The 55,262-nt window shown below is 66.7% G+C and carries 55 protein-coding genes and 3 tRNA genes (2 of these 58 only partly in view); 11 read left to right on the forward strand and 47 right to left on the reverse strand.

Annotated elements, in window-relative coordinates:
• The 4 genes from VGV58_RS09905 to VGV58_RS09920 all read right to left on the reverse strand — a co-directional run.
• Nucleotides 1–395, reverse strand: the 5' portion of a protein-coding gene (locus VGV58_RS09905) for an NUDIX hydrolase (protein WP_326873847.1). The gene continues 16 nt to the left of window position 1, outside the view; only the first 395 of its 411 coding nucleotides appear in the window; its start codon is at nt 393–395; its stop codon lies beyond the left edge, outside the window.
• Nucleotides 395–1,783, reverse strand: a complete 1,389-nt coding sequence (gene der, locus VGV58_RS09910; protein ID WP_326873848.1) for a ribosome biogenesis GTPase Der — start codon at nt 1,781–1,783, stop codon at nt 395–397. Before der ends, VGV58_RS09905 begins: the two co-directional genes overlap by 1 nt.
• Nucleotides 1,784–1,887: 104 nt before the next feature.
• On the reverse strand, nt 1,888–2,550 hold the full coding sequence (locus tag VGV58_RS09915; RefSeq protein WP_326873849.1) for a tetratricopeptide repeat protein: 663 nt from the start codon (nt 2,548–2,550) through the stop codon (nt 1,888–1,890).
• A 154-nt stretch (nt 2,551–2,704) separates the two neighbouring features.
• Nucleotides 2,705–3,310 carry a TetR/AcrR family transcriptional regulator gene (locus VGV58_RS09920; RefSeq protein WP_326873850.1) on the reverse strand — a complete coding sequence of 202 codons (606 nt, stop codon included), beginning with the start codon at nt 3,308–3,310 and terminating at the stop codon, nt 2,705–2,707.
• A gap of 70 nt (nt 3,311–3,380) precedes the next feature.
• On the opposite strand from VGV58_RS09920, the gene VGV58_RS09925 reads away from it, so the two are divergent.
• Together VGV58_RS09925 and VGV58_RS09930 are read left to right on the forward strand one after the other, a co-directional pair.
• Nucleotides 3,381–3,785 carry a VOC family protein gene (locus VGV58_RS09925; RefSeq protein ID WP_326873851.1) on the forward strand — a complete coding sequence of 135 codons (405 nt, stop codon included), beginning with the start codon at nt 3,381–3,383 and terminating at the stop codon, nt 3,783–3,785.
• A gap of 65 nt (nt 3,786–3,850) precedes the next feature.
• Nucleotides 3,851–4,867, forward strand: a complete 1,017-nt coding sequence (locus tag VGV58_RS09930; protein ID WP_326873852.1) for a purine-nucleoside phosphorylase — start codon at nt 3,851–3,853, stop codon at nt 4,865–4,867.
• A 3-nt stretch (nt 4,868–4,870) separates the two neighbouring features.
• On the opposite strand, the gene queA is transcribed toward VGV58_RS09930, so the two are convergent.
• The 24 genes from queA to VGV58_RS10050 form a co-directional block, all read right to left on the reverse strand.
• Nucleotides 4,871–5,965 carry a tRNA preQ1(34) S-adenosylmethionine ribosyltransferase-isomerase QueA gene (gene queA / locus VGV58_RS09935; RefSeq protein WP_326873853.1) on the reverse strand — a complete coding sequence of 365 codons (1,095 nt, stop codon included), beginning with the start codon at nt 5,963–5,965 and terminating at the stop codon, nt 4,871–4,873.
• 76 nt (nt 5,966–6,041) lie between these two features.
• Nucleotides 6,042–6,509, reverse strand: a complete 468-nt coding sequence (locus tag VGV58_RS09940) for a peptidylprolyl isomerase (RefSeq protein WP_326873854.1) — start codon at nt 6,507–6,509, stop codon at nt 6,042–6,044.
• Complete coding sequence (locus tag VGV58_RS09945; RefSeq protein WP_326873855.1) at nt 6,509–7,141, reverse strand: hypothetical protein; 633 nt, start codon at nt 7,139–7,141, stop codon at nt 6,509–6,511. The genes VGV58_RS09940 and VGV58_RS09945 overlap by 1 nt, the downstream gene beginning before the upstream one ends.
• A gap of 4 nt (nt 7,142–7,145) precedes the next feature.
• Nucleotides 7,146–7,718 carry a peptidylprolyl isomerase gene (locus VGV58_RS09950; RefSeq protein WP_326873856.1) on the reverse strand — a complete coding sequence of 191 codons (573 nt, stop codon included), beginning with the start codon at nt 7,716–7,718 and terminating at the stop codon, nt 7,146–7,148.
• Nucleotides 7,719–8,112: 394 nt separating this feature from the next.
• Nucleotides 8,113–8,343, reverse strand: coding sequence for a DUF1467 family protein (locus tag VGV58_RS09955; protein ID WP_326873857.1), 231 nt, complete (start codon nt 8,341–8,343; stop codon nt 8,113–8,115).
• On the reverse strand, nt 8,340–8,741 hold the full coding sequence (locus VGV58_RS09960; protein WP_326873858.1) for a RidA family protein: 402 nt from the start codon (nt 8,739–8,741) through the stop codon (nt 8,340–8,342). The genes VGV58_RS09955 and VGV58_RS09960 overlap by 4 nt, the downstream gene beginning before the upstream one ends.
• A 3-nt stretch (nt 8,742–8,744) precedes the next feature.
• Nucleotides 8,745–9,149: a methylmalonyl-CoA epimerase gene (gene mce / locus VGV58_RS09965; protein WP_326873859.1), complete on the reverse strand. Its 405-nt coding sequence runs from the start codon at nt 9,147–9,149 to the stop codon at nt 8,745–8,747.
• A 48-nt stretch (nt 9,150–9,197) separates the two neighbouring features.
• Nucleotides 9,198–10,868 (reverse strand): ribonuclease J, encoded by a 1,671-nt coding sequence (locus VGV58_RS09970; RefSeq protein ID WP_326873860.1) that lies wholly within the window; start codon nt 10,866–10,868, stop codon nt 9,198–9,200.
• A 163-nt stretch (nt 10,869–11,031) separates the two neighbouring features.
• Nucleotides 11,032–11,811 (reverse strand): biotin--[acetyl-CoA-carboxylase] ligase, encoded by a 780-nt coding sequence (locus tag VGV58_RS09975; protein ID WP_326873861.1) that lies wholly within the window; start codon nt 11,809–11,811, stop codon nt 11,032–11,034.
• A gap of 8 nt (nt 11,812–11,819) precedes the next feature.
• Entirely contained in the window at nt 11,820–13,250 is a 1,431-nt protein-coding gene (gene nuoN, locus VGV58_RS09980) for an NADH-quinone oxidoreductase subunit NuoN (protein WP_326873862.1), read from the reverse strand.
• A 10-nt stretch (nt 13,251–13,260) separates the two neighbouring features.
• A complete protein-coding gene (locus VGV58_RS09985; RefSeq protein WP_326874117.1) occupies nt 13,261–14,772 on the reverse strand; it encodes an NADH-quinone oxidoreductase subunit M in 1,512 nt (503 codons plus the stop codon).
• A gap of 4 nt (nt 14,773–14,776) precedes the next feature.
• On the reverse strand, nt 14,777–16,816 hold the full coding sequence (gene nuoL / locus VGV58_RS09990; RefSeq protein ID WP_326873863.1) for an NADH-quinone oxidoreductase subunit L: 2,040 nt from the start codon (nt 16,814–16,816) through the stop codon (nt 14,777–14,779).
• Nucleotides 16,817–16,842: 26 nt separating this feature from the next.
• On the reverse strand, nt 16,843–17,151 hold the full coding sequence (gene nuoK, locus VGV58_RS09995) for an NADH-quinone oxidoreductase subunit NuoK (RefSeq protein WP_091829440.1): 309 nt from the start codon (nt 17,149–17,151) through the stop codon (nt 16,843–16,845).
• Nucleotides 17,148–17,771 carry an NADH-quinone oxidoreductase subunit J gene (locus tag VGV58_RS10000; protein WP_326873864.1) on the reverse strand — a complete coding sequence of 208 codons (624 nt, stop codon included), beginning with the start codon at nt 17,769–17,771 and terminating at the stop codon, nt 17,148–17,150. The genes nuoK and VGV58_RS10000 overlap by 4 nt, the downstream gene beginning before the upstream one ends.
• A 127-nt stretch (nt 17,772–17,898) precedes the next feature.
• Nucleotides 17,899–18,387, reverse strand: a complete 489-nt coding sequence (gene nuoI / locus VGV58_RS10005) for an NADH-quinone oxidoreductase subunit NuoI (RefSeq protein ID WP_057192642.1) — start codon at nt 18,385–18,387, stop codon at nt 17,899–17,901.
• A gap of 21 nt (nt 18,388–18,408) precedes the next feature.
• Nucleotides 18,409–18,648: a hypothetical protein gene (locus VGV58_RS10010; protein ID WP_326873865.1), complete on the reverse strand. Its 240-nt coding sequence runs from the start codon at nt 18,646–18,648 to the stop codon at nt 18,409–18,411.
• Nucleotides 18,648–19,667: an NADH-quinone oxidoreductase subunit NuoH gene (nuoH, locus tag VGV58_RS10015; protein WP_326873866.1), complete on the reverse strand. Its 1,020-nt coding sequence runs from the start codon at nt 19,665–19,667 to the stop codon at nt 18,648–18,650. Before nuoH ends, VGV58_RS10010 begins: the two co-directional genes overlap by 1 nt.
• 6 nt (nt 19,668–19,673) lie before the next feature.
• Nucleotides 19,674–21,737, reverse strand: coding sequence for an NADH-quinone oxidoreductase subunit NuoG (nuoG, locus tag VGV58_RS10020; RefSeq protein ID WP_326873867.1), 2,064 nt, complete (start codon nt 21,735–21,737; stop codon nt 19,674–19,676).
• Between the two features lie 4 nt (nt 21,738–21,741).
• Complete coding sequence (nuoF, locus tag VGV58_RS10025) at nt 21,742–23,046, reverse strand: NADH-quinone oxidoreductase subunit NuoF (protein ID WP_092154251.1); 1,305 nt, start codon at nt 23,044–23,046, stop codon at nt 21,742–21,744.
• Nucleotides 23,047–23,057: 11 nt separating this feature from the next.
• Entirely contained in the window at nt 23,058–24,290 is a 1,233-nt protein-coding gene (gene nuoE, locus VGV58_RS10030) for an NADH-quinone oxidoreductase subunit NuoE (protein WP_326873868.1), read from the reverse strand.
• The gene (locus tag VGV58_RS10035; RefSeq protein WP_326873869.1) at nt 24,290–25,480 is read right to left on the reverse strand and encodes an NADH-quinone oxidoreductase subunit D; all 1,191 of its coding nucleotides are present in this window, start codon (nt 25,478–25,480) and stop codon (nt 24,290–24,292) included. Before VGV58_RS10035 ends, nuoE begins: the two co-directional genes overlap by 1 nt.
• A gap of 12 nt (nt 25,481–25,492) precedes the next feature.
• The gene (locus VGV58_RS10040) at nt 25,493–26,098 is read right to left on the reverse strand and encodes an NADH-quinone oxidoreductase subunit C (protein WP_326873870.1); all 606 of its coding nucleotides are present in this window, start codon (nt 26,096–26,098) and stop codon (nt 25,493–25,495) included.
• A gap of 36 nt (nt 26,099–26,134) precedes the next feature.
• A complete protein-coding gene (locus VGV58_RS10045) occupies nt 26,135–26,713 on the reverse strand; it encodes a NuoB/complex I 20 kDa subunit family protein (RefSeq protein WP_152014951.1) in 579 nt (192 codons plus the stop codon).
• A gap of 79 nt (nt 26,714–26,792) precedes the next feature.
• Nucleotides 26,793–27,158 (reverse strand): NADH-quinone oxidoreductase subunit A, encoded by a 366-nt coding sequence (locus VGV58_RS10050; protein ID WP_326874118.1) that lies wholly within the window; start codon nt 27,156–27,158, stop codon nt 26,793–26,795.
• 409 nt (nt 27,159–27,567) lie between these two features.
• Here VGV58_RS10050 and VGV58_RS10055 point away from each other — a divergent pair, with 409 nt between their 5' ends.
• The gene (locus VGV58_RS10055; protein WP_326873871.1) at nt 27,568–28,179 is read left to right on the forward strand and encodes a hypothetical protein; all 612 of its coding nucleotides are present in this window, start codon (nt 27,568–27,570) and stop codon (nt 28,177–28,179) included.
• A gap of 236 nt (nt 28,180–28,415) precedes the next feature.
• Here the strand turns inward: VGV58_RS10055 and VGV58_RS10060 are convergent.
• A tRNA-Asp gene (locus VGV58_RS10060) sits at nt 28,416–28,492 on the reverse strand.
• A gap of 355 nt (nt 28,493–28,847) precedes the next feature.
• On the opposite strand from VGV58_RS10060, the gene VGV58_RS10065 reads away from it, so the two are divergent.
• Nucleotides 28,848–28,923, forward strand: a tRNA-Val gene (locus tag VGV58_RS10065).
• 290 nt (nt 28,924–29,213) lie between these two features.
• On the opposite strand, the gene lon is transcribed toward VGV58_RS10065, so the two are convergent.
• From lon to VGV58_RS10090, 5 genes are all read right to left on the reverse strand, one after another.
• A complete protein-coding gene (lon, locus tag VGV58_RS10070; RefSeq protein ID WP_326873872.1) occupies nt 29,214–31,643 on the reverse strand; it encodes an endopeptidase La in 2,430 nt (809 codons plus the stop codon).
• Nucleotides 31,644–31,977: 334 nt separating this feature from the next.
• Nucleotides 31,978–33,246 (reverse strand): ATP-dependent Clp protease ATP-binding subunit ClpX, encoded by a 1,269-nt coding sequence (gene clpX, locus VGV58_RS10075; RefSeq protein WP_326873873.1) that lies wholly within the window; start codon nt 33,244–33,246, stop codon nt 31,978–31,980.
• Between the two features lie 269 nt (nt 33,247–33,515).
• Nucleotides 33,516–34,136: an ATP-dependent Clp protease proteolytic subunit gene (locus tag VGV58_RS10080; RefSeq protein WP_152014567.1), complete on the reverse strand. Its 621-nt coding sequence runs from the start codon at nt 34,134–34,136 to the stop codon at nt 33,516–33,518.
• 145 nt (nt 34,137–34,281) lie between these two features.
• Nucleotides 34,282–35,709: a trigger factor gene (tig, locus tag VGV58_RS10085; protein WP_326873874.1), complete on the reverse strand. Its 1,428-nt coding sequence runs from the start codon at nt 35,707–35,709 to the stop codon at nt 34,282–34,284.
• A gap of 84 nt (nt 35,710–35,793) precedes the next feature.
• Nucleotides 35,794–35,878 (reverse strand) — tRNA-Leu (locus tag VGV58_RS10090).
• Nucleotides 35,879–36,044: 166 nt separating this feature from the next.
• Between VGV58_RS10090 and VGV58_RS10095 the strand changes: the two genes are divergently transcribed.
• The 3 genes from VGV58_RS10095 (at nt 36,045) to VGV58_RS10105 (ending at nt 39,636) form a co-directional block, all read left to right on the forward strand.
• Nucleotides 36,045–37,490, forward strand: a complete 1,446-nt coding sequence (locus tag VGV58_RS10095) for a multicopper oxidase family protein (protein WP_326873875.1) — start codon at nt 36,045–36,047, stop codon at nt 37,488–37,490.
• A 66-nt stretch (nt 37,491–37,556) separates the two neighbouring features.
• The gene (gene kdsA, locus VGV58_RS10100) at nt 37,557–38,426 is read left to right on the forward strand and encodes a 3-deoxy-8-phosphooctulonate synthase (protein WP_326873876.1); all 870 of its coding nucleotides are present in this window, start codon (nt 37,557–37,559) and stop codon (nt 38,424–38,426) included.
• Nucleotides 38,419–39,636 (forward strand): MFS transporter, encoded by a 1,218-nt coding sequence (locus VGV58_RS10105; protein ID WP_326873877.1) that lies wholly within the window; start codon nt 38,419–38,421, stop codon nt 39,634–39,636. Before kdsA ends, VGV58_RS10105 begins: the two co-directional genes overlap by 8 nt.
• Before the next feature lie 59 nt (nt 39,637–39,695).
• On the opposite strand, the gene queF is transcribed toward VGV58_RS10105, so the two are convergent.
• Nucleotides 39,696–40,151 (reverse strand): preQ(1) synthase, encoded by a 456-nt coding sequence (queF, locus tag VGV58_RS10110; protein ID WP_326873878.1) that lies wholly within the window; start codon nt 40,149–40,151, stop codon nt 39,696–39,698.
• 157 nt (nt 40,152–40,308) lie between these two features.
• Here queF and eno point away from each other — a divergent pair, with 157 nt between their 5' ends.
• Nucleotides 40,309–41,592 carry a phosphopyruvate hydratase gene (eno, locus tag VGV58_RS10115; protein WP_326873879.1) on the forward strand — a complete coding sequence of 428 codons (1,284 nt, stop codon included), beginning with the start codon at nt 40,309–40,311 and terminating at the stop codon, nt 41,590–41,592.
• Between the two features lie 3 nt (nt 41,593–41,595).
• Here eno and VGV58_RS10120 read toward each other — a convergent pair whose 3' ends face one another.
• Nucleotides 41,596–42,213 carry a hypothetical protein gene (locus VGV58_RS10120; protein ID WP_326873880.1) on the reverse strand — a complete coding sequence of 206 codons (618 nt, stop codon included), beginning with the start codon at nt 42,211–42,213 and terminating at the stop codon, nt 41,596–41,598.
• Nucleotides 42,214–42,394: 181 nt separating this feature from the next.
• On the opposite strand from VGV58_RS10120, the gene VGV58_RS10125 reads away from it, so the two are divergent.
• Nucleotides 42,395–43,321 carry a DMT family transporter gene (locus tag VGV58_RS10125; protein ID WP_326873881.1) on the forward strand — a complete coding sequence of 309 codons (927 nt, stop codon included), beginning with the start codon at nt 42,395–42,397 and terminating at the stop codon, nt 43,319–43,321.
• Between the two features lie 21 nt (nt 43,322–43,342).
• Here VGV58_RS10125 and VGV58_RS10130 read toward each other — a convergent pair whose 3' ends face one another.
• From VGV58_RS10130 to VGV58_RS10145, 4 genes are all read right to left on the reverse strand, one after another.
• Nucleotides 43,343–43,543, reverse strand: coding sequence for a hypothetical protein (locus VGV58_RS10130; RefSeq protein ID WP_326873882.1), 201 nt, complete (start codon nt 43,541–43,543; stop codon nt 43,343–43,345).
• 80 nt (nt 43,544–43,623) lie between these two features.
• A complete protein-coding gene (locus VGV58_RS10135; RefSeq protein WP_326873883.1) occupies nt 43,624–44,418 on the reverse strand; it encodes a hypothetical protein in 795 nt (264 codons plus the stop codon).
• Nucleotides 44,415–45,539, reverse strand: coding sequence for a tRNA guanosine(34) transglycosylase Tgt (tgt, locus tag VGV58_RS10140; protein WP_326873884.1), 1,125 nt, complete (start codon nt 45,537–45,539; stop codon nt 44,415–44,417). Before tgt ends, VGV58_RS10135 begins: the two co-directional genes overlap by 4 nt.
• Nucleotides 45,540–45,616: 77 nt before the next feature.
• Nucleotides 45,617–45,967 (reverse strand): ArsC family reductase, encoded by a 351-nt coding sequence (locus VGV58_RS10145; RefSeq protein ID WP_326873885.1) that lies wholly within the window; start codon nt 45,965–45,967, stop codon nt 45,617–45,619.
• A gap of 161 nt (nt 45,968–46,128) precedes the next feature.
• On the opposite strand from VGV58_RS10145, the gene VGV58_RS10150 reads away from it, so the two are divergent.
• The gene (locus VGV58_RS10150; RefSeq protein ID WP_326873886.1) at nt 46,129–46,710 is read left to right on the forward strand and encodes a phosphoribosyltransferase family protein; all 582 of its coding nucleotides are present in this window, start codon (nt 46,129–46,131) and stop codon (nt 46,708–46,710) included.
• Here VGV58_RS10150 and VGV58_RS10155 read toward each other — a convergent pair.
• Entirely contained in the window at nt 46,707–47,354 is a 648-nt protein-coding gene (locus tag VGV58_RS10155; RefSeq protein WP_326873887.1) for a 2'-5' RNA ligase family protein, read from the reverse strand. The genes VGV58_RS10150 and VGV58_RS10155 overlap by 4 nt on opposite strands.
• Before the next feature lie 41 nt (nt 47,355–47,395).
• Nucleotides 47,396–48,271 carry a helix-turn-helix domain-containing protein gene (locus VGV58_RS10160; RefSeq protein WP_326873888.1) on the reverse strand — a complete coding sequence of 292 codons (876 nt, stop codon included), beginning with the start codon at nt 48,269–48,271 and terminating at the stop codon, nt 47,396–47,398.
• Nucleotides 48,272–48,397: 126 nt separating this feature from the next.
• On the opposite strand from VGV58_RS10160, the gene pobA reads away from it, so the two are divergent.
• The gene (pobA, locus tag VGV58_RS10165) at nt 48,398–49,567 is read left to right on the forward strand and encodes a 4-hydroxybenzoate 3-monooxygenase (RefSeq protein WP_326873889.1); all 1,170 of its coding nucleotides are present in this window, start codon (nt 48,398–48,400) and stop codon (nt 49,565–49,567) included.
• Here pobA and VGV58_RS10170 read toward each other — a convergent pair.
• The 5 genes in view from VGV58_RS10170 to VGV58_RS10190 are tightly spaced (at most 19 nt apart) and all read right to left on the reverse strand, a layout consistent with a single transcriptional unit that may run on beyond the window.
• Nucleotides 49,561–50,694, reverse strand: a complete 1,134-nt coding sequence (locus VGV58_RS10170) for a M24 family metallopeptidase (protein ID WP_326873890.1) — start codon at nt 50,692–50,694, stop codon at nt 49,561–49,563. The genes pobA and VGV58_RS10170 overlap by 7 nt on opposite strands.
• Nucleotides 50,691–51,911 (reverse strand): M20 family metallopeptidase, encoded by a 1,221-nt coding sequence (locus VGV58_RS10175; RefSeq protein WP_326873891.1) that lies wholly within the window; start codon nt 51,909–51,911, stop codon nt 50,691–50,693. Before VGV58_RS10175 ends, VGV58_RS10170 begins: the two co-directional genes overlap by 4 nt.
• 19 nt (nt 51,912–51,930) lie before the next feature.
• On the reverse strand, nt 51,931–53,553 hold the full coding sequence (locus VGV58_RS10180) for an ABC transporter ATP-binding protein (protein ID WP_326873892.1): 1,623 nt from the start codon (nt 53,551–53,553) through the stop codon (nt 51,931–51,933).
• Nucleotides 53,554–53,557: 4 nt separating this feature from the next.
• Complete coding sequence (locus VGV58_RS10185; RefSeq protein ID WP_326873893.1) at nt 53,558–54,382, reverse strand: ABC transporter permease; 825 nt, start codon at nt 54,380–54,382, stop codon at nt 53,558–53,560.
• Nucleotides 54,375–55,262: the 3' portion of an ABC transporter permease gene (locus VGV58_RS10190; RefSeq protein ID WP_326873894.1), read on the reverse strand. The gene runs 60 nt beyond the window's last position; the window shows 888 of its 948 coding nt (coding positions 61–948); its start codon lies beyond the right edge, outside the window; it ends in the stop codon at nt 54,375–54,377. The genes VGV58_RS10185 and VGV58_RS10190 overlap by 8 nt, the downstream gene beginning before the upstream one ends.

A 55,262-nucleotide genomic window follows, 5' to 3' on the forward strand; every position in this document is an offset into this window, starting at 1 on the left:
TACTCCCGCACCACCGCGATCAGGTCGGGCACTGTCAGGTTCGGCAGGGCCGCCATCTCGTCGAGCGAGAACCAGCCGATGCGGACATGTTCGTCCGACAGGTTCTCGGCCTCGCCGCCCTCCCAGCCAGAGACGACATAGATGTGGTGCAGCGCCGCGCCGTTGCGCTCCGGGAAGCGTTCCTCGGCCGAGAGCATCAGGCGGTAGGTCTGCGGCGCCAGCCCGACCTCCTCGCGGCATTCGCGCAACAGCGCCTCGTCGAGCGCTTCGCCCGCCTCGACCCTGCCGCCTATCGCGTCCCAGTGATCGGCCCAGGCGCGTTTCCAGGAAGCACGCAGGCCGAGCAGCACCCGCCCGTCGGCGCGCAGGAAGAGCGCGCTGACGGTCTCCAGCATCAGCCCTTGCTCTTGTCGTAGGGGTTGGCGCCGCCGCGGGTATGGAGCCGGATCGGCGTGCCGGGCAGCTCGAAGGCCTCACGCAGGTTGTTGACCAGATAGCGCGTATAGGACACCGGCAGATGGTCGAGCTGGTTGCCGAACAGCGCGAAGGTCGGCGGCCGCGCCTTGGCCTGCGTCATGTAGCGGATCTTGATGCGCCGGCCGGCGACAGCCGGCGGCGGATGGGCCGAGAGCACGCCTTCGAGCCAGCGATTGATCTTCGCGGTGGAGACGCGGCGGTTCCAGACCTCATAGGAGCGGAAGACCGCCTGCATCAGCCGGTCGATGCCCTCGCCGGCGATGCCGGAGAGCGGCACGATCTCGACGCCGCGGATCTGCGCCAGCAGATGATGCGCCTTCTCCTTGAGCTCGGCGAGCAGGCCCTGCTTGTCGGCGACGAGATCCCATTTGTTCAGGCCGATGACGACGGCACGGCCCTCGCGCTCGGTCAGGTCGGCCAGCGTCAGGTCCTGCTTCTCGAAGGGAATGGTGGCGTCGAGCAGGACGACCACGACTTCGGCGAAGCGGATGGCGCGCAGCGAATCCGCCACGGCGAGCTTCTCCAGCTTCTCGTCGATACGGGCGCGCTTCCTCATCCCGGCGGTGTCGAACAGCTTCACCGGGCGGCCGCGCCATTCCCATTCGACCGAGATGGTGTCGCGGGTGATGCCGGCTTCAGGGCCGGTCAGCAGGCGCTCCTCGCCGATCATCCGGTTGACCAGGGTCGACTTGCCAGCGTTGGGGCGGCCGATGATGGTGACGCGCAGCGGCCGATTCGGGTCGATGTCCTCGTCAGACGGGGCATCGGCGGGCACGTCGGCCCAGTCCTCCTCCTCGTCCTCCTCGGGCTCGTCGACGACATAGGGCGCCAGCGCCTCCAGCAGGTCGGAGGTACCCTCGCCATGTTCGGCGGAGAACGGCACGGGATCACCGAGGCCGAGCGAATAGGCCTCCATGACGCCGTCCTTGCCCTTGTTCCCCTCGGCCTTGTTGGCGAGCAGGATGACGGGCTTGCCGGAGCGGCGCACCAGCTCGGCGAAAGGCTGGTCCATCGGCGTCAGGCCGAGCCTGGCGTCGATCATGAACAGGACGACGTCGGCTTGGTCGATCGCGGTTTCGGTCTGGGCGCGCATGCGGCCCGCGAGCGAATCCTTGTCGGCCTCTTCGAGACCGGCGGTATCGATCACCGTGAAGCGCAGATGGCCGAGGCTGGCCTCACCTTCACGGCGATCGCGCGTGACGCCGGGCTGGTCGTCGACGAGCGCGAGCTTCTTGCCGACGAGCCGGTTGAACAGGGTCGACTTGCCGACATTAGGCCGGCCGACGATGGCGATGATGGCGCTCATGATCCGTCTTTAATGCAGCATTGGGCCTCGTCCGGAAAGTGGCTCCACTGTCCGGACGAGGCCCAAGCCTGGAAGGCGGCCGCTTGTGACAGCGGCGCCCGATGTCAGTTCTTGATGGTGACGGGGCCGCCGCGCACCAGCGTCAGATAGAGCTCGACGCGCTGGCGCAAGACCTGCGGCGTCTGCGGGTCGGCGACGATGGCGTCGAACCAGCGTCCGGCATCCTCGAAGAGATTGGCCTTCAGCGCGGAGATGCCGAGGAACTCCCGCGCCGAATGGCGCCACAGCCCGGTCGGCGCCGCCAGCGGCTCGAGCTCCTTGCGCAGCTCGGCATAAGGCAGGGTGTCGACGCGCAGCATGCCGGCGCGCAGGCGGGCGAAGTCGCGATAATACTGGTCGAGCGAGGCATCGCTGGCAACCGCGTCGAAGGCAGTCGCCCCCGCAGCCGCGTCGCGCTTGCCGATCTCGGCCGCAAGGCGGAAGCGCGAGAGCAGTCGGTAGCCGGCCGGCGCATTGGCGGCGAGGTCGGTCAGCGTCGTTTCGGCCGCGCTGGCATTGTTGTCGCGCGAGGCGCGCACCGCCTCCTCGAACCTGGCACCGACGGCCTCGGCCTTCTTGCGCTCCTGCTGCTGCCAGAACTGCCAGCCGGCAACGCCCGCCACCGCCAGCACGGCGATGGCGATGAAGACATTGCCATACTTCTTGAGGATGGCGCTCGCCTTGTCGCGGCGAACCTCCTCGTCGATCTCGCGGAAAATGTCGGACATGACGCCTCGAATTGATCTTCACGCACCATCCGCTCGACCGAAATCGGCCAAACCGACAGAATTCGCGCAAAGCTGAAAAGCTGCGGCATGCCGGGTAGCATCTTTGCCAGCGGAATGCGAGCCGCAACGGCCACACAGAGCCGTCAGGGCAAGCCTATCGTGATGGCGCGCCCGGCGCAGCCAGGCCAGCAACCACGGTATCGATGAGCGTGTGCCATTCGCCCGGGTCGGCTCCGGCCGCAATCGCGAGGGCGGCACGGTCGTAAGCCGCGCCCAGCAACTGGGCCGTCGCCCGTAGCGGCAGCTTCGGGAGCGCACCAGACTGCATTGCTGCTGCGAGCCCTTCGCGCAGGGTTCGCCCACCATGGCGGGCATCGATCGCGTCGAGTTCCTCTCGGCCGAGCACGGCGGCGGCATCGATCAGCAGCAGCTGCGTCCGGCCCGGCAGTCGCATCGCCTCCAGAAAGGCTGCACCGCCCTTGCTGAGCGCCTTGAGTGGCGCGAGACCGGGCCGCGCCGCGCTCCCGATCTCATGCGCCACCGCCGCCGCTTCCGCCTCGACCACGGCCCGGAACAGCGCCCGCTTGTCCGCGAAGTGGTGATAGAGCGCGCCGCGCGTCACGCCGGCTTCGGCGACCAGCTCCGGCGTGCCTGTCTCGGCATAGCCGCGGCTGACGAAGAGCCTGCGCCCGGCTGCGATCAGCGCGGCGCGGGTGGCGTCGGAGCGGTCCTTGTTGGAGCGGCGCCCAGCGTCTTGCATACATGCAGCCTGTATGTTACTTCTCACAAACATGCAGATTGTATGTTTATGATGAAAGACAGGCAAGCCCATGAAAGTCACCAGCTATTACCCGGTGATCATGACCGACAAGGTTGCCGAGACCGCCGCCTTCTACACTGCTCATTTCGGGTTCCAGGCCCTGTTCGAGGCGGATTGGTATGTCCATCTGCAGTCGACCGTCGACGACCGGGTGACGCTGGCGGTGCTGGACGGGTCTCACGACACCATTCCCCTGCCCGGCCGCGGCCGCGTCAGCGGCTTGATCCTGAACTTCGAGGTCGAGGACGTCGATGCGGAGTATGCCCGGCTCAAGACCGCCGGGCTGCCGATCCTGCAGGAGCTGCGCGACGAATGGTTCGGCCAGCGTCACTTCATCACCAGCGACCCGAGCGGCGTGCTGATCGACGTGATCAAGCCGATCCCGATGACCGCCCCGCCCGAAGGCCGCGCTTGATCGCACCGTTCGTGGCAGGCACCTTGCTTCCGCGTCCACCATCACGCAGCGACAAGGAGAGCGCCATGAACCGGATCGCCAGCGGGCTGGGAGCAGCCCTTCTCAGTCTCGCCCCGCTCGGCATTGGCGGCGCGGCCATGGCGGCGCCGACCAAGGTCAAGGTCTTCGTCGCCTCGATGTTCGAGATCGGCGCCAATACCGGCGACCGGGCCGGCGAGTTTCAGCACTGGTATGAGCGCTATTGGCAGAAGAGCCAGCCCCACGAGGTGCGCGGCGCACTGAAACCGGCCTATTGCAACGATGACGGCGTCTGCGGCGCGGTGCTCGGCATGGGCAAGGTCAATTCCTCCTCCTCGATGCAGGCGATCCTGCTCGATCCGGACTACGACTTCTCGCAGGCCTATTTCGTCATCACCGGCGTCGCCGGCACGCCGCCCTCGCGCGGCACGATCGGCGACGTCTCCTGGGGCAGCTGGCTGGTCGACTACGATCTCGGCCATCGCTGGGCACCGGAGGAAGGCAAGCCGGGCGAGCCGGTGTTCATCCCGCGCAAGGGCTATGAGGACTACCGCGTCTTCAAGCTCAACCCGGCGCTGGTCGGCTGGGCGACGCGGCTCAGCGCCGGGGTCAACCTCCAGGACTCGGAGTCGGCGAAGCAATACCGCCAGCGCTATCCGGACGAGAAGGCGCGGGCGGCCCCCTCCGTACAGACCGGCACGCACATGACCGGCGACACCTTCTTCCACGGGCCCGGCCTGTCGAAGGAGGCGCAGTACATGGCCAAGCTCTACGGCGCCGACGACTATGTCATCACCGAGATGGAGGCCGCGGCGATCACGCTGGTGATCAAGCGCCAGTTCGGCACCGACAGGATCCTCAGCCTGCGTGGCGCGGTCAATTTCGACCAGGGCAATCCGAACGAGACGACCTTGCAGCATCTCGACCCGGCGCCGGGCCAGACGGCCGGCGGCTTCGCCGAGACCGTCGCCAATGTCGAGGCGGTCGGCTCGCGCGTCGTCGACCACATCGTCGGCAATTGGGGCGAGTGGCAGAAGGGCGTGCCGCCGCTGCCAGCCAAATAGCGCTCAGTCTGTCTTGTCAGCGCGGAACAGCAGGCTGCCATCGCCATAGGAGTAGAAGCGATAGCCCTCGGCGATGGCGTGGGCATAGGCGCGCTTCATCAGATCGAGACCGGCGAAGGCCGAGACCAGCATGAACAGCGTCGAGCGCGGCAGGTGGAAATTGGTCATCAGCAGATCGACGGCGCGGAAACGATAGCCCGGCGTGATGAAGATCGCCGTGTCACTCGAGAACGGCTTGATGACGCCATCCTCGCCGGTCGCGCTTTCGAGCAGGCGCAGCGAGGTCGTGCCGACCGCGACGATGCGGCCGCCAGCGGCCTTGGCCGCGTTGAGCGCGTCGGCCGTCGCGGCGTTGACCGTGCCCCACTCGGCATGCATGCGATGCTCGTCGGTGTCCTCGGCCTTGACCGGCAAGAAGGTGCCGGCGCCGACATGCAGCGTGACGAAGTGGCTGGAAACGCCGCGCTTCTTCAGCGCGTCGAACAGTTCCGGCGTGAAGTGCAGACCGGCTGTCGGCGCGGCGACGGCGCCTTCCTCGCGGGCATAGGTCGTCTGGTAGTCGCGGGCGTCGGCCTGGTCGGTCGCGCGCTTGCCGGCGATGTAGGGCGGCAGCGGCAATTCGCCGAGCCGCGCGATCGCCTCGTCGAGATAGGGGCCGGTCAACGAGAAGCGCAGGCCGATGTCGCCGCCCTCCCCCTTGTCCTCGACCTCGGCCTGAAGCCGGGCGAGCTCGCAGGCATTGCCGGCGCCGTCGCTGTCGAAGACGATCGTCTCGCCGATATTTAGCTTCTTGGCCGGGCGGGCGAAGGCGCGCCAGCGGTCATCCGCCTCGCGCTTGTGCAGCATGATCTCGATGCGGGCCGAAGCCTCGCCGCGATAGCGCCGCCCCCAGAGGCGGGATGGGATGACACGGGTGTCGTTCAGCACCAGCGCATCGCCAGGCTGCAGCAGCTCGACGAGGTCACGGATGCCGCGGTCCGCGAGAGGCTCGGGAGCGCCGGGGCGCACGACGAGGAGCCTTGCGCTGTCGCGCGGGCTTACTGGCCGCAGCGCGATGCGCTCCTCGGGCAGGTCGAAATCGAAGAGACCGACGTCCATGGACCGATCCTAAAAAGTAATCCCGGGCCGACCAAGTCGACCCGGGATGACCTTGCTTGCGACGATTGGGAACGCCTCAGGCGTCCGCCTGCACTTTCAGCGAGACGATGGAGTCGGGGTCGCGCACCGGCTCGCCGCGCTTGATCTTGTCGACATTGTCCATGCCCTCAACGACCTGGCCCCAGACCGTGTACTGCTTGTCGAGGAAGCGCGCGTCGTCGAAGACGATGAAGAACTGGCTGTTGGCCGAGTTCGGGTTCTGGGCGCGGGCCATCGAGCAGATGCCGCGGACATGCGGCTCGGCATTGAACTCCTGGGCGAGGTCCGGATAGCTCGAGCCGCCGGTGCCGGTGCCATGCGGGCAGCCGACCTGCGCCATGAAGCCGTCGATGACGCGGTGGAAGACGATGCCGTCATAGAAGCCCTCGCGGGCGAGCAGCTTGATGCGCTCGACATGGTTGGGGGCGAGGTCCGGCCGCAGCTTGATCACCACGCGGCCCTTGGTGGTCTCCATGACGAGGGTGTTCTCGGGATCGAGCGACATCAGACTGATCTTTCGTTGGTCGGCACACGGCCGAAGAAGCGGATTGTGATCGGGCGGCCTGCGATACTCCCTCCGAGCCCCGGCGACAACCTCATCGGCGTGCAATCGCGCACGGCCCGCATCAGCGAGTCGCTGAAACGCTCGCGCAAGCCGGGCGGCGCGCGCCGCATCTCCCAGGTCACGCGCGGCTGGCCGAAGAGCGTGCCGTCGCGGCGCAGGCTGAAGCGCACGCTCGCGCTGGCACTACCACTTTGAGCATCGAGCGAAGGCGGCTGCCAGCAGCGCCGCAGCGCCGGACCGATCTGGTCGAGCCTGTCCACGGTCTCCCCGCCAAGGCCGATCGTCTCGGGATTGACGGTGCCTATGACGCCGCGATCGACGCCGGGCGTCGGCGACGGCACCACCGGGCGGCGTGCGCCCTCGCCGAAGGGGCCGCCGACGCCCGGCATGTAGCGCTGGCCCGATTGCGGCGGCAGCACCGGATTCTGCGAGCCCGAAGGCGGCGGCAGGACAGGGTTCTGGAAGCCCGAAGCGGGCGGCAGGCCAAGGTCGCGCGTATCCTGCGCCAGCGCCGCGCCGCTGGCTGAGGCCAACAGCAGCAGCGTGAGCACAGGCACGCGCGAGCGGCGCATGGGCTTACTTGGCGTCCGCGAGCAGACGCATGCGGATGATCTTGTCGGGGCCGCTGACCGAGCCGTTATTGGCGCTGCTGCCCTTCTTGATCTTGCGGACGGCATCCATGCCCGAGACGACCTCGCCGAACAGGGTGTACTGGCCGGTCAGCGAGCCGCAGCCTTCGAAGCAGATGAAGAACTGCGAGTTGGCCGAGTTCGGGCTCTGCGAGCGCGCCATGCCAACCGAGCCGACCTTGTAGGGGGTCGGGGTGAATTCGGCCGGGATGTTCGGCAGGTCGGAGCCGCCGGTGCCGTCGCCCTTCGGATCGCCGGTCTGGGCCATGAAGCCGTCGATGACGCGGTGGAAGACGATGCCGTCATAGAAGCCGCGCTTGGTCAGCGCCTTGATCTGCTCGACATGCTTGGGCGCGAGATCCGGCCGCAGGCGGATGGTGACGCGCCCGTCCTTGGTGTCGAGCGCCAGGGTGTTCTGCGGATCGAGATTAGCCGGTGCCGGCGCCTGGGCATTTGCTTGAGACTGGGCCAGGCCGATCGAAGCGGAAAGCGCCAGGACGGCGAGCGTGGTGCGAAGCATCGGAAAACCTCTCCTGACCGCCGGAACGGCCCGGCGCATCTGACGTTGCGAGGTAGCGGCATCCTATGACTGGAACAAGGCGCAGAATCGTGCACGGCGAACAATGTTGCACCGCACAAGAACAAACTGGAATAATTTTGCAAAAAGTTCGGGCGCAGGCTGCCTAAACAGGTGACAACATTATTGCGATCGGCTAATCACTCTGGCGCTGGGCTCGCCCGACCGTTTTCCGGGCGCCGCGGACCAGGTCTCGGGAGGAACAAACAGCCGTCCAGTATATGAGTGCGCGGGAATAACGGCGCGCCGATACTGCGGTAAAAAACAGACTTCCAAAGGCAAGGCGCAAGCCTTGCCTTTTGTTTTGGTCTATACGCTAAGCTCTACTGAACACTGTTCAGGCATCGAGCTGCGTCCAGATATACCAGACGATGCAGAAGACGATGCCGGCGATGATCGAGGTCGCGACCGCCTTCTTGGCCAAGCCCGGCAGGACCGGCGCACCGGGATCCGTGCCCTTCTCGATCTCACCGCTTTCCGCCTGGCTACGCACGCCGAAGGGCAGCGTCACAAACAACACCGTCCACCAGATCACGAAATAGACTGCGAGCCCGCCGCCGATCGTCATGGCGCGTTGCCCTCCCCGACCAGGGCGATGCATGCGAACGCGACCTTGGCGTCGGTCGGCACGCCGAACCGCGCGGTGTGCCGAGCCGGCAAGCCATTCGGGAAATGCTTCACGTACTCGGCATTGCAGGCCGCGTAGTCACTGGGGTCGGTGATCAGCATTGTCATCTGCACGACGCGATCGAGGCTGCTGCCAGCCTCGGCCAGGATGGCGGCCACATGCGCCAGCGCCTGCCGCACCTGCTCGGCCGGCGTCTCGCCCCGCAGGATCCCCTTGGCCGGCTCATGGGGCGCCGACTGGCCGGAAACGAAGACGAGGCCGCCCGCCCGCGTCGCGAGGCTGAAGGGGCGCGGGGAGCCCGCTTCCGGCTCGCCGAAGAATGCGATCTGCGAGGTCATGGCTCAAGCCTGCTCCAGCTCGACGAGCGTGCCGCAGAAATCCTTGGGGTGCAGGAAGAGCACCGGCTTGCCATGGGCGCCGATGCGCGGCTCGCCGGAACCGAGCACACGCGCGCCCTGCGCCTTCAGCCGATCTCGCGCCGCGAGGATGTCGTCGACCTCGTAGCAGATGTGGTGGATGCCGCCGTCAGGATTGCGCTCGAGGAACTTGGCGATCGGCGAATCCGCGCCCATCGGCTCCAGCAGCTCGATCTTGGTGTTCGGCAGCTCGACGAAAACGACGGTGACGCCATGTTCCGGCTGCGGCAGCGGCTGCGAGACGCGGGCGCCGAGCGTGTCGCGATAAAGCACCGTCGAGGCGGTGAGATCCTTCACGGCGATGGCGACGTGGTTGAGGCGTCCGATCATGCAGCGGCTCCGTTCGGTCTCGATAAGCTGCGGGCGATATGCCCGATCCTACACCGTGATCACCAGCGCGTTCACCAGCGGCTTCTTGCCCCACTCCTCGTTGACCGCGGCGCGCACGCCGCGTTCGAGCGCACTGCGCACGGCCTCGGGATCGCGGCGCTTGCCCTTGGAGAGCCCCTCGATCAGGTCTTCCACCGCGTCGGCGACGATGTCGTCGAAGGGCGTGCCATCCTTGGCGGCGAGCGGCAGGCCGATCAGGGCAACCTCAGGATCACCGGCGAGCTCGCCCTTCTCATCGAGCGCGACGGCGATCGAGATCACGCCGGCGAAGGACAGCTTGCGGCGCTCGGGGATGGTGCGGTCGAGCGCGCCGATCAGGAGCTCGCCATCCTGGTAGAGGCGGCCGTGCTGGACCTCGGTGAGCTTGCGGGCCCCGTCCTCGGCGATCACAACGACATCGCCATTGCCGGCGCGCAGCACATGCTTGACGCCGAGGCTGCGGGCGAAGGTGGCGTGCTCGGTCAGGTGCTGATCCTCGCCATGGGCGGGAATCGCGATCTTCGGCTTGAGCCAGCCATAGAGCCGCGCCAGCTCCTCGCGCCGGGGATGGCCGGAAACGTGCACGAGATGGGTACGGTCGGTGATGATCTCGATATTGTCGCGCGCCAGCCGGTTGAGGATAGCGCCGACGGCCTTCTCGTTGCCGGGAATGGTGCGCGAGGAGAAGATCACCCGGTCGCCCGGCGAGAGCGCGATCTCTGGGTGGTCGTCGGCCGCAATCCGCGAAAGCGCGGCGCGCGGCTCGCCCTGGCTGCCGGTCACGAGTGCCACGACCCTGTCGCGCGGCAGATAGCCATAGGTTTCGACCCCGCGGAAAGCGGGAATGCCGTCGAGGAAGCCGCATTCGCGGGCGACGTCGATGACGCGGTCCATGGCGCGGCCGACGACGACGACCTCGCGCTGGTTGGCCATCGCTGCCTCGGCGACGGCGCGCAGACGCGCCACATTCGACGCGAAGGTGGTAACGGCGACGCGGTTCGGCGCCGAGGCAACCAGCTCCTTGAGCTTGGCGGCGACATCGGCCTCGCTCGGACTGATGCCATCGCGCAGAACATTGGTGGAATCGCAGACCAGCGCCAGCACGCCCTCCTCGCCGAGCTCGCGCAGGCGAGCCTCGTCGGTCGGCAGGCCGACACGCGGGGTCGGGTCGATCTTCCAGTCGCCGGTGTGGACGACGAGGCCGGCCGCCGTGCGGATCGCGAGTGCGTTCGATTCCGGGATCGAATGCGCCACCGGGACGAACTCGATATCGAACGGGCCGAGCGTGAAGCGCCCGCCCTGGGCGACGATGTTCATCTCGACCTTGGGCGCACCGGGCTCGGAGAGGCGCCGCGTCGCCAAGAGGCCGGCGGCGAAGCGCGTGCACCACACCGGCACGCGCAAAGAGGGCCAGAGCGCGGCGAGCGCGCCGATATGGTCCTCATGAGCGTGGGTGATGACGATGCCGAGCAGGTTCGCCCGGTCCTGGATGATGTAGCTGAGGTCCGGCAGGACGATGTCGACGCCCGGCGCCTCCGGCCCGGCGAAGGAGAGCCCGCAATCGACCAGGATCCATTTGCGCTTCTTCTCCGGCCCGAAGCCATAGAGCGCGGCATTCATGCCGATCTCGCCGAGGCCACCGAGCGGAACGAAGACGAACTGGTCGCTGGAACGGGTCACTGGCTATCCTGACGCAAGGCACGGGCTACGGAATTCGGCCGTCGAAACGGCCTCGATGGCACGGCCAAAGCCGCTTGTCCGGAATGACGGGCCGAATGTCCGTCGAAACGGAAACCGCTCTAGCATGCCCTCGACCCTGCCTCCATAGCGGCAGGAGCGTTCATCAGCCCTGGTCCTGAGAGGCGGGCTTGGCGGCGCCGAAATAGAGATCGCCGGCATCGATCAGCCGTCGGCCGGCGTCCACCTCCAGTTCGAGCCGCCCGGAGGCGTCGAGGCCGAGGAAGCGGCCGGAGACCGGCCCCTCCGGCAGGCGCATGGTGATGGTCTCGCCGAGATAGGCGGCGCGCTCCAGCCAGGCGGCGCGGATCGGACCAAAGCCGCCCGGCAGCGACCATGCCGAGAAGCGTTGGTGCCAGGCATCCGACAAGGCCGCCAGCAGGCGCTCTACGGTCACGTCCGCTGCATGCGCGGACAGGTGAGCGGCGGGATAAGGCGTGCCTTCCGGCGCGGAGGCCACGTTGACCCCGATACCGATGACGACGTTGAAGCGCCCTGCCCGGTTCTCGCCCTCGAGCAGCAGGCCCGAAGTCTTGGCGCCGCCGATCAGCAGGTCGTTCGGCCATTTCAGGGCGAGCACCGGATGGGACAGCCCGGTCACCGCTGCTGCCGCATCGTGCAGGGCGAGTCCAGCGACGAAACCGAGCTGCGGCGCAAGCGCCGGCTCGCAGGGCGCGACCAGCAGGAGGCTGGCGTAGAGATTGCCGGGCGGCGAGCCCCAATGCCGCCCATGCCGGCCACGACCGGCATTCTGGCTTTTCGCGACGATCCAGAGTCGGCCCGGATCCCCCTCGCCCAGCGCGCGACGCGCCTCCTCCATGGTGGAGGCGACCTCGTCGCGAACGATCAGACGATAGCCGGCGGCACGGGCGCCCTCGCCGAGCACCTAGACGCTCAGAACAGCGACTTCGCCGCCGCAGCAGCGGAGTCGAACAGCGGCGCCGGCAGCAAGGACAGCACCAGCACGAAGAGCGCCGAGATCAGCAACACACCGCGCACGCCGGCATCGCCCTTGTCGAAGGCCGGCTTGGCGTCGTCGAAATAGATCACCTTGACGATGCGCAGGTAGTAATAGGCGCCGACGACGCTGGTGACGACGCCGACGACGGCGAGCACATAGAGCTTGGCCTCGATCGCGGCGAGGAAGACGTACCACTTCGCCCAGAAACCGGCGAGCGGCGGGATGCCGGCGAGCGAGAACATCATCATCGACATCGCGAAGGCCATCCAGCCATTGGTGCGGGACAGGCCGGCGAGCTCGCCGATCTCCTCGACCGGCTTGCCGTTGCGGTTCATCATCAGCACGCAAGCGAAGGCGGCGAGCGTGGTGGCGAGGTAGATCGCCATATAGGTCATCACGCCCTGGACGCCGGCCGGCGTGCCGGCGGCAAGGCCGACCAGCGCGTAGCCCATATTGGCGATCGAGGAATAGGCGAGCAGGCGCTTGATATTGGTCTGGCCGATCGCGGCGAAGGCGCCGAGCGCCATCGAGGCGATCGCCATGAAGACGATGATCTGCTGCCAGTCATGCAGCGCGCCCGGGAAGGCGCCGACGAAGATGCGCACGGTCATCGCCATCGCCGCCATCTTGGGCGCCGATGCAAAGAAGGCTGCGACCGGGGTCGGGGCGCCCTCATAGACGTCCGGCGTCCACATATGGAACGGCACCGCCGAGATCTTGAAGGCGACGCCGGCGGCGACGAAGACGAGGCCGATGATCAGGCCGATGCCGGGATGGCCACCCTTCACCGCCTCGGCGATGCCGGCATAGCTCACCGTCCCAGTGAAGCCGTAGACCATGGACGAGCCGTAGAGCAGCATGCCCGAGGAGAGCGCGCCGAGAACGAAATACTTCAGGCCAGCCTCGGTCGAGCGCGGATTGTCGCGGTCGAAGGCGGCGACGACATACAGCGCCAGCGACTGCAGCTCCAGGCCAACGTAAAGACCGATCAGGTCGCTGGCCGAGATCATCATCATCATGCCGATGGTGGCGAGGACGACGAGGATCGGGAATTCGAAGCGCATGGCGCCGTCACGGCGCAGGAAATCGGCCGAGAGCACGATCGCAGCCGCCGCGCCGATCAGCGTCAGCACCTTCATGAAGCGGCCGAAGCCGTCGGCGATGAAGGCGCCGTTGAAGGTGACGACCTTGCCCTCGCCGCGCAGGACGAGCACCAGCGCCAGAGCCAGCAGCGCGAGCGCCGCGATCTCGAGCGTGCGCGTCGAGCGCTCGCCCTGGATCGCGCCGTAGAGCACCATGGCGATGGCGCCCAGCGCCATGACGATTTCCGGGAGCGCCGGACCGAAAGCGGGCAAGGTGGTCATCGGAGCAGCCTTACTGGACTGCCAGCATCGCCGTCTTCGCGGCGGTGATGGCGGCCTGATAGTTCTTGATGAGGGCTTCGGTCGGCGCCGCGAAGGCGTCGAGGATCGTGCCGGGCGCGATGCCGTACCAGATCGTCAGCAGGACGAGCGGCACGAAGATCGCGATCTCGCGGGCGTTGAGGTCGGTGATGTCCTTGAGCTCGGGCTTCGTGAGTTCGCCGAAGACGACGCGGCGATAGAGCCAGAGCGCATAGCCAGCCGACAGGATGACGCCGGTGGTCGCCAGGAACGATACCCAGGGATTGGCCTTGAAGGCGCCCATCAGCGTCAGGAACTCGCCGACGAAGCCCGCGGTGCCGGGCAGGCCGACATTGGCCATGGTGAAGATCATGAACACCACCGCATAGAGCGGCATTCGGTTCACCAGGCCGCCATAGGCGGCGATCTCGCGGGTGTGCATGCGGTCGTAGATCACGCCGACGCAGAGGAAGAGCGCGCCGGAGACCAGGCCGTGGCTGACCATCTGGAACATGGCGCCCTGGATGCCCTGCGGCGTCAGGGTGAACAGGCCCATGGTGACGAAGCCCATATGCGCCACCGAGGAGTAGGCGATCAGCTTCTTGATGTCCTCCTGCATCAGCGCCACCAGCGAGGTGTAGATGATGGCGATGACGGAGAGCGCGAAGACCAGCGGCGCAAACATCGCCGAGGCGTCCGGGAACATCGGAATCGAGAAGCGGATGAAGCCGTAGCCGCCCATCTTCAGCAGGATCGCCGCCAGGATGACGGAGCCCGCCGTCGGCGCCTCGACGTGCGCGTCGGGCAGCCAGGTGTGGACCGGCCACATCGGCATCTTCACCGCGAAGGAGGCGAAGAAGGCGAGCCAGAGCCAGGGCTGCATCTGGACCGGGAACTTGTGCGCCAGCAGCGTCGGAATGTCGGTGGTGCCGGCGTTCCAGTACATCGCCATGATGGCGAGCAGCATCAGCACCGAGCCGAGCAGCGTGTAGAGGAAGAACTTGTAGGAAGCGTAGACCCGGCGCTTGCCGCCCCAGATGCCGATGATCAGGAACATCGGGATCAGGCCCGCCTCGAACAGCAGGTAGAACAGCACGAGGTCGAGCGCCACAAAGACGCCGATCATCAGCGTCTCGAGGATCAGGAACGCGACCATGTACTCGCGCACCCGCTTCTCGACCGAGGTCCAGGACGCCAGGATGCAGAACGGCATCAGGAAGGCGGTGAGGACCACGAACGGGAAGGAGAAGCCGTCGACGCCGAGCTTGAATTTGATGATGTCCGAGACCCAGGCATGGCTCTCGACCATCTGGAAGCCGGGATTGGCCGAGTCGAAGCGGCCCCAGGCGACGAGGGCCAGGATGAAGGTCGCGACCGTCGCGATCAGCGCCGCCCAGCGGGCATTGGAGTTGACCGAAGCCTCGTCGCCGCGCTGCGCCAGGATGAAGGCGGCGCCGACCAGCGGCAGGACCAGGAGACCGGTGAGGATACCGAAGCCGAACATCATCTCACCCGCGGGCCATGAGGTACCAGGTCACCAGCCCGGCGACGCCGATCAGCATGGCGAAGGCATAGTGGTAGACATAGCCGGTCTGCAGCCGAACGACCCGGTTGGTCACGTCGACGACACGGGCCGAGACCCCGTCCGGGCCGAAGCCGTCGATGACGGCGCCGTCGCCCTTCTTCCAGAGGAAGCGGCCGAGCCACATCGCCGGCTTCACGAACAGGAAGTCGTAGATCTCGTCGAAATACCACTTGTTGAGCAGGAACTTGTAGAGCACCGGGTTGGCGGCGGCGAGCTTGCCGGGCACCTCCGGGCGCAACACGTACATGTAGAGCGCGAGCAGGAAGCCGACCAGCATCGCGACGAAGGGCGACCAGACCACCCATTTCGGCACTTCGTGCATGGCGTGGAGGATGTGGTTGTCCTTGCCGGTGAACAGCGCCGCCTTCCAGAAGTGCTCGTAGTCGTGGCCGATGAAGGCCTCCTTGAAGACATAGCCGGCCGCCAGCGCACCGAGCGAGAGCACGGCGAGCGGGATCAGCATGACGAGCGGGCTCTCATGCGGCGTGTGGTCGTGACCATGGCCGTGCCCGTGATCGTCATGAGCATGAGCGGAATGGGCGTGATCGTCGTGGCCGTGGCCATGCGCGTGGTCGTCGTGGCCATGCGCGTCATGCCCGTGGCCGCCCCAGCGCGGGGCACCCTCGAAGGTCATGAAGTAGAGGCGCCAGGAATAGAACGAGGTCATCAGCGCGGCGACGACCAGCAGCACGAAGGCATAGGAGCTGGCGAAGCCGCCATGCGCCACCGAGGCGTAGGCGCTCTCGATGATCGCGTCCTTCGAGAAGTAGCCGGCGAAGAGCGGGAAGCCGGTCAGCGCCAGGGTGCCGATCGTCATGGCGGCTGCGGTCAGCGGGATGTGCTTGCGCAGGCCACCCATGTTCCGCATGTCCTGCTCGTGGTGCATCGCATGGATGACCGAGCCGGCGCCCAAGAAGAGCAGCGCCTTGAAGAAGGCGTGGGTGAACAGGTGGAAGATGCCGGCCGAATAGGCACCGACGCCCATCGCCACGAACATGTAGCCGAGCTGCGAGCAGGTCGAATAGGCGATGACGCGCTTGATGTCGTTCTGCACCAGGCCGACGGTCGCAGCGAAGAAAGCCGTGGTGGCGCCGATGACGACGACCACTGTCAGAGCGACCGGAGCGTATTCGAAGATCGGCGACAGGCGCGCCACCATGAAGACGCCGGCGGTGACCATGGTCGCCGCATGGATGAGGGCCGAGACCGGGGTCGGGCCTTCCATCGCATCCGGCAGCCAGGTGTGCAGCAGGAACTGTGCCGATTTGCCCATGGCGCCCATGAACAGAAGCAGGGCGGTCAGCGTCAGCGCGTTCCAGTCATAGCCGAGGAAGCGGAAGCTGCGCTCCGTCAGGCCGGCAATCTGCGGGAAGATGCTGTCGAAGGCGACCGAGCCGGTCAGCACGAAGACCAGGAAGATGCCGAGCAGGAAGCCGAAATCGCCGACGCGGTTGACGACGAAGGCCTTGATCGCCGCGGCGTTGGCCGAGGGCTTCTGATACCAGAAGCCGATCAGCAGATAGGAGGCGAGACCGACGCCTTCCCAGCCGAAGAACATCTGCACGAGGTTGTCGGCCGTCACCAGCATCAGCATGGCGAAGGTGAACAGCGAGAGATAGGCGAAGAAACGCGGCCGTGACGGGTCCTCGTGCATGTACCCGATCGAATAGAGGTGCACGAGCGACGAGACGGTGTTGACCACGACCAGCATGACCGCAGTCAGCGTGTCGATGCGGAAGGCCCAGTCGACACGCAGGTCGGCCGAGGCCAGCCAGGTCGCGACCTGGACGCGCGTAGTGCCGTGACCGAAGCCGACCTGGGCGAAGGCGACCCAGGACAGCGCCGCCGAGATCAGCAGCAGCGTGGTGGTAACGATCTCCGAAGCGCGCGCGCCGATCAGCCGGCCGAAGAAGCCGGCGATCAGGAAGCCGATCAGGGGGAGGAAGACAATCGCTTGATACATGGCAGGTTACGGGCGCGTCGCCGCGCTCAGCCTTTCATCATGTTGATGTCTTCCACCGCGATCGTGCCGCGGTTGCGGAAGTAGACGACGAGAATGGCGAGCCCGATCGCGGCCTCGGCCGCGGCGACGGTCAGCACCAGCATCGCGAAGACCTGGCCGACGATGTCGTTCAGGAAGCTCGAGAAGGCGACGAAGTTGAGGTTGACCGAGAGCAGGATCAGCTCGATCGACATCAGGATGACGATGACGTTCTTGCGGTTGATGAAGATGCCGAGCACGCCGAGCGTGAACAGGATCGCGGCGACCGCGAGGTAAGAACCAAGCCCGACCATCACGCCATCTCCTCGGGAACGCCGGCGCGCGAAGGCACCTTCTTCACATCCATCGCCGCAGCCTTGGTGCGGGCGTTCTGGGTCGGGATATCCTGGCGCTTGATGCCCTTGCGGTCGCGCAGCGTCAGCACGATCGCGCCGATCATCGCGACCAGCAGCACGAGGCCCGCCGCCTGGAAGTAGTAGATGTACTTCGTGTAGAGCACCTGGCCGAGCGCAGCGGTGTTGGTGACATTGGCCGGGATCGCCGCGACGGGAGCGCGCACGATCTGCGGGTCGATCACCCAGGCGCCGACGACCAGCAGCAATTCGACCGCGAAGATCAGGCCGATCAGGCCCCCGATCGGCAGGTATTGCAGGAAGCCCTGGCGCAGCTCGGCGAAATCGACGTCGAGCATCATCACCACGAAGAGGAAGAGCACCGCGACCGCGCCGACATAGACGACGACCAGCAGCATCGCCAGGAACTCGGCCCCGAGCAGCAGGAACAGGCCCGCCGCGTTGACGAAGGCGAGGATCAGGAACAACACCGAATGCACGGGGTTGCGCGCCGAAATCACCATCAGCGCGGAGGCGATGGTGACGCCTGAGAAGAGATAGAAGAAAGCCGCTGCGGCATTCATCTTCGCCAGCCTTTCCGCCCTTGCGGGCGGCCCTCGTTTCATCACGCGACGGAGCGACTCCGGCGCAGTTTGGAGCGTCTATAGTCAGGCCCGCCGGACGCGACAACCGCGCGACGGGCCGCAGTCCTCAGCGATACGGCGCATCCATCGCGATGTTGCGCGCGATCTCGCGTTCCCAGCGGGCGCCGTTATCGAGCAGCTTGTCCTTGTCGTAGAACAGCTCCTCGCGCGTCTCGGTGGCGAACTCGAAATTCGGTCCCTCGACGATGGCGTCGACCGGGCAGGCCTCCTGGCAGAAGCCGCAATAGATGCACTTGGTCATATCGATGTCGTAGCGCGTCGTGCGGCGGGTGCCGTCATTGCGGCGCGGGCCGGCCTCGATCGTGATCGCCTGCGCCGGGCAGATCGCCTCGCAGAGCTTGCAGGCGATGCAGCGTTCCTCGCCGTTCGGATAGCGGCGCAGCGCGTGCTCGCCCCGGAAGCGCGGCGAGAGCACGCCCTTCTCGAAGGGATAGTTCAGCGTCGCCTTCGGCTTGAAGAAGTAACGCATCGACAAGGCGAACGCGCCGACGAACTCCTTGAGGAGCAGTCCCTTGGCGGCTTGCGCGAGTGACATCCGTCTCGTCCTTCTCTCGTCTCAGCCGAACAAGGTCCGGCCGACAAAGTAACCGACGATGGGCAGACCGCCCACCGACACCACCAGCACCGCCGCCTTCAACAGGCGGATGCGCCGTTCGTAATCGTCCTTCTCGGCCTGCGTCGTGGAGCTGTCGGTACGGCGCAAGGCGCCGACCACCAGCCCGGTGACGAGCCGATACTCGATCAGACCGACGACGAAGCCGATCAGGGCTCCGATCAGGCCGGCCTGCCCCGCCATCAGGGCGCGGGGCTCCAACCGGTGATCTGCAGCACCGCCGCCACGATCACGACGCAGGCGAGCGACAGCGGCAGGAAGACCTTCCAGCCCAGCCGCATCAGCTGGTCATAGCGGTAGCGCGGCACGAAGGCCTTCACCATCGCGAACATGAAGAAGACCAGCATGACCTTCAGCACGAACCAGACCACGCCCGGCAGCCAGGTGAAGGGCGCGATCGGGAACGGCGGCAGCCAGCCCCCGAGGAACAGGATCGTGGTCAGCGAGCACATGGTCATGATCGCCACGTATTCGCCGAGCATGAACAGCAGATACGGAGTCGAGGAGTACTCGACCATGAAGCCCGCGACGAGCTCCGATTCCGCCTCGGCCAGGTCGAAGGGCGGCCGGTTCGTCTCGGCCAGCGCCGAGACGAAGAAGACGATGAACATCGGGAAGAGCGGCAGCCAGTACCAGCCGAACAGGCCGGCCCTGGTGTTCTGCGCCTCGACGATCGCCGAGAGGTTCAGCGAGCCGACGCAGAGCAGCACGGTGACGATCACGAAGCCGATCGAGACCTCGTAGGACACCATCTGCGCCGCCGAGCGCAGCGCGCTGAGGAACGGGTACTTCGAGTTCGAAGCCCAGCCGCCCATGATGATGCCGTAGACGCCGAGCGAGGAGATCGCGAAGATGTAGAGCACGCCGACATTGATGTCGGCGATCGCCCAGCCTTCCGCTACCGGGATCACCGCCCAGGCCGCCAAAGCGAGCAGGCAGGTGACCAGCGGCGCCAGCAGGAACACGCCCTTGTTGGAGCCCGACGGGATGATCGGCTCCTTGAAGACGAACTTTAGCAGGTCGGCGAAGCTCTGGAACAAGCCGAAGGGCCCGACCACGTTTGGGCCGCGACGCAGCTGCACCGCCGCCCAGACCTTGCGGTCGGCCAGCAACATGAAGGCGATGAAGACCAGCAGCGCGACCAGGAGCAGCAGGCTCTTGCCGGCGATGATCGCGAGATCGAGGACGAGGTCCCAGTTCATCGAGGCTTACTCCGCCGCCTGGCGCATGCGGCCGGAGGCCAGCGCCGAGCATTCCGCCATCACCGCCGAAGCGCGGGCAATGGGGTTCGTGGTGTAGAAATCGGCGACCGCTGGGACGAAGCCAGCCTTGTCGGTCGCACCGCCCTGCCCGGCCAGCTTCGCCAGCCCGGCGCGATCGCTCTCGGCGATCGTGTCGACGGCGGCGAAATGCGGATGGGCGGCATAGAGCTCGCGGCGCAGTGCCGACAGCGAGTCGAAGGGCAGCGGCTTGCCGAGCGAAGCGGAGAGCGCCCGCAGGATCGCCCAGTCCTCCTTGGCGTCGCCCGGCGGGAAGGTGGCGCGAGCCGCCATCTGCACTCTGCCCTCGGTGTTGACGAAGGTGCCGGACTTCTCGGTATAGGCCGCGCCCGGCAGGATCACGTCGGCGCGATGCGCGCCCTTGTCGCCATGGCTGCCCTGATAGATCACGAAGGCGCCGGCCGGCACCTCGATCTCGTCGGCGCCGAGCAGGAAGAGCACGTCCAGAGCGCCCTCCCTGGTCATACGGGCGACATCGTGACCGCCCTCGCCCGGCACGAAGCCGAGATCGAGACCGCCGACACGGGCGGCTGCGGTGTGCAGCACGCCGAAGCCGTTCCAGCCATCCTTGACCGCGCCGAGCACCTCGGCCGCCTTGGCCGCAAGCGAGAGCACGGCAGCGCCGTCAGAGCGGGTGAGAGCGCCCTGCCCGACCAGCACCATCGGCCGCTCGCCGGCAGCACCGGCGCGCTTGACCAGATCGGCCAGCGTCTCGGCACCGGCGCCGAGATAGTCATAGGCATAGGTCAGGTCGACCTTCTCGCCGATCAGCGAGACCTTGAAGTCGCCGCGCAGCCAGCGCTTGCGGATGCGAGCGTTGACGATCGGCGCCTCGCGACGCGGGTTCGAGCCGATGATCAGCAGCGAGGTCGCGTCCTCGATGCCGGCGATGCCGGTGTTGAGGATGTAAGCAGCGCGTCCGAAAGCCGGGTCGAGCTTCGCGCCGTCCTGGCGGCAGTCGAGATTGGCCGAGCCGAGGCCGGAAATGAGCGCCTTCAGCGCATACATCTCCTCGACCGCGGCGAGATCGCCGGCGATCGCGCCGATACGCTCAGGCTTGGCGGCCTTGAGCTTGGAGGCGACCAGCGCGAGCGCCTCGGTCCAGCTCGCCGGGCGCAGAGCGCCGTTCTCGCGAATATAGGGGCGGTCGAGACGCTGGGTCCTGAGGCCGTCGGCGATGTGGCGGGTCTTGTCGGAGATCCACTCCTCGTTCACCGCCTCGTTGACGCGCGGCAGCACGCGCATCACCTCACGGCCACGCGAGTCGACGCGGATCGCCGAGCCGACCGCGTCCATCACGTCGATGGATTCGGTCTTGGTCAGCTCCCAGGGGCGCGCCTTGTTCTGGTAGGGCTTGGAGGTCAGGGCGCCGACCGGGCAGAGATCGACGACATTGCCCTGCAGCTCCGAGCTCATCGCGTGCTCGAGATAGGTGGTGATCTCCATGTCCTCGCCGCGGCCGATCGCGCCGAGGTCGGAGGCGCCGGCGACCTCGGTGGTGAAGCGGACGCAGCGCGTGCACTGGATGCAGCGCGTCATCGAGGTCTTGACCAGCGGGCCGATATACTTGTCCTCGACGGCGCGCTTGTTCTCGGCATAGCGCGAGGTGTCGACGCCGTAGGCCATCGCCTGGTCCTGCAGGTCGCACTCGCCGCCCTGGTCGCAGATCGGGCAGTCGAGCGGGTGGTTGATGAGCAGGAACTCCATCACCCCTTCGCGCGCCTTCTTGACCATGGGCGACTTGGTCAGCACCACCGGCGGCTCGCCGTTCGGGCCGGGACGCAAATCGCGCACGCCGATGGCGCAGGAGGCCTGCGGCTTCGGCGGGCCGCCTTTCACCTCGACCAGGCACATGCGGCAATTGCCGGCGATCGAGAGCCGCTCATGGAAGCAGAAGCGCGGCACTTCGGCGCCAGCCGCCTCGCAGGCCTGGAGCACGGTGTACTCCGGCGGGACGTCGACCTCGATGCCGTCGATCAGAAGCTTGGTCATGGTCTCACTCCGCCGCCATGAGCCTGACCGGCTCGCCATGCGGGTTGGCGGCATAGTCGTCGATACGCTGCTCGATCTCGTGACGGAAATGGTTGATCAGGCCCTGGATCGGCCAGGCGGCAGCATCGCCCAGCGCGCAGATGGTGTGGCCCTCGATCTGCTTGGAGACGTCGAGCAGCATGTCGATCTCGCGCTTCTGGGCGCGCCCTTCCGCCATGCGATTGACGACGCGCCACATCCAGCCGGTGCCCTCGCGGCAGGGCGTGCACTGGCCGCAGCTCTCATGCTTGTAGAAATAGCTGATGCGGGCGATGGCGCGGATGATGTCGGTCGACTTGTCCATCACGATCACCGCCGCCGTGCCGAGGCCCGACTTCAACTTCGAGAGCGAGTCGAAATCCATCGGCGTGTCGATGATCTGCTCGGCCGGCACCATGCGCACCGAGGAGCCGCCTGGGATGACCGCCTTGAGATTGTCCCAGCCGCCGCGGATGCCGCCGCAATGGCGGTCGATCAGCTCGCGGAAGGTCAGGCCCATCGCCTCTTCGACGTTGCAGGGCTTGTTCACATGGCCGGAAACGCAGAACAGCTTGGTGCCGACATTGTTCGGCGTGCCGATCGAGGAGAACCAGCTCGCGCCACGACGCAGGATGGTCGGCGCGACCGCGATCGACTCGACGTTGTTGACGGTGGTCGGGCAGCCATAGAGGCCGACATTGGCCGGGAAAGGCGGCTTCAGCCGCGGCATGCCCTTCTTGCCCTCGAGGCTCTCCAGCAGCGCCGTCTCTTCGCCGCAAATATAGGCGCCGGCGCCGTGATGTACATAGAGATCAAAGGGATAGCCGTGCTTGTTGTTCTTGCCGATGAGGTTCGCCTCATAGGCCTCGTCGACGGCACGCTGCAGCGCCTCGCGCTCGCGGACATATTCGCCGCGGATGTAGATGTAGGCCGCGTGCGCACCCATGGCGAAGGAGGCGATCAGGCAGCCCTCGACCAGCGTATGCGGGTCGTTGCGCATGATCTCGCGATCCTTGCAGGTACCCGGCTCAGACTCGTCGGCGTTGACGACAAGGTAGTGCGGGCGCCCGTCGCTCTGCTTGGGCATGAACGACCATTTCAGGCCGGTCGGGAAGCCGGCGCCGCCGCGCCCGCGCAGGCCCGACTTCTTCATCTCGTCGATGATCCAGTCGCGCCCCTGCTCGAGCAGGAACTTGGTGCCGTCCCAGGCGCCACGCTGCATGGCGCCCTTCAGCGACAGGTCGTGAAGGCCGTAGAGATTGGTGAAGATGCGGTCGCGATCAGCAAGCATCGTTGTTCGCCTCAGTTCGCCGGCTTGTCGCCGAGCTTGCTCTCCGGCCGCCAGCCGGTAGCGAGCTTCTTCGCCTGCGAGATCCAGTCGTCACGGACCGCCCTACCCTTGAAGCCGGTCAGCCTTGCATCGACCCAGGCGAGCTCGGCCGGGGTCCAGGCGGCGACCTGGTCAAAGTGCCAGATGCCCATCTCGTTGAGCATCTTTCCGAGCTTGGGACCGACGCCCCAGATCAGCTCGAGATCATCGCCCTTGCCGCCGCGGGCCGCGGTCAGCAGCTGCGGCTTGGATTCGGCCACGGCGGGAGCCGGATCGGCAGCGGGCGCAGCCTTGGCTGCCGGTGCCTTGGCGGGCGTGTCCTTGATCGCCTTGCCGGTCGCCGAGGGCGTATCCTGCGCGGCGCTGGCCGGCTGCTTCGGCTCGGAAGGCTTGGGACGGGCTGGTGCGGCAGCCTCGGGGGCCGGCGCGGTCTTGACGTCGGTCGGGCCGGCCTTGGCCGTCGCGGCAGCCGTCTCTGCTTCAGCCTTGGCCTTGGCCTCGGCGGCAGCCTTCTCGCTGGCGATCTTGATCGCGGCCTCTTCGCGCTGCTTCGTGATGCGGGCCTGCCAGTCGCCGGCGCCGATCACCGACCCGTTATAGAGGGCCGGATCCTTCAGCGTGTCGCCGCCACCGAGCGGCTCCGAGCAGGAGCGGTCGACCTGCGGGCCGGGCTTGGTCGGACGGCCTTCACGCAGGTCGCCGAGCAGCTTGCGGAAATTCTCAGGGGTCAGGTCTTCGTAATAGTCGAAGTTGATCTGCGCCATCGGGGCGTTGCAGCAGGCGCCGAGGCACTCGACTTCGAGCCAGGACAGCTTGCCATCGGCAGTAACGGTCGATTGCGGACCGATCACGTCCTCGCAGACCTTCTTCAGCGCCTCGGCGCCGCGCAATGCGCAGGGCGTCGTGCCGCAAAGCTGGATGAAATGCGTGCCGACCGGCTGCAGGTTGAACATGGTGTAGAAGGTCGCGACCTCCAGCACCCGCATCGGCGCCATGCCGAGCTTATGCGCGACCGCTTCGATCGCGGCGCGCGGCAGCCAGCCATGATGCTGCTCCTGCGCCTTCCACAGCAGCGGAATCACGGCCGAGGCCTGGCGGCCTTCCGGGTATTTGGCGATCTGCTGGTCGGCCCAGTTCTCGTTCGCCGCATTAAAGGCGAAGGAGGCCGGCTGAACGTGATCGGGCGCGAGACGACGGACGGACATCAGCGGTCCACCTCACCAAAGACGATATCGAGGGAGCCGAGGATCGCGGAGACGTCGGCGAGCATGTGCTTGCGGCACATGAAATCCATGGCCTGGAGATGGGCGAAGCCCGGCGCCTTGATCTTGCAGCGATAGGGCTTGTTGGTGCCGTCGGAGACGAGATAGACGCCGAATTCGCCCTTCGGCGCCTCGACGGCGGCGTAGACCTCGCCCCCGGGCACCTTGTAGCCCTCGGTGTAGAGCTTGAAGTGGTGGATCAGCGCTTCCATCGAGCGCTTCATCTCGCCGCGCTTGGGCGGCACCATCTTGCCGTCGAGCGAAGAGACCGGCCCGCCGCCATCGGCCGCCAGCAGCTTCTCGCAGCACTGCTTCATGATCGAGGCCGACTGGCGCATCTCTTCCATGCGGATGCAGTAGCGGTCGTAGCAGTCGCCGTTCTTGCCGACGGGGATGTCGAATTCCATCTCCTCGTAGCACTCATAGGGCTGCGACTTGCGCAGGTCCCAGGGCGCGCCGGAGCCGCGCACCATCACGCCAGAGAAGCCCCACTTCCAGCAGGTTTCGAGATCGACGACGCCGATGTCGACATTGCGCTGCTTGAAGATGCGGTTGTCGGTGAGCAGCGTCTCGAGATCGTCGCAGACCTTGAGGAACGGATCGCACCATTCGGCGATATCGTGGATCAGCGAGGTCGGCAGGTCCTGATGGACGCCGCCCGGCCGGACATAGGCCGCGTGCATGCGCGCGCCGCAGGCCCGCTCGTAGAAGATCATCAGCTTCTCGCGCTCCTCGAAGCCCCAGAGCGGCGGGGTGAGCGCGCCGACGTCCATCGCCTGCGTGGTGACGTTGAGGATATGCGAGAGGATGCGGCCGATCTCGGAATAGAGAACGCGGATGAGCTGGCCGCGGCGCGGCACGGTCACGCCCATCAGCTTCTCGACCGCGAGCGCGTAGGCATGCTCCTGGTTCATCGGCGCGACATAGTCGAGCCGGTCGAAATAGGGCACGGCCTGGAGATAGGTCTTGTGCTCGATCAGCTTCTCGGTGCCGCGATGCAGCAGGCCGATATGCGGATCGACGCGCTCGACGATCTCGCCGTCGAGCTCCAGCACCAGGCGCAGCACGCCGTGCGCCGCCGGATGCTGCGGGCCGAAATTGATCGAGAAATTGCGGATGTTGTGTTCTGACATCGCCGGTTCCGATCAGGCCGTTTTGGCTTTTTCATCGCCCGGCAGGACGTATTCCGTCCCTTCCCAGGGCGAGAGGAAGTCGAAGTTGCGGAACTCCTGGTTCAGCTTCACCGGCTCGTAGACGACGCGCTTCTGCTCGTCGTCATAGCGGACCTCGACGAAGCCGGTCAGCGGGAAGTCCTTGCGCAGCGGATAGCCCTCGAAACCGTAATCGGTGAGGATGCGGCGCAGGTCCGGATGGTTCGAGAACAGGATGCCGTAGAAGTCGTAGGCCTCGCGCTCGTACCAGTTCGCGGCCGGGAAGACCTCGATCACGGAGGGGACCGGGGTCGCCTCATCCGTCTGGACCTTGACGCGGATGCGCCGGTTATGGTGCGGCGCCAGCAGGTGGTAGACCACCTCGAAGCGCTTCTCGCGCTGCGGATAGTCGGCGCCGGCGATGTCGGTGAAATTGACGAAGCGGAAGCGCGGATCGTCGTAGAGGGTCTTGAGGACCCGCACGATCTCGGCCGCCTCGGCCAGGACCGTGATCTCGTCGAAGGCGACGACGATGTCGGTCACCGCGCCGGGCAGCGCCGCCTTGATCTCTTCGCCCAATGTCACGAGCGCTTCGCTCATCGCATCACCTTCGCAAGCCACCGGTCCACAAACGCCTCAGCGTTCGATCGTCCCGGTCCGCCGGATCTTCTTCTGCAGCAGCAGCACGCCATAGAGCAGCGCTTCCGCGGTCGGCGGGCAGCCCGGCACATAGACGTCGATCGGCACGATGCGGTCGCAGCCGCGCACCACCGAATAGCTGTAGTGGTAATAGCCGCCGCCATTGGCGCAGGAGCCCATCGAGATGACGTAGCGCGGCTCCGGCATCTGGTCGTAGACCTTGCGCAGGGCCGGAGCCATCTTGTTGGTCAGCGTGCCGGCGACGATCATCACGTCGGACTGGCGCGGCGAGGCGCGCGGGGCGAAGCCGAAACGCTCGACGTCATAGCGCGGCATGGAGAGCTGCATCATCTCGACCGCGCAGCAGGCGAGGCCGAAGGTCATCCACATCAGCGAGCCGGTGCGGGCCCAGTTGATCAGGTCATCGCTCGCCGTGACCAGGAAGCCCTTGTCCGCCAGCTCGTTGTTGATCTCGGCGAAGTAGGGATCGCGAGCGCCGAGCGGCTTACCGTCCGGGCCGAGCAGGCCCCGCGGCGCGGGCGCAACCAGCGGATCACCACGATCGATCGCTGTCATGGCCATCAGTTCGAACCTTTAGGTTTCGTCAAATGCAAGAACGCGAACAGGAGCGTATCAGGTCTCTGCGACAAAGCGATCAATCCCACTCGAGCGCACCCTTGCGCCACTCGTAGACGAAGCCGACCGTCAGCACGCCGAGAAAAACCATCATCGACCAGAAGCCGACCCAGCCGAGGCCGCCGAAGGCGACCGCCCAGGGGAAGAGGAAGGCGACCTCAAGGTCGAAGATGATGAAGAGGATGGCGACGAGATAGAAGCGCACGTCGAACTTCATGCGCGCATCGTCGAAGGCGTTGAAGCCGCATTCATAGGCCGAGAGCTTCTCGGCGTCCGGCCTGGAATAGGCGACGGCGAAGGGCGCGATCAGCAGCGCGAGGCCGATCACCAGCGACAGGCCGATGAAGATCACCAGAGGCAGGTAGTCCGACAGCAGGGACTGCACAGGAAGAGCTTGCATCTGTCACCCCGCTTCAACCCGGCGCCGCGACTGGCGCCCTCAATCTCGCCAGTCGATTAGACCCTGCTTTAGAATCACGCAAGGGTTCGCCGCGCCGCACAATGCGGCTGTCGCCATGTCTTTGCCGCATATGCTCGCGCCGCCCGCGGAAGCAGCGCGATTCCCGGCCGTTTCGGCTGCGATTTTCACGATTGGCTGCGTCCGGCGCAAGGCGGTTGTCGCGGCGCGCCGAAGCATGGCAAACGGGGACGTAACGTCAATCTTCGGCGCCGGCACGATTCGTCGGCAGACACTGCCGATGCGTCAGGAGAACCGTTGCGGGAATGCCGTGCCTAACAACGCATCGTGATCGCGTGCCATTGGCCGCAGCCCCGGCATCGGCCTCCTGCATCGCATGAGTGCGATTCAGAGAACAGCGCTCGCCTGCGCCGTCGCGATGGCCTTTGGCGCCGAGGCCACGGCGCAGATGATGCTCGCGCCCCTGCCGCCCGGGCGCCCGTTCGATCTCGACCTGCAGGTCAAGCCGGGCTCGCCCCCCGTCGTGGTGCTGCCACAGGCTCCGGTCGAGGCCAGCGCCATGACGACACCGGGCCCCGCGCCCACCCTCGCCCAGCCCGATGACGACGAAGGGCCGGAATGGCCGCAGCGCACGCCGGGGCAGACTGCCGAAGAACCCGCCTTCGATCCCGACGAGAAGCCCGACAGACCAGGCATCTCGACCGATCCCGGCACCTCGATCGTCTGCCTGCCGCCAGTGCTGAAGAGCATCCTCGGCAAGATCGCGGACAAATACGGAGCGGTGAAGGTGACATCGACCTGGCGCCCGCCCTGGCGGGCGCGGCGCGGCTCCTATCACAAACGCTGCGAGGCGATGGATTTCAGGGTGCCCGGCGTCAGGCCGCGCGCCGTGCTGGAATGGGCCCGCGCCCTGCCGGAAGTCGGCGGCCACAAGGTCTACTGGAACGGGCTGATCCACATCGACACCGGCCCGCGCCGGCCCTGGTGAGCGGATGCCGGGCCCCTGCCCGGAACTTGTGGGCTGAGCGACCCGGGCCCGACCGATCGCTCCCCGGATCGCCTCAGCGCGGCACGGACGACCGTCGCGCCTCATGACAGAGAGCCGAACCAGGAACCGCTTTCGACGCGGGCACGCAATTGACCGGAGGATGCGAGGCTGCATCCGAACAGCTTCAGCGCGACATGAAGCAACAGCTTCAAGATACTGGGATCATGTGCTGAAAATGGCGCGGGCGACGGGGCTCGAACCCGCGACCTCCGGCGTGACAGGCCGGCACTCTAACCAACTGAGCTACGCCCGCGCGGGCGGCGGAGGAACTCGTCCCCGGCGGCGTTGGGATTATGGCCCCCGGCCCTGACTGTCAAGCACAGAAGCCGTCAAAATATCGATCATCGCCAAAGTCCGTGGAAAGAGGCTGAAACTTGCAGTTTCCCGGCTCTGCGATCGAGGCAGCGCGCGGAGATCGATCAGCGTGGCCGACCAGCGAGCGCGAATCTAGGCTGCGGCCTCCACAGTTGCGTCGTTCCGGCATGGCGGCCTGGAGCCGTTCAGACCGCCCCGCGCCCTTCGCCACGAAGCCCGCCGCTGGGCAAAGGCTGCGCACTCCGCGTCCTGTGGCTTGCGAAGCCGGCCCCGTAGCCTTAAACGGCGGGCAAGGGCGGTTAGCTCAGTCGGTAGAGCGCCTCGTTTACACCGAGGATGTCGGCGGTTCGAGCCCGTCACCGCCCACCAACCCTTCCCAGCATACGAATCAGGCCGGCAGCATCCACAGCGCGTGGGCCCGGTCATCCCCGCCGAGGCCGATGCCGCATCGTAGGGAGCCTCGGACGAACTGCGCCCCGTCGATATCGACGCCGTCCTCGCCAACGCGGCGCAAGCCGAGCGATTGCAAGCCGCCCTTCGCTTCATCGGAGCCTCCCGACTCAGCGCCAGGCTATGACGCTGGGTGCGGCTCAGGGGCCCGGCCAACAAAAAAAGGCCGCCGGCTATGCCGGCGGCCTCTCTATTCGCGAGCGCTGGGCTCAGTGGGCGACGCCAGCCGCGGCTGCGTCGTCATCGGCCCCCTTGGGCACAGGCGCCTTCAGGTCCTCTTCCCAGGCGATCGGCGTCGGCTGGCGCACCAGCGCGTGCTGGAGCACCTGGTCCATCCGCGAGACCGGGACAATCTCGAGCCCGTTCTTCACGGACTTCGGCAGATCGACCAGATCCTTGGCGTTGTCCTCCGGGATCAGCACCTTCTTGATGCCGCCGCGCAGGGCCGCCAGGAGCTTCTCCTTGAGGCCGCCGATCGGCAGCGCCCTGCCCCGCAGCGTGACCTCGCCGGTCATGGCGACATCGCGGCGGACCGGGATGCCGGTCATGACCGAGACGATCGCCGTGGCCATGCCGATGCCAGCCGACGGACCGTCCTTCGGGGTCGCCCCCTCGGGAAGGTGGACGTGGATGTCGCGCCGGTCGAACAGCGGCGGCTCGATGCCGAAATCGATGGCGCGGGAGCGGACATAGGACGCCGCCGCCGAGATCGATTCCTTCATCACGTCGCGCAGGTTGCCGGTGACGGTCATCTTGCCCTTGCCGGGCATCATCACGCCTTCGATCGTCAGCATCTCGCCGCCGACCTCGGTCCAGGCCAGGCCGGTGACGACGCCGACCTGATCCTCGGTCTCCGCCATGCCATAGCGATAGCGCGGCGGGCCGAGATACTCCTCAAGAACCGCAGGGGTGACCGCGACCTTCTTCTTCTTGGTCAGCACGATCTCCTTCACCGCCTTGCGGACGGTGTTGGCGATCTCGCGCTCGAGGTTACGAACGCCGGCTTCACGCGTATAGCGCCGGACCAGCGTCGTCAGGGCCTCGTCGTCGATCGACCATTCCTTGGACTGCAGGCCGTGCTTGGCGATCGCCCCCGGGATCAGGTGGCGGCGCGCAATCTCGGCCTTCTCGTCCTCGGTGTAGCCAGCGATGCGGATCACCTCCATGCGGTCCAGCAGGGCCGGCGGGATGTTCAGCGTGTTCGCTGTGGTCACGAACATCACGTTCGACAGGTCGTAGTCGACCTCGAGGTAATGATCGTTGAAGGTCGAGTTCTGCTCGGGATCGAGCACCTCGAGCAGGGCTGCCGACGGGTCGCCGCGGAAGTCCTGGCCCATCTTGTCGATCTCGTCGAGCAGGATGAGCGGGTTCGAGGTCTTGGCCTTCTTCATCGACTGGATGATCTTGCCGGGCATCGAGCCGATATAGGTGCGGCGGTGACCGCGGATCTCGGCCTCGTCACGCACGCCGCCGAGCGACATGCGCACGAACTCGCGGCCGGTCGCCTTGGCGATCGACTTGCCGAGCGAGGTCTTGCCGACGCCCGGAGGGCCGACAAGGCACAGGATCGGGCCGGCGAGCTTGTTGGCGCGCTGCTGCACGGCAAGATATTCGACGATGCGGTCCTTGACCTTGTCCAGGCCGAAATGATCGTCGTCGAGCACCTTCTGGGCCGAGGCGAGGTCCTTCTTGATCTTCGACTTCTTGTTCCAGGGGATGCCGAGCAGCCAGTCGAGATAATTGCGCACGACGGTGGCTTCCGCCGACATCGGCGACATCTGCCTGAGCTTCTTGACCTCGGCGAGCGCCTTGTCGCGCGCCTCCTTGGTCAGCTTGGTCTTGGCGATGCGCTCTTCCAGCTCGGCCAGCTCGTCACGGCCTTCCTCGCCGTCGCCCAGCTCCTTCTGGATCGCCTTCATCTGCTCGTTGAGATAGTACTCGCGCTGGGTCTTCTCCATCTGGCGCTTGACGCGCGAGCGGATGCGCTTCTCGACCTGCAGCACCGACATCTCGCTCTCCATCAGGGAGAGCACCTTCTCGAGCCGGTGGGCGACGTTCATCACCTCCAGCACGGCCTGCCGGTCGGCGATCTTGACCGCCAGATGCGAGGCAACGGTGTCGGCGAGCTTGGCCGGCTCGTCGATCTGCGAGACCGCCGCGACGATCTCGGGCGAGATCTTCTTGTTGAGCTTCACATAGTTCTCGAACTCGCTGACGACCGAGCGGGCGAGCGCCTCGACCTCGACCTTCTTGCCATCCTCCTCGGCGAGGGCTTCGGCCTGCGCCTCGTAGAAGTTATCGGTCGCGGTATAGGTCGTCGCCTTGGCCCGGCCGATGCCCTCGACGAGCACCTTCACGGTCGAGTCTGGCAGCTTCAGGAGCTGCAGCACGCGGGCGAGCGTGCCGATTTCATAGATGTCTCCGGTCTCCGGGTCATCGTCGCCGGCATTCTTCTGCGTGGCGAGCAGGATCAGGCCATCGTTCTTGACGACTTCCTCGAGCGCGCGGATGGATTTCTCGCGGCCGACGAAGAGCGGCACGATCATGTGCGGAAAGACGACGATGTCGCGCAGCGGCAGGACCGGGTAGGTATCGGTCGTGCCGGGGACGAGCGGGGCGCGGGGCGTCGAGCCAGTCATGTCTAGTCCTTCAAGTTTTCGCCCGGCCGACCCCTTTGAAAGGCAATCGAGCGGACGTACCGCGCGGCGCGACCATTCGCGCCAGGCGCCCCTGCCGGCCGCGCCCTCGACAGGCACGCGACTCCAACAGGTGATTATAAGGTGGATGCTTCGACGCCGGCTTTCAAGCGACGCCTCACGCAGTCCACCGCCGCTTCTACCGCAACCGGCACACGAGGCCGTGATGGCTCGGGCGAGGCAAAGACAGTCCGGGGTAGCCCTAACCACCCAGGCCCATAAAGCAAAACGCGCGCCGAAGGCGCGCGTTCCGAATTGAACCAGAATCCGGTCTCGCTCAGGCCGAGGCCGACTTGGTCTCTTCTTCGCGATCCGCATAGATGAACAGCGGACGCGACTTCGACTCGACCGCCTCCGGTCCGATGACGACCTGCTCGACGCCTTCCAGCCCCGGCAGCTCGTACATGGTCTCGAGCAGGATGCCTTCCATGATCGAGCGCAGGCCACGGGCGCCGGTCTTGCGCTCGATCGCCTTGCGCGCAATCAGGCTGACCGCCTCGTCGGTGAAGGTGAGCTCGGTATCCTCCATCTCGAACAGGCGCTGGTACTGCTTGACCAGCGCGTTCTTCGGCTCGGTGAGGATGGTCTTGAGCGCGGCCTCGTCGAGATCCTCCAGCGTCGCCAGCACCGGCAGGCGGCCGACGAACTCCGGGATCAGGCCGAACTTGAGCAGATCCTCCGGCTCGACCTCGCGGAAGATCGCGCCGGTGCGCCGGTCGTCGGGCGACTGCACGGTCGCGCCGAAGCCGATCGAAGTGCCCTTGCCGCGACCCGAGATGATCTTGTCCAGCCCGGCGAAGGCGCCGCCGCAGATGAACAGGATATTGGTGGTGTCGACCTGCAGGAACTCCTGTTGCGGATGCTTGCGCCCGCCCTGCGGCGGCACGGAGGCGACCGTGCCTTCCATGATCTTGAGCAACGCCTGCTGCACGCCCTCGCCCGAGACATCACGGGTGATCGAGGGGTTGTCCGACTTGCGGCTGATCTTGTCGATCTCGTCGATGTAGACGATGCCGCGCTGCGCCCGCTCGACATTGTAGTCGGAGGCCTGGAGCAGCTTCAGGATGATGTTCTCGACATCCTCGCCGACATAGCCGGCCTCGGTCAGCGTCGTCGCATCGGCCATGGTGAACGGCACGTCGAGAATGCGGGCGAGCGTCTGCGCGAGCAGCGTCTTGCCCGAACCGGTCGGTCCGATCAGCAGGATGTTCGACTTCGCCAGCTCGACGTCGTTGTGCTTCGTCGCGTGGCTGAGCCGCTTGTAGTGGTTGTGGACCGCGACCGAGAGGACCTTCTTGGCGTGGTCCTGGCCGATGACGTAGTCGTCGAGGACCTTGCGGATCTCCTTCGGGGTCGGCACGCCGTCCTTGGACTTCACCAGCGCGGACTTCGATTCCTCGCGGATGATGTCCATGCAGAGCTCGACGCATTCATCGCAGATGAACACGGTCGGGCCCGCGATCAGCTTGCGGACCTCGTGCTGGCTCTTGCCGCAGAAGGAGCAGTAGAGCGTGCTCTTGGAATCGCCGCCGCTGGCCTTAGTCATCGTGATTCTCCATCTCGGAGGACAAAATCCGCCACCGAATAACGGCGGGCTGATGTCGTCTCCCCGTCATAATAGGCGCTCAGATCACGATTTTTAGGTTAACGCGTCGCTCTGGCGCAGGCGGCGACGAAACTGACCCAAAATCGGACCGCTCGAGCGCCTTGCCGCGCCCTTCAGATGCCCCATGCAAACATGGGGCCTAGTCTCAAGGCAATATGGCCCTTCACAAGCCGCTCGCCAACCCACAGGCGCGAGGTACCGCGACAGCCTTAGGCCGCCTCGTCCGCACGCTTGTCGATGACCTTGTCGATCAGGCCGAACTCCTTGGCCTGGTCGGCGGTCATGAAATTGTCGCGCTCCAGCGCCGCCTCGATGTCCTCGTAGGAGCGGCCGGTGTGCTTGACGTAGATCTCGTTCAGGCGCCGCTTCAGGCTCTCGACCTCGCGGGCATGGATCAGGATGTCGGTGACCTGGCCCTGGAAACCGCCGGACGGCTGGTGGACCATGATGCGGGCGTTCGGCAGCGCGAAGCGCATGTCCTTGGCGCCGGCGGTCAGCAGGAGCGAGCCCATCGAGGCGGCCTGGCCGACGCAGAGCGTCGTCACCGGGCAGCGGATGAACTGCATGGTGTCGTAGATCGACAGGCCCGAGGTGACCACGCCGCCGGGCGAGTTGATGTAGAAGGAGATTTCCTTCTTCGGATTCTCGGCCTCGAGGAACAGCAGCTGCGCCACGATCAGCGATGCCGAGTAGTCCTCGACCGGGCCGGTCAGGAAGATGATGCGCTCGCGCAGCAGGCGCGAATAGATGTCGAAGGCGCGCTCGCCGCGGCTCGACTGCTCGACCACCATCGGGACGAGATTGTTATAGGTCTCGATCGGGTCACGCATCATCGTCGGTCCTTGGGGTCAAAGCGGGCGGGAATCAGCCGATAGCGGCGAAGACCCCACATAAGCATGCCTGCGGCGGCTGAAAAGGGAAGCGCCGCCCGACGGGATGCGGGCGGCGCAAACATTGTAAACCTTGAGGGCAGGATCAGGCCGAAGCCTCGTCCGCCGCCTCAGCCTTCTTGGCCTTCTTCGCCTTGGTGGCCTTCGGCTTGGCCTCGGCAGCGCCTTCATCCTCGTCGTCGGCGAACAGTGCCTCGCGCGAGACCGACTTGTCGGAGACCTTCACCTGGCCGAGCAGATGGTCGACGACCTTCTCCTCGAAGATCGGGGCGCGGATCTCGGCGAGCGCCTGTGGGTTCTTGCGATAGAACTCCCAGACTTCCTTCTCCTGGCCCGGGAACTGGCGGGCGCGCGCGATCAGGGCCTGAGTCACCTCGTCATCCGAGATCTGGACCTTGGCCTGCTCGCCGATCTCGGCCAGCACCAGGCCGAGACGCACGCGGCGCTCGGCGATCTTGCGATACTCGGCGCGAGCCTCGTCCTCGGTGGTGTTCTCGTCGGCGAAGGTCTTGCCGGCGTTCTTCATGTCCGCCTCGACCTGGCTCCAGACCGCGGAGAACTCCTGCTCGACCAGGGTCGGCGGCAGCTCGAAGCTGTACTTGCCGTCGAGCGCGTCAAGCAGGGCCTTCTTGATCTTGCGGCGCGACTGCTCGCCGAACTCGCGGCCGATCTGCTCGCGAATCGCGGTCTTGAGCGCGTCGAGCGACTCCATGCCGAAGCCCTTGGCGAGCTCGTCGTCGATCTTCAGCTCGCCCGGAGCCTGGACGTCGTCGACGGTGACGGCGAACTCGGCCGGCTTGCCGGCGAGGTTCTCGGCCGCATAATTCTCGGGGAACGTCACCGAAACGGTGCGCTGCTCACCCTTCTTGACGCCCTCGAGCTGCTCCTCGAAACCCGGGATGAACTGGCCGGCGCCGAGCTCGAGCGGGATTTCCGAGCCGGTGCCGCCATCGAAGGGCTTGCCTTCGAGCGTGCCGACGAAGGAGATCAGCAGGCGATCGCCCTTGGCGGCCTTGGCGCCGTCCTTCTTCGACTCGAAGGCGCGGTTCTGCGAGGCCATGCGCTCCAGCGCGGCATCGACATCGGCCTCGGGGACTTCCGCGACCGGCTTCTCGAGCGAAACGTCCGAGACGTCGACGACCTCGATCTTCGGCAGCACCTCGAGCGCGACGGTGAAGGCGAGATCGCCCTTGGCCTCCATCGCGGCCTCGATCTCGTCCTTGTTCTCGGGGAACTTGATCTGCGGCTCGAAGGCGAGCTTGAGCGCGTTGTCGGCGACGATCTTCTGGTTCGCCTCGTTGACGGCGTTCTGGACGACATCGGCCATGACCGAGCGGCCATAGAGGCGGCGCAGATGACCGACCGGGACCTTGCCGGGGCGGAAGCCGTTGATCTTGGCCTTGCCCTGCAGGTTCTGCAGCTCGCCATCGAGCCTCGACTTGAGGTCCGTGGCGTTCAGCACCACCTGGAATTCGCGCTTGAGGCCCTGGGACAGGGTTTCCGTCACGTTCATTGTTCGATCCGCCAACAGCTCGTTACTTCAATGTCCAAAGCGCGCCGCCGGATGACCGCCGCCGCGCTCGCGAAATCCGAATCATGGTGCGGGCGGAGGGACTCGAACCCCCACGACTTTCGCCGCTGGTACCTAAAACCAGTGCGTCTACCAGTTCCGCCACGCCCGCCGACCCGGTGCGCCATATCGCAGTTTTCGCGACAGCAGCACCGTAGGCCGCGCCGCTATACCATTTCGGGCGCGTCATGCAGCAAAAAAATGCGACAGTTCTGCGAACGCGGCTCTGAAGCGGCTTTGCACTCGCCAGAATGACCCGGCGAGGCTATGTCGCGAGCATGAGCAAAGACGCTTCGCCGCCGGCCTCGCGCCTTCATCCCAGCCGCCGCCGGATCATCGCGCGGGGCGCCGGATTCGCGACGCTGCTTGCGCCACTGCCCACTCTGGCGCAGCAGGCTGCGCCATCCCCGCAGCCGGCAGCAACCGGCGCCGCACGCGATCTCGTCGCCGGCCCCGCCAAGGTTCGCCTGCGCCCGGCGCCGGCGCCCGAAACCGAGATCTGGACCTTCGATGGCGCGACCCCGGGGCCCGTCCTTAAGGTGAAGCAGGGCGAGACCCTGCGCCTCAATCTGCAGAATCGGACCGACAAGCCGCTCAGCCTGCACTGGCACGGCCTGCGCGCCGACCACGCCATGGATGGTGTGGGCGGCTTCAGCCAGGAGCCGGTGCCTCCCGGCGGGCAGTTCGAATACCGGCTGACGCCACCTGATTCCGGCACTTTCCTCTATCGCCCGATGCTGCTCGGCGGCGCGTCCGAGCCGGCAGGGCGCGGGCTCTCCGGTTTGCTCATCGTCGAGGAGAAGGAGCCGCCCGCGGTCGACCTCGATCTGCCCGCCTTGATCGGCGACTGGCTGCTCGGCGACAACCAGAAACTGCTGCCCTTTGCCACAGACGGACAGGACGGGGCCGCGGCCGGCCGGCTCGGCAGCTGGCTGACGGTCAATGGCAAGCCGCCGCCGCTGCCGGTCAAGCTTCCGCCGGGCGCCCGCGTCCGGCTTCGTCTCGCCAATGCCTGCAATGCCCGGATCATGCGGCTGCGCTTCGACGAGATGAAGGCTTTCGTCGCCGCCGTCGACGGACAGCCGACCGAGACCTTCGAGCCGGTCCGGGGCCAGCTGCCTTTCGCGCCGGGCACGCGCTACGACGTGATCTTCGACATGCCCGAGACGGTTGGCGCCGCCGCCAGCGTCACCGCGCTGATCGGCCCCGGCGTGCCGCTGGTGCGCTTCGTCAGCGAGGGCACGGCCAAATCGGCGCGCCCGGCGATCACCGCGATGCCGCTCAACCCGGCCCTGCCGGCTGCAGTCCGGCTCCAGGATGCCAAGCGCAGCGAGATGGTCATCGAAGGCGGCGCGAAGATCACACCTGAGAACAAGCTCGACCTAACCGGGCTCGACCTTTCGAAGCCGTGGACCGTGAATGGCGGCCAGGGCGACCCAAGGGCTAAGCCGCTGTTCAGCGTCAAGCGCGGCGCGCCGGTGGTGATCGGCATCACCAACAAGACCGCCTTCCTGCAGCCCTTCCATGTCCACGGCCACTGCTTCCGCCTGCTGCATCCGCTCGACGACGGTTGGGAGCCTTATTTCCTCGACACCGTGCAGATTCCCGAGGGCAAGCGCCTGCACATCGCCTTCATCGCCGACAACCCCGGCCGCTGGCTGATCTCCTCGACCGTGCTGGAGCGCTTCGACCGCGGGCTGTGGAGCTGGTTCGAGGTGACGTGACGCATCGTCGGCTTGTCAGCGCGGTGGGTGGCTTCTAATACCGCGCCCTTGAGCAAGGAGCCCGCCATGACCGCCAACGCCATCGTCACCGTGGGCTCCGACCTCGCCAAGCCCGTCCGCTTCGGCAACGGCTTGCCGCTCGCCCTGATCGCCGGGCCCTGCCAGATGGAGAGCCGCGACCACGCGCTCGACATCGCGCTGGAGCTGAAGGAAACCTCCGAGAAGCTCGGCATCGGGCTGGTCTTCAAGGCGTCCTTCGACAAGGCCAACCGCACCAGCGTAAAGGGCCAGCGCGGCATGGGCCTGGACGCCGCCCTGCCCGTCTACGCCGAGATCCGCGAGCGCACCGGCCTGCCGGTGCTGACCGACATCCACGATGTCAGTCAGTGCGCGCCGGTCGCCGAAGTCGTCGATATCCTGCAGATCCCGGCCTTCCTCTGCCGCCAGACCGACCTGCTCGTCGCCGCCGCCAAGACCGGCCGCGTCGTCAACGTCAAGAAGGGCCAGTTCCTGGCGCCCTGGGACATGGTCAACGTCGCCGCGAAGGTGACCGAGAGCGGCAATCCGAACGTGATGCTGACCGAGCGCGGCGCCTCCTTCGGCTACAACACGCTGGTCACCGACATGCGCGCCCTGCCGATCATGGCGGAGATCGGCGCTCCCGTGATCTTCGACGCCACCCATTCGGTGCAGCAGCCCGGCGGCAAGGGCGCCTCGACCGGGGGCCAGCGCGAATTCGTGCCGGTGCTGGCGCGCGCCGCGGTTGCGGTCGGCGTCGCCGGCGTCTTCATCGAGACCCATCCCGACCCCGACAATGCCCCTTCGGACGGGCCGAACATGGTGCCACTGCGTGACTTCCATGCGCTGATCGCAGAGCTGCAAGAGTTTGACCGGCTTGCCAAGCGCGCGACGCATTCTACGCTGGCTTATGTCTGAGACATCAGCCAGCACGGTTCCGCCCGCCCCCCCGCAAGGTTCTCTGAAGTCGCTCATCCTGGTGCTCGGGGCGTGCGGCTTTGCCTCGACCTTCACCATGCGCTTGCTCGACCCGCTGGTACCGACGCTGGCGGCGGAATTCACCCGCAGCATCGCGCAGGTTGCCGCGGTCGCGACGGCTTTCGCCTTCGCCTATGCGATAGGCCAGCCCTTTCTCGGCCCGATCGCGGATTCGATCGGCAAGCTGCGAACGATCGCGGTCTGCCTCGGCGTGCTCGCTTTGCTCTCGCTCGCTGCCGGCTTCGCCGGCTCGTTCGAGATGCTGACGGGCGTCCGCACGATCGCCGGCATCGCTGCGGGCGGCGTCATTCCTGTCGCGATGGCAGCGATCGGCGACCGCGCACCCATGGCCGAGCGGCAGATCATGCTTGGCCGCTTCCTCGTGCTGATGATCGTCGGGCAGATGGTTGGCGCCGCCTGCTCCGGGTTGATCGCCGAGCATCTCGGCTGGCGCTATGTCTTCGTGATGGCTGGCGCGATCGCCGGTATCGCCGGGTTGCTGGTCGTGCTGGTGCTGAAGCCACGGCCGAACGCGTCGCGGCCGCCGCTCAGCTTCAAGACCGCGCTGACGAGCTATGCCGCCGTCTTCGCCAATCCGCGCTCGAAACTGCTCTACGGTCTCGTCGTGGTCGAGGGCAGCCTGATCTTCGGCATGCCGCCCTATATCGCCGCGATCCTGCACGAACGTGCCGATGTCGGCCCCTCACAGGCCGGCCTCGTCATCGCCGGCACGGGTCTCGGCGGCATCATCTATGGCGTCCTGACCCGGATTCTGGTCGAGCGGCTCGGGCCGACCCGGATGACCACCCTGGGCGGCATCGTGATGGGCTTCGCCTATGCCCTGTTCTCGCTCGCCTTCCTGCCCTGGTGGACCGCCATCGCGATCTTCACGCTGAGCGGCTTCGGCTTCTTCCTGATGCACGGCACCTTCCAGGCGCAGGCGACCGAACTTGCCCCGACCGCTCGTGGCTCGGCGGTGGCGCTGTTCGCCTGCGCCCTGTTCTGCGGCCATGCGCTCGGGCCGGTGCTGATGGGCGCCGCCCTGCACCTGTTCGGGACCAGCGGCGCCATTCTGATCTTTGCCGCCGGCATCGCAGTGCTCGGCGTGCTGGCGCCGCGCATCCTGCCGCTCTCGGGCAGCAGGACCTGAGTTGTTTTTTTAGCGTGCCGTAATCCGAAAGCCGCTTCGCACTTTTCGGCGGCAAGCTCTCAGCGCCCGCGATAGGGTGCGACGCCCTGGTCGGGCAGCCACAGGCCCTTGGGCGGCTCGCCGGTCTGGAAGAACACGTCGATCGGGATACCGCCGCGCGGATACCAGTAACCGCCGATGCGGAACCATTTCGGCTCGAGCAGGTCGACCAGCGTCTTGCCGATGCCGACCGTGCAGTCCTCATGGAAGGCGCCGTGATTGCGGAAGGCGCCGAGATAGAGCTTGAGCGACTTCGATTCGACCAGCCAGTCGCCCGGCAGATAGTCGATCACCAGGATGCCGAAATCGGGCTGACCGGTGACCGGGCAGATCGAGGTGAACTCCGGGCAGGTGAAGCGGGCGAGATAGTCGGTACCGGCATGCGGGTTCGGCACGCGGTCGAGGCGGGCTTCCTCCGGCGAGCGCGGCAGGTCGCTCGCCTTGCCGAGCTGAAGGGTCGAGGCGTCGATGGTCATGTCGTGGTCCTGATCGATGGACGTCCGCCGTGGGCGGAGGCTGAGTTGTCGCGGCTTTTAATCCCCGGCCTGGATAAATGCCACCGCCCCTTCCCGTCGTCGTCGCTTGTGTCTAGAAGCGCGGCATCCTTTGCCCACCTCAGCTCCGGAGCCTGCCATGACCGCGATCATCGACATCATCGGCCGCCAGATCCTCGATTCCCGCGGCAACCCGACGGTCGAGGTCGATGTCGTGCTCGAAGACGGCTCGATGGGCCGCGCCGCCGTGCCGTCAGGCGCCTCCACCGGTGCGCATGAGGCGGTCGAGCTGCGCGACGGCGACAAGAGCCGCTATCTCGGCAAGGGCGTGCTGAAGGCGGTCGAAGCCGTCAACGTCGCGATCGCCGAGGCGATCGTCGCGATGGACGCCGAGGACCAGACCGCGATCGACCAGGCGATGATCGAGCTCGACGGCACGCCGAACAAGAGCAAGCTCGGCGCCAACGCCATTCTGGGCGTCTCGCTCGCCGTCGCCAAGGCGGCGGCGGACGCCTCGGGCCTGCCGCTCTATCGCTATGTCGGCGGTACCTCGGCCCGCGTCCTGCCGGTGCCGATGATGAACATCGTCAATGGCGGCGCCCATGCCGACAACCCGATCGACTTCCAGGAATTCATGGTGATGCCGATCGGCGCGCCCTCCTTCGCCGAGGGACTGCGGATGGGCGCGGAGATTTTCCACACGCTGAAGAAGGCGCTGCACGACGCCGGCCACAACACCAATGTCGGCGACGAGGGCGGCTTTGCCCCCAACATCAAGTCGGCGGAAGCGGCGCTCGACTTCGTCATGCAGGCGGTCGAGAAGGCCGGCTACAAGCCCGGCGAAGACGTCGCGCTGGCGCTGGACTGCGCCGCGACCGAGTTCTTCAAGGACGGCACCTATGTCTATGAAGGCGAACGCAAAACCCGCGACCCGAAGGCGCAGGCCAAGTACCTCGCCAAGCTGGTCGCCGGCTATCCGATCATCTCGATCGAGGATGGCATGGCCGAGGATGACTGGGAGGGCTGGAAGGCCCTGACCGATCTCGTCGGCAACAAGTGCCAGCTAGTCGGCGACGACCTCTTCGTCACCAACGTCACCCGCCTGTCGCAAGGCATCAAGGCGAAGACGGCCAACTCGATCCTGGTCAAGGTCAACCAGATCGGCACGCTGACCGAGACGCTCGCCGCAGTCGAGATGGCGCAGCGCGCCGGCTACACCGCGGTGATGTCGCACCGCTCGGGCGAGACCGAGGACGCGACCATCGCCGATCTCGCCGTCGCGACCAATTGCGGGCAGATCAAGACCGGCTCGCTCGCCCGCTCGGACCGGACGGCGAAGTACAACCAGCTGCTGCGCATCGAGGAGGAGCTCGGCGCGCAGGCGGTCTATGCTGGCCGCTCGGCCCTGAAGGCGCTGGCCTGAGCCTCACCAGCTCGGCACGAGCCGGCCGATGGCCGAAACCGACCAGCGCGTTGCCGTCGTCGCATTGTCGACGGCGGCCTTTGCGGCGCTGACGGCTCCATCGACCGGCCTGATCATGACCGAGACGGCGTTGTCCCACAGGTCGGGCTGCCGCTCCGGCTGCTTTTGCGACAACGGCGCGATGTCGAGCGGCGGCGCGGCCGCCAGCGCCGCGACCCGCGCGACGGGGTGAGCCGCCGACTGGCGGGCCGGCACTGAGGCTGCCCGCAACCGTGCCGGCCGGGGCTGGGCTTCCACCTGCGACATCCGATCCGATGCAGGCGCCACATTGTCCCAGGCCAGCGCAAGCGGCATGGTCAAGCTCGCCGGCCGCAGCAGACCGGGTCGCGCGGCGGTCTCGTCAGGCTCGCCGGCGTAGCGATCCAGGATCTTCCCGCTGTCCGGCGCGAGGCGCACGAAAGCGGGCGTGGCCTCCGTGCCCGCTCCCCGAGCCGGCACGACCTGCGCCGAGCCGAGCCACACGAGCCCGGACAACAGGCAGGCGATAGCGGCCGCGCCAAGGCCGATCTGGTCTGCCGTTGCAAGCCGCCTGCCCTGCGTCGCGGCAATCTGCATACCCATGGCTAGGCTTCCTCGATCTCGAACATGCCGCAGCAAGCACTGCAACTGCGGCGTCGCGGCGACGCGGCACGGGAGAAATCAGGGCTGAAGCATGGAATTGCCGAGACCGCAGCAGTTGCAGGCGGGCCATGTCGCTACCCACCTTTGGGCACCGCAACAGTCGCGCTATCTGCTTCAGCGAATGGATCAGCAAATCGTCTCCCACGAAGCCGCCCGGCGGCAGGTCAACCTCCGGCGCCTCGCCTATGCTGGCATGAGCCTCGCGATGGTGATCTTCGGGGCCAATTTCGTCGTCAGCCGTCACGCCGTTCTGAACGGCCTGTCATCGCACGACATGCTGGCGCTGCGCTTCGTTACAGCCGGTTTCCTGCTGCTGCCCAGCTTCATGATGGCCGGGGGATTGCGCGATTGCGCCGGTCTCGGCTGGAAGCGTGGTCTGGTCCTGGCGGTTACGAGCGGGTTCCCGATGAGCTTCCTGCTCATGACCGGGCTGACCTTCGCTCCCGCCGCCCATGGGGCCGTGATCGGACCCGGCACCGTCACGGTGATCGGCATCGTCGGCAGCGTCGTCCTGTTCGGCACGATCCTGACCCGGCAGCTCATGCTCGGCGTCATAGCAGTGCTCGTCGGTCTCGCCTGTCTCGGCATCGCCGGCTCCACCCATGCCAATCCCGGCATCGTCTTCGGCGATCTCTGCTTCCTCGGCGTCGGACTGGTCTGGGGTGGCTATCCGCTGCTGATCCAGCTCTGGCGTGTCGATGCCCTCAAGGCGACCGCCGTCGTCTCCGTGCTGTCGATGGCCTATCTGCCGATCTACTTCGCCTTTTATTTTCGCGGCTTCGACGTCGCGCCCTGGTGGGTTCTGCTGCTGCACGCGATCAATCAGGGCGTGCTCAACGTCATCGTCGGCCTGTGGATCTGGAGCTGGTCGACGCCGGTGCTCGGCCCATCCGTCGCCGGGCGCTTTCCGCCGATGATCCCGGTGGTCGGCACGCTGCTCGCGATCCCCATGCTCGGCGAGATCCCGAGCGGGCTGCAGATCGGCGGCATCGCGCTGATCATCAGCGGGCTGTTCATCGCCTCTTGGCGTCGCAGGCGGGCGCGCTAGCCTTTCAGGCTCTCCTCGCGATCATCCCGTGATCGGCGAGGCGTGCGCTTCCACATTGCCGGTCGCAAAGAGCCGATCGAGCGTCGCCATGAGCAACGCCGTGTCCGGGCAGATCAGCAGGCGCGTCGCCCGCCCCCAGGCGAGATGCAGGACATGGTGGCCACGGTTGAAGGTGCGCACGCCGTCGGTGCCGCTATTGGTCTCGCGCCAGTCCACGACCACGACCGTATTCCATGGCGCCCCGACGACATCGATCCGCTCGAGATCGAAATGGATATCGGGCAGCAGGCGATACAGCCGCGCTACGATATCGGGCGCCGACGTCGTGCCAGTGACATCAAGCCCAGATTCCAGAGGACGCAGACCAGCAGGCCGAGACCGAGCGCTGGCCAGGAGCCGAGCGGCACGGCCATGACATGGACAAGCGCCACCGCGAAGCCGAAGCCGAGCAGCCCGAGCAGGCCGCTGCCGATGACCGCGGCGCTCGCTGGTCCGCCGATGCGCGGCTGCAAGATCGCGATCAGGCTCGACAGGACGATCGGGAAAGTCGCCAGCACACCCGACCAGGCCGGGCCGACGCGCGCGCTGATGGTAGTCACGGTTCCGGCCAGGGCCGCGACCGCTGCCGCCCGCAGCGGGATGGCATACCAGGGCCGCCGCGGCGTGATCGCCGGGCGCGCGGCGAGGTAGGGGCGCACGATGAGGTGCAGGATCACGAAGACGACCGGCGTCGCGCACAGGAGCGCGGCAAAAGGCAAGGATAGCGCTTGCAGGCCCGAGACGAGCAGGAAGAAGGTCAGCAGCGCCGCAATGAGGCAGATCACCGTGCCGAAGCGCTGGGCCAGCAGCACATAGACCAGCGACAGCCCGGCATTGGAGAGATTGGAACTCATGCTGGCGAGCGCGCTCGCCGAAATGAAGGCGGCGTCATGGTCGAGCGCGAGGAAGACATAGACCGGCCCGGCCGAGATCGGCAGCGTCGCGATCATCGCCGCGAGCAGCGGCCCCGATCGCTCGGCCAGCATCGAGCAACTGACCACGATGGCGGCCGCAACCGCCATCTTGAGCAGCAGAAGACCGAGCCCGGGATCGATCACGCCGGCTCGCCCCTGGCCCAGCCTTCCTTGGTCTCGGCGATGAAATCTTCCAGGCGGCCGGCGGCGATGGCGGCGCGCAGGCCGGCCATCAGCTCCTGGTAGTAGGCGAGGTTAACCCAAGTCAGCAGCATCTTGCCGAGCATCTCCTCGGCCTTGACCAGATGGTGCAGATAGGCGCGCGAATAGGTGTTGGCCGCCGGGCAGGAGGATTGCGGATCGACCGGCCTGACGTCCTCGGCATGCTTGGCGTTCTTCAGGTTCATCCGGCCGAAGCGGGTGAAGATCTGGCCATGGCGACCGGCCCGCGTCGGCATCACGCAATCGAACATGTCGACGCCGCGCCGGACCGCCTCGACGATGTCGTCCGGCGTGCCGACGCCCATCAGATAGCGCGGCTTCTCCTGCGGCAGATGCGGCTCGACCGTCTCGATCATCGCCAGCATCACGTCCTGCGGCTCGCCGACCGCGAGCCCGCCAATGGCATAGCCCTTGAGGTCCATGGCGGCGAGCTCGCGGGCGCTCTCGACCCTGAGGGCAGGCATCGCGCCACCTTGCACAATCCCGAACAGCGCCCTCCCCGCCGGATCGCCGAAGGCCTTCCTGCAGCGCTCGGCCCAGCGCAGCGACAGGTGCATCGCCTTTTCGGCGACCTTGTCCTCGCAGGGCAGCGAGACGCATTCGTCGAGCTGCATGACGATGTCGGAGCCGAGCAGGTTCTGGATCTCGACCGAACGCTCGGGGGTCAGCACATGCTTGGAGCCGTCGATATGCGACTGGAAGGTCACGCCCTCCTCGGTCAGCTTGCGCAGATTGGCGAGCGACATCACCTGGAAGCCGCCGGAATCGGTCAGGATCGGGTGCGGCCAGTTCATGAACTTGTGCAGGCCGCCGAGCCTGGCGACGCGCTCGGCGCCCGGCCGCAGCATCAGGTGATAGGTGTTGCCGAGCACGACATCGGCGCCGAGCGCCTTGACCTGCTCGGGATACATGCCCTTGACCGTGGCGGCGGTGCCGACCGGCATGAAGGCCGGCGTGCGGATCACGCCGCGCGGCATGCGGACCTCGCCGGTGCGTGCTGCGCCGGCCCGGCCGAGGAGATGAAAGCTGAAATCCGTCGTCATGGACGCGGGCCTAGCCCAGCGTTGGCCTGGACGGAAGAGGCTTGAGCGCCGGGTGGGGCTGTGCCGGCGGCTGGCGCTCAGCGCTTGGCGAAGGCCGCCTCGTAGATATCCGGCTTGAAGGCGAGGATGCGACGGTCGCCGAGATCGAGCACCGGGCGCTTGATCATGGTCGGCTGCGCCAGCATCAGCGCGATCGCCTTCTTCTCGTCGAGGCCCTGCCTGTCGGCCTCGGGCAGCTCGCGGAAGGTGGTGCTCGCCTTGTTGAGGACCTTCTCCCAGCCGAGTTCGCGGCACCAGGCCTCGATATGGGCCTTGTCGATGCCGGAGACCCGGTAGTCGTGGAAGGCGTAGGGGATCTTGCGCGCGTCGAGCCAGCTCCAGGCCTTCTTCATCGTGTCGCAGTTCTTGATGCCGTAGAGCGTGACCATCGTCCCGACCGTCCCTGATTGCCGTCGGCGCGGGGGTGGCATGGCGCTGGTCCGAGATCAAGCGGCCCCGTCGACGAAGCGATCGGCAGCCTCTCGCGCTCCGTCATGCTATCGGCAACGATGATGCGTATCGGGCGAGCAGAGAATCGAATGGACGCGTCATGACCGATCGACTTCATCCGCTCGCAACGGGCGACGATGACTTCAAGATTCCGTTCCGCCCCTGGAAGAACCACCCCGGCCCGGGCGTCGATTTTCCCGATCTCTCGATCACGACCGTCGACGCAACCCTGACCCGGCGCATCATCGATGCGCTGGTGCTACGGGTCCCGGCGAAAGTCGAGGTTCTCGCCGGCATCGACATCGGCGGGCTCGGCCTCGCCGGAGCGTTGGCCTGTCGTTGCGGTCTCGGCTTCTTCGATATCCGCAAGGTCGATTCACTGCGCAACGGCGTGATGCGCAGCATCATCGCGAATTACGAGCTTGGAGAAGGCGTCGTCATCTCGAAGGGTGCGCAGCTGGCGGGCCGGCATATCGCGATCCTCGACGATTGCCTGATCTCGGGCGGCACGGCGCTGGCGGCAGCGCGGCTGATCCGCCGGCTCGGCGGCCATTGCGACACGGCGCTCTTCGTCTTCGACATCGAGGGCATGGGCGGCCGCGAGCGCCTTGCGGGCGGCGGCATCACCGCAGAGGTGCTGCGCACCGTTCCACGCACGGCGCCGGAGAGCGAAGGCGTCTAGACTGCGTCAGCGCGATCGCGCAACGGCCAGCGAGCAAGATGGTCGTGATGGCTTGCGCCATGGACGCTGCGGATGAGCACGAACTCCCGGACTGGAAAGCTCTCAGGGGGGATTATCGGCTTGTCGAATGGGCATTGGTCGTAGAGCAGCGTCACGTGCGGCCCGAATTTGGATGGCATCCAAAAACCTCTCGCCCGCATCTCGCGACATAGCCTCCTCTGAAGCCTATCGAGGATCGAGAACGTCTCGCTCGTTTCCAGAAAGATGGCCTGCCGATCGCCCGGGCCGCCATACCCCGCGACATGGTCGAAGGCGACAGAGAAACTCGGCGCGACAATGGATGCGGCGATCCTCTCCAAGGTCGCGATCTCCTCATCGGTGGCCCCGCCGTAACGCTCGATGCCCCCCAAAGTGAGGTGATAGCGTTCCGGTCCGATTGGCCACCCGCGCAAGCCGTGCGATCTGCGCAGAGCATGCGCGAAAGCGTGGATTGCCGCGGCGTGCTCCGGCGGCGGCACCACCGCGAAGAAGTATCTGGCCCAACCGGGTACAATTAGGGTTTTCGACCAGTCGCGGTCCGCCGCGATCCCATATCGGGGATCCAAATCGAACAGATCCGGTTGATCCGGAGATGGCTTTCCCATCTCCAGTATCTAGAACAAATAAAGAACAAACACAACCGCCCTCACCCCGCTGCCCGATACTCCGAGGGCGACATGCCGGCCCTCGCCGCGAAGAAGCGGGAGAAATAGGCCGGATCGGAGAAGCCGAGCCGAAAGGCGATCTGGGAGACCGGCGAGCGGGTGTAGACGAGGTCGCGCCGCGCCTCGATCATCAGCCGCCCCTGAATCACCCGCATCGCCGAATGGCCGAGCAATTCTCGACAGACGCGGGTCAGATGCGGACCGGTGACGCCCAGGTCGCGCGCATAGGCGTCGAGCGGTTCATGCGTCTGGAAATGGCTCTCGACCCGCTCGATGAAGCGGCGGACCAGCACGGCGCGCGCGTCAGCCGCCCCGCTGATCGCGACCGCATGAGAACGCGCAGTACGAGTAAACCAGATCGCGATCAGGCGCGCATGGGCGGCGAGCGCGAGTTCGCGGCTGCCGCGATTGCGGCCGAACTCGGCAAGCGCCGCTTCCATGATCGCCGCGAGCTCGACGATGCTGACATCGGCTGACCCGCGGCGGCCGACGAACGCCTCGCCGAGCACGGCGCCGAGCGCGGGTTCGGCCTCGATCAGCGGCATAAGGGTCGGACTTGCGACGCTGGCGACGAAGCCTTCGGTATCCGGCTCGAAGCGGAACTCGTGGATCGCCAGCGGCGGCAGCAGCAGGACCGTGCCGGGGACCAGGCGATGGTCCGTGCCGTCGATCCGCACCAGCCCGCCGCCCGAGGCGATCAAGAAGAACTGGGCCATGTCCTGGTGGCGATGCGGCTCGATCCGCCAGTCGCGCGGGGCGCTGCGGGCGCTGATCCGCTCGATATGCAGCGCATCGGGGAAACGCTGCTCGCGCGGCTCGTCATAGAGCCAGTAGGCGGGCACCGAGGCGAGCGTCATCCGGATTATCCGATGTTCGTTTTGTCCAATACGTTGGGTGAAAGCTCCATTCCGGTCAATCGCGTGTGATGGCATTTTCGTGTGAAAGTACCGGGCCCTGCGCCCGTCGGTTTACGGGAGGACGCAATGCGCACCCAAGTCGTGATCGTCGGCTCCGGGCCGTCAGGCCTTTTGCTCGGCCAGTTGCTCACCCGCCAGGGCATCGACAACATCATCCTCGAGCGCAAGAGCGCTGATTATGTGCTCTCGCGGATCCGGGCCGGCGTGCTCGAACAAGGCACGGTCGACCTGCTGCACGAGGCCGGTGTCGGTGCGCGGCTCGCCGAGGAAGGCCTGCCGCATGACGGCTTCTCGCTCGCCTTCGAGGGACGCCTGCAGCGCATCGACCTCAAGGGCCTGACCGGCAAGCAGGTGACGGTCTACGGCCAGACCGAAGTGACGCAGGACCTGATGGAGGCGAGGCAGGCGGCCGGCACGACGAGCTTCTACGAGGCCGAGGACGTCCAGCTGCACGACTTCGACGGCACATCGCCGCGCGTCAGCTTCATCGCCGAGGGCAAGCGGCGCGAGATCGCCTGCGACTTCATCGCCGGCTGCGACGGCTTCCACGGTGTCTGCCGCGCCTCAGTGCCGGCAGGGGCGATCGAGACCTTCGAGCGCATCTACCCGTTCGGCTGGCTCGGCCTGCTGGTCGACCAGCCGCCGGCCGCGCACGAGCTGGTCTATGCCAGCTCGCCCTTCGGCTTCGCTCTGTGCTCGATGCGCTCGCAGACCCGCAGCCGCTACTATGTCCAGGTGCCGCTCGACGAGAAGGTCGAAGCCTGGTCGGATGAGCGCTTCTTCGACGAGTTGCGCCGGCGCGTGCCGGACGAGGTCGCAGCGGCGGTGGTCCCTGGGCCATCGCTGGAGAAGAGCATCGCGCCGCTGCGCAGCTTCGTCGCCGAGCCGCTGCGCTTCGGCCGGCTCTTCCTCGCCGGCGATGCCGGCCACATCGTGCCGCCGACCGGCGCCAAGGGGCTGAACCTGGCGGCCAGCGACGTACGCTACCTGTTCGAGGCACTGCGCGAGCACTATGCCGAGCGCTCCGATGCCGGGCTCGACGCCTATTCCAGCCGGGCGCTGGCGCGGGTCTGGAAGGCGGTGCGCTTCTCCTGGTCGATGACCAACCTACTGCACCTCTTCCCGGAGGCGAGCGCCTTCGACCAGCGCATCAGGCGCGCCGAGTTCGACTACCTCACGCAGTCGCGGGCCGCGATGACCGGCGTCGCCGAGAACTATGTCGGCCTGCCCTATTGAGAGCAGGCTAGCAGCTGGCGCGGCGTCGCGGTCAGCCGTCGGCAGCCTTCGGCCTCGACGACGATGGTCTCGCTGAAGCCGAGGCCGCCAGCCGAGACGTACATGTGGAAGACCATGCCCTCCTCCAGCCGCCAGCGGGCGTTCGGCAGGAAGACGCGCGAGAAATCGCTGGTGCGCGGCGTGCGGCCATAGAGGCCGAGCGTGTAGCCGGTAACGTTGTCGTAGATCGGGCGCAGGCCCTCGGCGAGCACGGCCTCCCGCAGGACGGCGTCGACCTCGCAGGCCAGGGCGCCCGGGCGCATCGCCGCGAATTGCCGGTCCTGCAGGGCGACGAGGCGCCCGGCCAGCGGCGCGAGGCTGCGCCGGTCCTCGCCGATCAGCACCGGCCGCATCAACCGGGCGCCGTGATTGCGGACCTTCGGGATCAGCTCGACATGCACGATGTCGCCGTCCGCCAGCGGCTGGCCGGTCATGACGCCGTGCAGGAATTCGTGGTCGCCGACACCGGGCAGAATCGGCCCGGTCTCGCCGGTGTCGGCGCCATTCTCCAGGAAGCAGGCGGCGGCGATCGCAGCGGCCACCCGCGGCGACAGACCTGGCCGGGCCTTGGCTGCGATGGCGGCCATCGCCTTGTCGGCGATGCCGGCCGCTTCTGCGATCAGCGCGATCTCGGCCGACGACTTCACCGCACGCAGGAGGTCGCTCGCATGGGGGAGATCGACGAACCGCGCCTCCGGCAGCAGAGCGGCGAAGCGCTCGCACGTCGCGGCCGTGAAGCCATACGAGGCATGATCTGCGCCGATCGCAGCTCGCGCGAAGCCGCGCCGGCGGATCTCGTCCGCCATCACCTGATGCGGCTCGGCCGTATCGGCAAAGCCGACGACATCGGCGAACCAGCAGGCGTCGCGACAGGGGCCGGCATCGAGTTCGCGGAGCACGAACCAGGGCTCGCCCTCCCTTGGCAGGAAGGCGGCGCGATACATCGTCTCCGAGACGGTGTAGCCGGTCAGCCAGGCCAGGAGCTCGGCATGGTCGACCAGCAGCAGCTCGGCGCCCGCCTGCGCCATCGCGGCGCGGGCCTTGGCGGCCCGGCCGGCGAATTCCTCGCGCGGGAAGAGCGGGCTCACGCCACTTCGCAGATGTCGAGGATGGTCAGCATGTAGATGCGGACCATGTCGAGGAAGTCGCGGATCTCGACACGCTCATCGGGCATGGTGTTGTAGCGCCCGCCCGGGCCGCAGACGATGCCTTCCATGCCGGCCTCGGCATAAAGATGGCCGGCATCGGTGCCGAAGAAGCCGGGCGGCCTGATCGCGCCGGTCGGCTGCTTCTCACCGCGCACCGCCTCATAGGCGGCATTCACGGTCTTGACGATGCGGGCGTCCTTGGCGACCTCGAAGGCTGGCATCGACTGGTGCCCTTCCTTCTTCTCGATGCGGATCAAGGTCTTGAGGCCGGGGAAGCGCTGCTCCAGCGCGGTGAGCTCGCGCTGCATGTCGGCGAGTGCTCCGTCCTGCGTCTGGCCGGGCGCATAACGGCCGGAGCCCTTGAGCTTGCAATAATCCGAGACCTGGGGCGCGCGCCATTCGTGCAGCTCCTTGCCGAGCGCGCCATGGACGACGCCGACATGGACGCGGTTGATCGATTCATGCTCCGGCGACCGTGCACCGGAGAAGGTCATGGCATTCAGCCGCGGGATCAGGTCGCAGGCCGCCATGATCGCATCGACCGCCTGCTCGCGCTTGGAGAGATGGCGAGTGTTGCCGGTGAGCTCGATGACGAAGGAGAAGGCGCAAGCGTGCATGGTCACGGCCTGCACGTCGGTCGGCTCGCTGTTGACGAAGTAATCGGCGCGGATGCCGCTCTGGATCGCCGCGACCGTGCCGACACCGCCCTGCAGTTCGCCGACGACGAAGGTCAGGATCACATCGCCCTTCAGCCTCACGCCGGCATCGATCAGCGTCTTGACCGCGCAGTAATAGGCCGCGTCGCCCGCCTTCATGTTGGAGACGCCGATGCCGTAGATGAACTCGTCGTCGATCACGCCGCCCCAGGGATCGACCGTCCAGCCTTCGGTCGCCGGATTGGTGTCGAGATGGCCGTTGAAGAGCAGGCTCTTGCCGCCGCCGACGCCCTTCCAGCGGCCGATCGCATTGGCGCGGCGGCCGTCGTCGAAAGCTTGCGCCTCCGCCTCGAGGCCCATCGCCTGCAGCTGCCCGACGACATGGTGGACGAGCGCCTTCTCGCCTTCGGTCTCGCTGTAGCTCTTGTGCTTCACCCAGTCGGAAAGCAGCGCGAGGCAGGCTTTCTCGTCGAGCGCATGGATCAGGTCGCGGGGGTTCATCGTCTCAAGCCTCGCAAGGTCAGGCAGCGGCCGTGGCCGGGGCGGGCACGGCGGCGAGCAGGGAGCGGGTGTAGGGGTGGAGGTCGGCGCCCGAGAGCGCGGCGACATCGATGAGATCGACGAGGTCGCCGCGATACATCACCGCGATCCGGTGGGCGATCTGGCGGACCAGGTTGAGATCGTGGGTGATGAAGAGATAGGCCGTGCCGAAGCGCTTCTGCAGGTCGACCAGGAGCTCGATCACCGAGGCCTGCACGGAGACGTCGAGCGCCGAGGTGATCTCGTCGCAGATCACCAGCTTCGGCCTGGAGGCGAAGGCGCGGGCGATGGCGACGCGCTGCTTCTCGCCGCCGGAGAGCTGGTGCGGATAGCGCTCGGCGTATGAGGCCGGCAGCCTGACCTGCTCCAGCAGCGCGCCGATTGCAGCCGCGTCCTTGCGCGCACCCGGCTCGCCATAAAGCGCGAGCGGGCGCGACAGGATCTCGCGGATGCGCTGGCGCGGATTGAGCGAGGAATCCGGGTGCTGGAAGATGATCTGGACGTCGCGGCGATAGGCCCGGTCCATATCGGAAAGGCCGGTGATCCTGCGGCCGGCGAAGCGGATTTCGCCCTCGAAGCGGTTGAGGCCCGTCATCGCCTTGGCCAGCGTCGACTTGCCCGAGCCGGATTCGCCGACGATGCCGAGGATCTCGCCCGGCTTCACAGACAGGCTGACCTCGCGGTTGCCGGTGAACTGCGTGTTCGCCCGACCGAGCAGGCGCCCGAGGAAGGGCTTGCGGCCATAGAGCACGCTGACCTTCTCGACCTCGACCAGCGGCTTGCCCGCCGTCTCAGGAGCCGCCTCGACCAAGCGATGGTCCGGCCGCGGCACGGCGGCGAGCAGCCTTTGGGTATAGGCGTCCTGCGGCCGGGCGAAGACCTCCCCCACCCCGCCCTGCTCGACGATCCTGCCGCGATGGATCACCGCGACCCTGGTCGCGATCTGCGAGACCAAAGCGAGGTCATGCGAGATGTAGAGCGAGGCGACGCCGGTCTCCTCCTGCAGGGCCTTGAACAAATCGAGGATCTGCCGGGCGGTGATGACGTCGAGCGCCGTGGTCGGCTCATCGAAGATGATGCATTCGGGCTGGCAGGCGAAGGCGGTGGCGATGACGACGCGCTGCTTCTCGCCGCCCGAGGCCTCATGCGGATAGCGCCGCATCATTTGCCTCGGCACCTTCAGCCCGACATGAGCGAGGCGTTCCTCTCCCTCGGCCCAGGCCTGCTTACGGCTCAGGCTGCGATGGCGCACCAGCACCTCGGCAAGCTGCTCGCCCAGCGGCAGGGTCGGGTTGAGCGAGGTACTCGGGTCCTGGAAGACCATGCCGATGCGCCGGCCGCGGATCGCCTCGATCTCGGCTTCCGAGGCCTTCAGCAGGTCCTGCCCGGTCAGGCGGATGCTGCCGGCCTCGCGTGCGCTCTTGGGCAAATGGCGCATGATCGCCCAGGCGAGCGAGGTCTTGCCGGAGCCGGATTCGCCGACGAGGCCGAGCACCTCGCCTTTGGCGATCGCGAGCGTGACGTCGTCGAGCGCGCGCGTGAAACCGGTCGGAGTGGCGTAGTCGAGGCTGTAGCCGGCGATGTCGAGGATCGGTTCACCCATCGCCTCAGCTCCTCGGGTTCAGCACGTCGCGCAGGCCGTCGCCGAGCAGGTTGAAGCCGATCGCGACCAGCGCAACGGCAAGGCTCGGCCACAGGATCATCCAGGGGCTGAGATGCATGAAGCGCCGGGCCTCCGAGACCATCAGCCCCCATTCGGACGCCGGCGGCTGGGCGCCGAGGCCGAGGAAGGAGAGCGTCGCGAACAGCATCACCGCGAAGGCGACGCGGATCGTCATCTCGACGATGATCGGCGCGATGACGTTCGGCAGCATCTCGCGCCCGACGATGAAGGCGGCGCTCTCGCCGCGCGCGATCGCGGCGTTGACATAGTCCTGCTTGCGTACGGAGAGCGCGACCGAGCGTGTGACGCGCGCCATGCCTGGCGCGAAGGCGAGCGCAATGGCGAAGAGCGCATTGAGGCTGCTCTTGCCGAGGAGGTTCACGATCAGCAGCGCCAGCAGCAGGCTCGGGATCGACATGATCGCGTCGACGGTGCGCATGATCGCCTCGTCGCTGCGCCCGCCGAGGAAGGCGGAGACCGTGCCGACGACCGCCCCGACCAGCGTGCCCAGCGCCGTCGCCAGCACCGCCAGCAGGACGGTGGCGCGTGCGCCGTGCAGCAGCCGGCTCAGGATGTCGCGGCCATACTGGTCGGTGCCGAGCCAGAACTGCGCACTCGGCGGCTTGTAGCGCATCAGCGGCGCCATCTTCTCGGGATCATAGGGTGCGAAGGCCGGGCCGACGATGACGACGAGCAGGATCAGCCCGACGATCACGAGGCCGAGCGCACCTTGCGGCGAGCGCAGCATGCGCCTGAGGATCTCAATCATACTGGATCCTCCGGTCGAGCCAGGCATAGGCGATGTCGGCGAGGAAATTGGCGACGGCGTAGGTGGTCGCCATGATCAGCGCCCCGGCCTGGATCGACGGCAGGTCGCGCGCCTGGATGGCGACGATGAGTTGGCGGCCGATGCCGGGCAGCGCGAAGATCTCCTCGACCACGATGACGCCACCGAGCAGATAGCCGACATCGAGCGCGACGATGGTGATGGTCGGCAGCAGCGCGTTGCGCAGCGCGTGCTTGAACAGCACCTGCCGCTTCGACAGCCCCTTCAGCCGCGCCGCGCGGATATAGTCGGAGTGCAAGACGTCGACGAGTTCGGAGCGCACCATGCGCGAGACATGCGCAATCAGGATCAGCGACACCGTCAGCACCGGCAGGACGAGGTGCTTCAGCCCCCGCAGCGGGTCCTCCGTCAGCGGCACATAGCCGGTCGCCGGCAGCCATTGCAGCCAGTCCGCGAACAGCAACACGATCAGCGTCGCGGTGACGAATTCCGGCAGGGAGACGCCGACATAGGAGAGGAAGCCGACGCCGAGATCGGCCGCCCTGCCCCGCCTGACCGCGGCGACGATGCCGAGCGGGATCGCCACCAGCAGCATCAGCGTGATCGAGAACAGGGCGAGCAGCAGCGAGCGGCCGAGCGCTTCCAGCATCACCGGAGCCACCGGCTGGCCGGTGCGCATCGAGACGCCGAAGTCGCCGCGCACCACGCCGGAGAGCCAGTGCAGATACTGCATCCAGATGGGGTCGTTCAGCCCCATCTTGGCGCGCAGCGCCGCCAGCGCGTCCGGCGTCGCATTCTCGCCCAGCATCATCACGGCGGCATCCGCCGGCAGGACCTGGGTGATCGCGAAGACGATCAGCGA

The organism is Allobosea sp. (assembly GCF_035944895.1).
Taxonomy (GTDB): Bacteria; Pseudomonadota; Alphaproteobacteria; order Rhizobiales; family Beijerinckiaceae; genus Allobosea.

Excerpts from the sequence above, each read along its gene's own strand:
- nuoF (WP_092154251.1), bottom strand. The coding sequence starts at position 23,046 with ATGCTTGCTGATCGCGACCGCATCTTCACCAATCTCTACGGCCTTCAC.
- VGV58_RS09920 (WP_326873850.1), bottom strand. The coding sequence starts at position 3,310 with ATGCAAGACGCTGGGCGCCGCTCCAACAAGGACCGCTCCGACGCCACC.
- VGV58_RS09925 (WP_326873851.1), top strand. The coding sequence starts at position 3,381 with ATGAAAGTCACCAGCTATTACCCGGTGATCATGACCGACAAGGTTGCC.
- VGV58_RS09955 (WP_326873857.1), bottom strand. The coding sequence starts at position 8,343 with ATGACGATCGGCGGCGGGCTCGCAGTCTATTTCGTGATCTGGTGGACG.
- nuoE (WP_326873868.1), bottom strand. The coding sequence starts at position 24,290 with ATGTCCGTCCGTCGTCTCGCGCCCGATCACGTTCAGCCGGCCTCCTTC.
- lon (WP_326873872.1), bottom strand. The coding sequence starts at position 31,643 with ATGACTGGCTCGACGCCCCGCGCCCCGCTCGTCCCCGGCACGACCGAT.
- nuoI (WP_057192642.1), bottom strand. The coding sequence starts at position 18,387 with ATGTCACTCGCGCAAGCCGCCAAGGGACTGCTCCTCAAGGAGTTCGTC.
- VGV58_RS10180 (WP_326873892.1), bottom strand. The coding sequence starts at position 53,553 with ATGGGTGAACCGATCCTCGACATCGCCGGCTACAGCCTCGACTACGCC.
- VGV58_RS10175 (WP_326873891.1), bottom strand. The coding sequence starts at position 51,911 with ATGAACCCCCGCGACCTGATCCATGCGCTCGACGAGAAAGCCTGCCTC.
- VGV58_RS09960 (WP_326873858.1), bottom strand. The coding sequence starts at position 8,741 with ATGACCTCGCAGATCGCATTCTTCGGCGAGCCGGAAGCGGGCTCCCCG.
- VGV58_RS10145 (WP_326873885.1), bottom strand. The coding sequence starts at position 45,967 with ATGGTCACGCTCTACGGCATCAAGAACTGCGACACGATGAAGAAGGCC.
- VGV58_RS10160 (WP_326873888.1), bottom strand. The coding sequence starts at position 48,271 with ATGACGCTCGCCTCGGTGCCCGCCTACTGGCTCTATGACGAGCCGCGC.
- VGV58_RS10105 (WP_326873877.1), top strand. The coding sequence starts at position 38,419 with ATGTCTGAGACATCAGCCAGCACGGTTCCGCCCGCCCCCCCGCAAGGT.
- VGV58_RS10095 (WP_326873875.1), top strand. The coding sequence starts at position 36,045 with ATGAGCAAAGACGCTTCGCCGCCGGCCTCGCGCCTTCATCCCAGCCGC.
- VGV58_RS10045 (WP_152014951.1), bottom strand. The coding sequence starts at position 26,713 with ATGACAGCGATCGATCGTGGTGATCCGCTGGTTGCGCCCGCGCCGCGG.
- pobA (WP_326873889.1), top strand. The coding sequence starts at position 48,398 with ATGCGCACCCAAGTCGTGATCGTCGGCTCCGGGCCGTCAGGCCTTTTG.
- eno (WP_326873879.1), top strand. The coding sequence starts at position 40,309 with ATGACCGCGATCATCGACATCATCGGCCGCCAGATCCTCGATTCCCGC.
- VGV58_RS10010 (WP_326873865.1), bottom strand. The coding sequence starts at position 18,648 with ATGGCGGGGCAGGCCGGCCTGATCGGAGCCCTGATCGGCTTCGTCGTC.
- VGV58_RS10080 (WP_152014567.1), bottom strand. The coding sequence starts at position 34,136 with ATGCGTGACCCGATCGAGACCTATAACAATCTCGTCCCGATGGTGGTC.
- VGV58_RS10150 (WP_326873886.1), top strand. The coding sequence starts at position 46,129 with ATGACCGATCGACTTCATCCGCTCGCAACGGGCGACGATGACTTCAAG.
- VGV58_RS10120 (WP_326873880.1), bottom strand. The coding sequence starts at position 42,213 with ATGGGTATGCAGATTGCCGCGACGCAGGGCAGGCGGCTTGCAACGGCA.
- VGV58_RS09985 (WP_326874117.1), bottom strand. The coding sequence starts at position 14,772 with ATGTTCGGCTTCGGTATCCTCACCGGTCTCCTGGTCCTGCCGCTGGTC.
- VGV58_RS09940 (WP_326873854.1), bottom strand. The coding sequence starts at position 6,509 with ATGTCGCTCGATCCCGAGAACACCCTCGTCATGGAGACCACCAAGGGC.
- nuoH (WP_326873866.1), bottom strand. The coding sequence starts at position 19,667 with ATGAACTGGGACCTCGTCCTCGATCTCGCGATCATCGCCGGCAAGAGC.
- queF (WP_326873878.1), bottom strand. The coding sequence starts at position 40,151 with ATGACCATCGACGCCTCGACCCTTCAGCTCGGCAAGGCGAGCGACCTG.
- VGV58_RS09915 (WP_326873849.1), bottom strand. The coding sequence starts at position 2,550 with ATGTCCGACATTTTCCGCGAGATCGACGAGGAGGTTCGCCGCGACAAG.
- der (WP_326873848.1), bottom strand. The coding sequence starts at position 1,783 with ATGAGCGCCATCATCGCCATCGTCGGCCGGCCTAATGTCGGCAAGTCG.
- VGV58_RS09950 (WP_326873856.1), bottom strand. The coding sequence starts at position 7,718 with ATGCTTCGCACCACGCTCGCCGTCCTGGCGCTTTCCGCTTCGATCGGC.
- VGV58_RS10155 (WP_326873887.1), bottom strand. The coding sequence starts at position 47,354 with ATGGGAAAGCCATCTCCGGATCAACCGGATCTGTTCGATTTGGATCCC.
- VGV58_RS09945 (WP_326873855.1), bottom strand. The coding sequence starts at position 7,141 with ATGCGCCGCTCGCGCGTGCCTGTGCTCACGCTGCTGCTGTTGGCCTCA.
- VGV58_RS10055 (WP_326873871.1), top strand. The coding sequence starts at position 27,568 with ATGAGTGCGATTCAGAGAACAGCGCTCGCCTGCGCCGTCGCGATGGCC.
- nuoG (WP_326873867.1), bottom strand. The coding sequence starts at position 21,737 with ATGACCAAGCTTCTGATCGACGGCATCGAGGTCGACGTCCCGCCGGAG.
- VGV58_RS10040 (WP_326873870.1), bottom strand. The coding sequence starts at position 26,098 with ATGAGCGAAGCGCTCGTGACATTGGGCGAAGAGATCAAGGCGGCGCTG.
- clpX (WP_326873873.1), bottom strand. The coding sequence starts at position 33,246 with ATGACTAAGGCCAGCGGCGGCGATTCCAAGAGCACGCTCTACTGCTCC.
- nuoL (WP_326873863.1), bottom strand. The coding sequence starts at position 16,816 with ATGTATCAAGCGATTGTCTTCCTCCCCCTGATCGGCTTCCTGATCGCC.
- nuoN (WP_326873862.1), bottom strand. The coding sequence starts at position 13,250 with ATGACCACCTTGCCCGCTTTCGGTCCGGCGCTCCCGGAAATCGTCATG.
- tig (WP_326873874.1), bottom strand. The coding sequence starts at position 35,709 with ATGAACGTGACGGAAACCCTGTCCCAGGGCCTCAAGCGCGAATTCCAG.
- VGV58_RS10000 (WP_326873864.1), bottom strand. The coding sequence starts at position 17,771 with ATGAATGCCGCAGCGGCTTTCTTCTATCTCTTCTCAGGCGTCACCATC.
- kdsA (WP_326873876.1), top strand. The coding sequence starts at position 37,557 with ATGACCGCCAACGCCATCGTCACCGTGGGCTCCGACCTCGCCAAGCCC.
- queA (WP_326873853.1), bottom strand. The coding sequence starts at position 5,965 with ATGGACGTCGGTCTCTTCGATTTCGACCTGCCCGAGGAGCGCATCGCG.
- VGV58_RS10125 (WP_326873881.1), top strand. The coding sequence starts at position 42,395 with ATGGATCAGCAAATCGTCTCCCACGAAGCCGCCCGGCGGCAGGTCAAC.
- tgt (WP_326873884.1), bottom strand. The coding sequence starts at position 45,539 with ATGACGACGGATTTCAGCTTTCATCTCCTCGGCCGGGCCGGCGCAGCA.
- VGV58_RS10035 (WP_326873869.1), bottom strand. The coding sequence starts at position 25,480 with ATGTCAGAACACAACATCCGCAATTTCTCGATCAATTTCGGCCCGCAG.
- VGV58_RS09930 (WP_326873852.1), top strand. The coding sequence starts at position 3,851 with ATGAACCGGATCGCCAGCGGGCTGGGAGCAGCCCTTCTCAGTCTCGCC.
- VGV58_RS10185 (WP_326873893.1), bottom strand. The coding sequence starts at position 54,382 with ATGATTGAGATCCTCAGGCGCATGCTGCGCTCGCCGCAAGGTGCGCTC.
- mce (WP_326873859.1), bottom strand. The coding sequence starts at position 9,149 with ATGATCGGACGCCTCAACCACGTCGCCATCGCCGTGAAGGATCTCACC.